Here is a 48,296-nt window from a genome sequence, read left to right on the forward strand (position 1 = left end):
GGCGATCGTTTTTCTAAGAGGAAAAGGATTTGATATTACCTGGGGCGAAGACCTTGGCGCCCCTCATGAAACGGCTATCGCAGAATCGTATGACAAACCGGTATTCATTACACACTACCCGCTTGGTATTAAGTCATTCTACATGAAGCCGGATCCTGAAAATCCGGAAGTTGCGCTGTGTGCCGATCTTATTGCCCCTGAAGGCTACGGAGAAATTATCGGAGGAAGCCAGCGTATTGACGACTTCGACCTGCTTGAACAGCGGTTTGAAGAACATGGTCTTTCCGAAGAGGCGTACCGCTGGTATTTGGAGCTTCGTCAGTACGGCTCTGTACCGCACTCCGGATTTGGTCTGGGATTGGAGCGGACTGTAGCCTGGATGTCCGGCATTGAACACGTTAGAGAAACCATTCCATTCCCGCGTTTGTTAAACAGGCTTTACCCATAACCCAATAGCTGCAGCCCTTAAAGCAAAGCCCTCTACTGTGAGGGTTTTGCTTTTAAGTCCTTTAGGTAAATGATAAAATGAAACATGGCAGAAGGAGAGATCGGCTTATGGAACAATCAGATATTATTGATATTATGCACAGCGGATACTTAAGTGTGCCTAAATTTTTATTTGATCATTACAATCAGATGGATATCTCTGATTCGGAAATGATGATTCTGCTTCACCTGCACCGCTTTATGGAAGAAGGAGAATTTTTCCCAACGCCGGATGCGATTGCGGCTAAAATGACGATTACAGCCGAACAGTGTGCAAAAGCGCTCCGTCATCTTGTTGCCCATGGCTTTATTACGATAGAAGAACGGGAAAATAACGAGCGGGTGCGCTTTGAAACGTATTCTCTGCGCCCGCTTTATGAACGGATTGTAGAGTCGATTACATCAGAGAGGCAGCAGCAGAAAGCCCATAACGATGTAACCGAAGAAGGAGAAATCTACGCGATGTTTGAAAAGGAGCTTTCCCGTCCGCTGTCACCGATGGAATCAGAAACGATCAGCGTATGGTTTGATCAGGACCACTATACGCCGGATATGATCAAGGCAGCGCTGAAAGAAGCTGTAATGTCACAGACGCTCAGCCTGCGCTACATTGACCGTATTCTGCTTGAATGGCACCGGCGCGGCATTAAGACCGAAGAACAGGCAAAAGCACACAATGATACGTACCGGAGAAATCAAGTGCAGCCCCCTCAGCAGAAAGAAAAAACTAAGCCGGTCTCGTACCCGAATATAAACTGGCTTGATGAATAACGGAGGAAACACAGCATGCTGACGAATAAACAAACGACGCAGGCAATGGATATCATTGAAGAAATGTTTCCAGAGGCCGAATGCGAATTGGTTCATGCCAACCCATTTGAGCTGTTAATTGCAGTTGTCCTTTCTGCGCAGTGTACGGATGCTTTAGTTAACAAAGTGACCCCGGCACTGTTTGCAAAATATAAAAGCCCCATAGACTATACAAAAGTCGAGCAGGAAGAGCTGGAGCAGGATATTCGCTCGATCGGCCTGTTCCGCAGCAAAGCCAAAAATATTCAAAACTCTGCGGGTCGCTGCTGGAGCAGCATAACGGCGAGGTACCGAAAACACGTGAAGAGCTGATGGAACTAGCGGGCGTAGGAAGGAAAACGGCGAAACGTAGTTGCCTCTGTTGCCTTTGGAATGCCGGCGATTGCAGTAGATACCCATGTAGAACGGGTATCCAAACGGCTCGGTATCTGCAGATGGAAGGATTCGGTAACAGAAGTCGAAAAGACGCTGATGAAGAAAATACCGGAAGAGAAATGGTCCGACTCCCATCACCGGCTTATTTTCTTCGGACGTTATCACTGTCGGGCTCAGCGTCCTAAATGCGAGGATTGTCCTCTTCTGCTTCTCTGCCGGGAAGGTACGAAGCGGATGAAGAAAATAAAAGCCCATGCCTGAATTTATCATTTATCCTGAGTGGAAGAAGCCTCCCTTTTATCAAGAAGATGCCGTCTCGATTCAGCCCGGCACAGCCGGATGGGAGAAGGAGATGAGTCATTATCCTTATTTGGCCGAAATTGCTGTTCAAAATGGATACGCTGACTTTGCCTTGTGGGAGGATCCGTTTCCTGCTATAGAGCACTGGCAGCTGCACTGGCAGCATATAAAAACGGAAATAAAAATTCATATTGCAGCGGGAGAAGGAGAAAGAGCTTTCCCCTTAATGATTCCCGCGATCTCCGGTCTGATAGAAAGCATGTTCTGGCTGAATGGCCGGCCGGCGAGCCTTCATGCCGGGAGCTGGGACGAGCTGAACATACTCCCTGTAAACGGAAAAGAACGAATCGAATTTATCTGCAGCAGACCCGTGCACCATCACAGCTTTGCCCAGTTAAATGAGCTGTATGAAGAGGTCCGCAGAAAAGCTGCCGTACTTAAACAAAGACGAACGTAACCTGCAAAGAAAAAGAAAAAGGGGGCAGTAAAGGTGGAAAACACAGTGGTATCAACGTGGGAGGATTTATTTGAACAAAGAAGCCTCCGCCGGCGGGAGGCGCTTCAGGCCAAGTCCGAAAAAAACTCTTTTGAACTGGCATTCTGCGGCCATTTTTCAGCCGGCAAATCCAGCGTAATCAATGATCTGCTCGGCCATGACATACTACCTACCAGCCCTATTCCAACGAGCGCCAATATTATTTCCATTAAAAAAGGAGAAGTGGCGCTTGAGCTTGTAGATCAGGACGGAAGTACACGTAAATGGGAGCAGGAAATCCCCTGGGATAAAGCAAGAAAATGGGGGATGGACGGTAATGCGATTAAAGAAATGACGATTTACGGCCCATTTCCTTTTCTTGAGGAGCGCGCAGCTATCATTGATACACCCGGTGTGGACTCCACGGACCCGGATCATCAGAAAATAACTGCCTCCCAGCTGTTTACGACAGATATGATTGTATATGTGACGGACTATAACCACGTACAGTCTGAAACGAATATTGAGTTTCTGCAGCAGTTATCCAGAGAGAAAAAACCAATTGTTCTCGTTATTAATCAAATTGATAAACATAATGATAAAGAATTAAGTATTCAATCATTTGAAAATGCCGTTAGAAATATGCTGGCAAAATCCAACATACGTATATTATCCCTGTTTTTTACTTCCATGAAAGAAGAGTCCCATCCTTTAAATCAAAAACAGGACTTTACCCGTTTTATTAAAGCCGTTTTATATCACAGTGACTCCTTGAAAAATCCCAGCATCCAGGCGCTTCAAACAGCAGCCGTCTATGACCTGCTTGAGCAGCTTGAAGATGAGCAGGAAGAAGCCTGGGAGAATTGGGAAGAAGAAGTCCGCACGCAGGGAATGGATCCGTCTGTTCTTCAGAAGATAGACAGGGCTGAAGAAGACCGATCTAAAGAAGAAGCGGAGAAAAAAGAAAAGCTGGCTCAGACGGCAAAAGAAAGAAAACAAATACTGGAAAATGCGATTCTTTTTCCGCATATGACGACAGAAAAAGCAAAATCGTGGCTGGAAAGCATGGATCCCGGCTTTAAAACAGGGGGTCTTCTTAAATCAAAGAAAAAAATTGAGGCAGAAAGAGAAAAACGAGAGGCAGAGTTATACGAGGATTTAAATGAAAAAATAAAAAACAGATGGTCTTTCATCTGCGTGATTTGTTAAATCAGATGGAAGTGTATGATGAGGAACGGTTTAATGCAAACAAAGAAGCCATTCAACATGTGTCTTTTGAGGCGGACTCCGCATTTCTGCGCTCGTTTATTTCTTCTCAGACGACCGACCGCCAGTTTTTGTATACATTTATCGAACAAGTGTCCCAGTCCGCTGCCCGTCATTTAAAAACGCAGTCCGCAGATCTATTTGATACGCTTCAGGAAGCGGTGTACGTATATTATGATACCCGTGCCTCCCGGCAGAAGCAGGAAGCAGAACAATCTGCGGCTTACGAGCAGTGGTGGGAGCAGTGGAAGGAAACAAAACAGCAGCTGGAGGAAAAAAAGCAGGCTGCCCGAAATTGGTTGAAACAAAACGAATCTAAAGAGCTTCAGGAGCAGATTGAAAAGTCTTCCGTACAGGATGCACCACAGGATATACCGGAAATGCATATTGTACAGGAGACGGAAAGTCTGATCAGTGCGGAAGAATATACCGAGGAAGCAGCGGCCGTTAAACAAATGGATGAATCGGTCATTCCTGCAGTGGAGTCTTATTTAGAAAAGTTTATCGATAAGCCGTTGTTTCAAAAAGAAAAGCAGGCCTTGAAGCGTGAAGTAAACCAGTATAATAACAACCATATTAAAATATCGTTATTCGGGGCATTCAGCGCCGGTAAATCAAGCTTTATTAATGCAATGCTAGGCAGTAATGTGCTGCCGGTATCTCCGCATCCGACAACGGCGGCGATCAATCGTGTGCTTAAGAGTGATGATACGCATGAACATGGAACGGTGGACCTGCATTTAAAAGAAGAATCGTTTTTGGACAAAGAAATACAAGCCGTTTCTAAAGAAATCGGGGAAAGCTGGACGTTTCATACGTTAAAAAACTGGAAGCGTCCATCCGGCCAGCAGGCAAATGCCAGGCTGAGGACATATTATCAGCATTTATATACGCTGCAGCAAAGCATAAACCGCTATAAAAAGGACCTGGGAATGAAAAAAACGATCCAGCTGGATGTGCTCCAGGAGTGGGTTGCCCAGGAAGACAAAGCCTCAATGATTAAAGAGGTAATCGTTTATTATGACTGCGAGTGGACTCAAAAAGGATTGGAACTCATTGATACACCCGGAGTAAACTCTATTCACGGCAGACATACGAATGTGGCATTTGAGCAGATCAGACAGTCTGATGCTATCTTTTACGTAACGTACTATAACCATGCATTTTCCAAAGCGGATCAGATCTTTCTGCAGCAGCTGAACCGGGCCAATGAGAGCTTCTCACAGGATAAGCTGTTTTTCCTCATTAACGCAGCAGATCTGGCGGACAGTCCTGCTGAGCTAAATGGAGTAAAAAGCCACGTGCGTGATCAGTTAAAGCGTAATGGATTTGAAGCACCGCGTCTTACTGCTGTATCAAGCAAACAGGCGTTAACAGATAAACAGGAAGGAAATACGGCCGTTTCCAGCGGATTTCAGGAGTTTGAAACACAGTTTACCAACTCTGTCTGGCACGATCTTCGTTCGAGCCATCTCACAGCTATCCAAAATCGGATTTCCAGCATAGCAGCAGAACTTCAGCGCACACTGCGGGAAATGAATACCGATAAAGAGAAGCTGGAAAGTAATAAGCAGAAACAGGAAAAAATAGTTCATAACAAGAAGAGCGAACTGCATGAGATTTCCCTGCGTCCGCACCTGCCGACCTTTTTGCAGGAAATTGAGGAGCAGTGTGCCTACTTGATTGACCGGGTGACATTTGGAATGAACGATTATTTTACGATGGCAGTCAATCCAGCCGTCATTTCTGCTTCATCCAAAAAGCAGCAGAAAGAGCAGCTGAAAAATGGTATCAGAGAAGTGGATGGATTTGTCCGTCAATTTGTGATGCAGGAAAAGGAAACGCTGCACATTCGGATAGAATCTCTTGTGAAGAAAAAAACGATCGAAGTAATGAATCAAACAGCAGGTAGATGGAAAGAGGATCTGCCGCTTCTGGACGTTCCCGAGATCGAGTGGAAAGAATGGAAGACACCGATTGCCTTCCCATCATTTGATGAAGAGGCGTACGTTTCCATGTTTCGATCAAGCCGGGATTTTTTCGAAAATAAAGTGAATCTGGATATGAAGCAGCAGGCCTCCGATGATATTCGTTCCCAGATGAACACGATTGTGAAAATCTATCAGGAGGAACTGGTAAAGGAAACAGAAACACTCACGGCTGATTTGGAAGCAATGGCTGCTCAAGGCTTTGAGCAGCAGCTAAACGATGAAATGGAGCGTTTGGAATGGCTCTATGACATAAATAAAAAGCCTTATATCGAAGAAGAGGCAGCCTGGCTGAAAACTGGATTTGATAACAAATAATACAGATTCGAAAATAAAAAAACAAACCTATATATGCAAAAAAAGAGCAGCCCGGGGAGGCTGCTCTCTTTTTGTTTTTGGTGGTGCTTAATCGGTTGTTTCTTCTTCGGTAGATTCTGGTGTGCTGTTGGAAGAAGCAGACCCTTCTTCTTCTGGTGTACTATTGGATTCTGCTCCAGCATCAGAGCTTGGCTCTTCTGTCGAAGTTCCGCCGCTGTTCTGCTCCGGCGTTTCTGTATTTTCTTCTTCCGTATTTCCGCTGTCCTGGCCTCCGGTGTCATCGGAAGGAGCTGTTTCCGTGCCACCGCCTTCAGCTGGTTCTTCTTCTGTCTGATTGTTATCTTCTTCGGTGGTTCCATCTGTTCCATCGGAAGATTCGTCATCTGCTGGTTCATCTTCCGGCGTCACTTCTTCTTCTTCGGTTGCTTCCTCTTCAGGAGCCGCTTCTTCTTCTGGTGCTTCTTCGGTTTCCTGAACTGGTTCTTCTACCGGAACTTCCTCCACCGGTGCATCATTGGTTTCACCGGCGTCATCACTGGAGCCTATGTCGGGCTCAGATGGCGGAGCGGTTAAGTCCTGATTGCTGCCTCTTACAATAAGCTCTGTTGTAATATCAGACGAAGAAGTGGAGCCTGTGGCACGTTCTCCTGTGCTTTTAACTAAATCCACTTCTTCAACGGAATCCGGCATTTCAAAATCAGGTGTATCTATACCGGCAGAGACATCATCCATCGTAAGCCTGAATATCTCTTTTGCGATCTCACGTTCTGATTCATTCATATAATTGGCACCGCGCTGCCCGCTGAATCCGGTCCAGACGGAGGCGGTATACCGGCTTGTATAGCCGGTGAACCATACATCCGGTACACCCCCATCAGGTATACCGTTCGCATCAAGTTCATCCTGGGTAAAGTTGGTCGTACCGGTTTTTCCCGCAAGAGGAAGGCCCGGTATGTTTGCTGCCTGTCCGGTTCCTGATGAATCGGAAACGACATCTTTTAACATGTCTGTCATCATGTAGGCCGTGTAATCACTCATTGCTTCAGTGGATTCGGGCTCCATTTCGATTTCACGACCATCTGGAAATTCAATTCGGGTAATGGCATGCGGTTCATTGTACGTACCGCCGTTACCGAAAGCCGCATAGGCTCCGGCCATATCAAGACTCGATACGCCGGGTTCAAACGAACCGAGGGCGGCAGATTCGTAGAATTCATCGAATTCAATACCAAGCCCTTCAGCAAATTCCTCTGCTTCCGGGAGACCCGTTTCCTGAAGAGCTTTAAGTGCTGGAATATTTAACGAGCGGGTGAGCGCTTCGCGCATGCTCACATCTCCAGCATAGTTTCTGGAAGCATTCCTTATAGGTGTTCCATCTGAATAAGAATGTTCTGCGTCAGTAAGCTGATGAAACGTAGACCACTGATTGTTTTCAATAGCCGGACCGTAATCGACAATAGGCTTAATGGTGGACCCGGCATCCGCGTTTGCCCCGGTTGCGTAATTGAAGCCGCGTGCAACATCAGCTCCCTGCCGATTGCCGACCATTGCTTTAATAGCTCCGGTTTCGGTATCTATAAGTGAATAGCCTACTTGAAATTCCTCACTATCCGGATAGTCTGCTATTTGTTCATTGGACTGAACGACTTCTTCACCATATTCCTGGGCATCACGGTCGAGCGTTGTGTATACTCTCATGCCGGCAGAATATAAATCGGCGGAAGTAATTCCTTCTATGTTTTCAAGTTCATTCTGCACATGACTGATAAAGGAATCATACACAGCGCCTTCCTCGGAAGGCGTATGATCAAGCTGGTCTTCCAATGGAACGTTTGAGGCCTGTTCTGCCTGCTCCGCTGTAATGAAATCCTGTTCTTCCATTAAGTGAATAATAAGATTCCGGCGCTCCAGCGAATTCTCCGGGTTTTGAAGAGGGTCATAGTAGCTGGGACGTCTCGGGATAGCCGCGAGTAATGCTGCATCCTCAATTTCAAGCTCGGATACTTCTTTATTAAAATAAATGCTGGATGCTTCGCCTATTCCATAGGCTCCCTGATTAAAATAAATGAGGTTCAAATACATCTCCAGAATTTGATCTTTACTGTACTGCTGTTCAAGCTGAACAGCCAGATACTGCTCCTGAACTTTTCTGGCAACCGTTTTATCAGGGGATAAGAAGGCGTTTTTAACAACCTGCTGGGTGATAGTACTGGCCCCTTCTGCACCAAATCCATCGGAAACGTTAGCCAGCAGGGCGCCGCCAAGCCGGCGGAAATCAATCCCGAAGTGATCATAAAAACGGGCATCCTCTACTGCGATAAAAGCGGATTTTGCATCATCGGGTACTTCATTAATATCGATAAGCGTACGGTTTTCCCCGGACTGCAGCCGCGTGATCTGCTCACCGTTCTGATCATATATTTCTGCCGCTTCCGAGAGGACAAGCTGTTCCGGATCAAGGTCCGGCGCACCGCTGATCATTGCAACAGCCGTTACGGCACCGATGGTCATTACGATAAGAACGGCAGCGATAAGAGCCATAAATAATTTCTTCCAAAGAGGGAGGCCTCTTTTTTTCTTAGAAGGTTTTTTTTCAGCATCCCTGCTTTTTGAAGATTTACGCCTATCCTGGCGGGAACGGTATTCATTACTCATGTAGTCATTCTTCCTTTCTTCAATCCTGCTTTAAAAGGTCAGCAGCCGTTAGTCGCCGATCCTTTTAAAAAGTTACATTTCTATGTGTAATGGGCGTCAATTATTTGTAAGTAATCGACTCTGGCCTGATAGCTTTGCGGAACGAGGTAACCTTTTTCTTCGAACGCTGCTTTAGGAATGGATTTTCGTACTTCCATGCTGCCGTACCATTCCAGAAAATGGCGGGCTTCAAAAAAATATACTTCTTCTAATAAAGTGAACCGGACGAGCAGAAACGCAATGCCCCCTGGTCAACGACACGTTTCATGTGCACAACCTGATGATCATGGATATTACGCATAGGAAAGGACGTCTTGTTTCTTGTTTCTTTTGCTTCAAAATCAATATAGCGGCCTTGATAAAGACCGTTATAATCGGTAGTGGAAGCCTGTTTGAAATATGCTTCCGTAATTTTGGCGGCGCTTCTGGAAGGATAATCAACGTTAACAATCTGTACAGGCGTCGGTTTTTTATGAATGACTGCTATATTCATCTCCAGATAATATTCATTGGTGGCGTTAATATCTTCTTCAAGCGACATACCCCGGTTTGCATAATCTTTGGCAGAAACAGGGACAGGTCTTTTTTTCTTATCATTGGAGAGCGGCGTATATTTTTTTCCATTCGGGTAACGGAATGCCATTAATGATTCGCTCCTTTCATTCTTTTACGAATGGCATGACATCTCTACTATAATAGCACAATCCGCACAGTGTGAGAATCAGAAGAATGCAGCGGGGGGTGGACAGAGGAATGAGCTTTCATGTTACGATTACATGGTAAAGAAAAAGGGGGATATCATGACAGATAAAGCAATTAATATAGGATTTGGAAACATGGTTATTTCTGATCGTATCGTATCTATTGTCAGTTCTGATTCAGCACCGACTAAACGAATGATACAGGAAGCAAGAGATAGAAAAATGCTGATCGACGTAACGAATGGCAGAAAAACAAGAAGTATTATTCTCTCGGACAGTGACCATGTCATGCTTTCTGCGATACAGCCGGAAACAGTAGCCCAGAGACTTCATGAAAACGAATAAGGAGGCTTTGGTATGAATAGATTAATAGATGTAACAGAAGAGCTTATTGAGCAGAATGAAGCGATGTTCCATTATTATGAAGAGCGGATGGAACATGCAAAAGACAGGGATTATTTTTTTGAAACGGTCAAACCTTTTGCTGATAAAGTGAAGGCGCTTGCCGATGAGTGGTTTTCCCTTGCTTCAGAATGGGTACTAAAAGAACAGCCGGTTTATCTTCATCAAAAGCAGCTGGAGGATACACATGAGAATATCACCATTGCCTCTGTCACATGTTTTCAGCCGGACACAAAAGAAAAAAGATTCAAAGAGATGAACCAATCTATCCATTATGTACTCCGGAGCCTGGAAAGTGCCTGGAAAGAGAAGGAAAGCAGGGGATAAAGATGAAGCATCTTATAACAGCAGATGACCTGGAACAAAAGCTCGGAACGGAAACGATCATAGCAGACTGCCGCTTTACACTTGGAAGCCCGGATAAAGGACGTCAGGAGTATGAAAAAGGACATATACCTGGAGCAGTATACGTACATCTGGAAGAAGATTTATCTGATATTACCGAAGAGCACGGAGGGCGTCATCCTCTTCCTGACATGGACAGTTTTGCTGTAAAGGCAGGGGAATGGGGCATTGATCTTACGACAGAGGTAGTTGTCTATGATGACCAGAACGGGGCAATGGCCTCTAGACTGTGGTGGATGCTTCGCTATCTCGGGCATGAAAAGGTATACGTGTTAAACAGCTCTTATTCTTCCTGGGAAAAAGAGGAGCGTCCGGTCGATACAACTACTCCAGAGCCGGAGAAGAAAATATTCACAACTGAATTAAAACCAAATATGCTCGTGCATATTGAAGAAGTAAAGGTTGCCCTGCATGATAATAAAACGAAGCTTATGGATGCAAGGGACTACGAGCGATATTCCGGTCAAAAGGATGAAGTAGACCCGCAGGCCGGCCATATTCCTGGTGCAGACCACTATTTTTGGGGCGATGTAATAAACAGCTCAAACACATGGAAAACACCCCAGCAGCTAAAAGAACATTTTCAGGAACTTGGCAAATATGAGCAGGTCATTTCTTACTGTGGATCCGGCGTGACAGCGGCGGTAAACGTCCTCGCAATGGAAGAAGCCGGATTTGATCACGTGAGGCTCTATGCAGGCAGCTGGAGCGATTGGTCATCTTATCCAGATCTTCCTATTGAAAAAAGCGAAAATGAATAGAATAAAGCCCGGTGCGGGTAGCATCGGGCTTTATTTATGAACTGGGAAGCTGTTTGCGGGGCAGCTGCCAGTTATAGTAAACGCTCAGCATACGGAGTGTAACAATGGCTGCTAGTATAATAACATAGCCAAAAAACTGGTCAACGAGTCCACTGCCTATTAATAAACCGGCAGGGATCGTCCAGGCTACATAAATATCACGGCTCAATACGAGCGGACGGCGTCCAGCCAGAAGGTCACGGATGATTCCGCCGCCGGCTCCAGTTAATGCGGCTGCAGCGATGGCAGCGCTCAGCGGCAGATTCATCTGGGCGGCAAATATTGCACCCTGAACAGCAAATGCGGCAAGGCCGACCGCATCAAACAGTACGCCCCATTTTGTCCAGTGACGAAACCAGATCTGAGGCAGAAAGAAAGCCACTGTCATTAGAAGAAAAGCAATAGTAAAAAGAAGTTCCTGGTCCCATAGAGCTGATACAGGAACCCCAATTAACAGATTACGCACCGCGCCGCCTCCAAAAGCCGTAACAAAACCTAATATATACACTCCGATAATATCGTATCGTTCCTCCATTGCTACAATCACGCCGCTTAAAGCGAAAGCAATTGTTCCAATAATATTTAATAACTCCCATGAAATCATCGTATCCGCCCTCTTCTGGTATCCCCTTAGTCCATAAAAAAGAGACCCGGCTGATAAGCCAAATCTCTGTATAATCAATAAAACAAAGTCTCATAATAATAAATGATTCAGCGTTTATTAGCAAGCCCTTCAAAAACGTCCGGAGCGGAAAATGGCAAACAGCAGCCAGATAAACATAAAGAAGGAGATAATAAATCCAATTTCGATTACGGGAAGCTGAACGAGTGGGGAGGAAGAGTCTCCAAATGTCGAGCCTACAATCAGTCCAACCATAATAATACTGAAAGCAAGCAGAATGACGCTGAAGGAAAGCCGGTTGCTGATACGGTCCATTTTATTAAGGATAATCTGTATTTCCGGAATATCCATATCAACCCCGATTTTACCTTTAGCGACTCTTTCAAGCGAGTCACGCATATGTTTAGGCATGTCCCACAGATATTCCGACTGTTTCTTTGCTTCATCCGCCGCTTCATCCATATACCGTTTAGGGTGGATTTTTTCTTTGAAAAGCCGTTTTCCGTGAGGCTCGGCAAGTTCCATAATGCTGAGGTCCGGGTCAAGCTCTTCTACAACGCTCTCAATCGTAATAACAGCTTTGGCGAGCATCACGTACTCTTTATGAATTTTGATTTCATAACGATGGGCGGTGGCAAATATATCATTAATGGCTTTGCCAATGCTCATTTCATGAAAGGACGTCTCATAGTATTTGGATAAAAGGTATTCAATATCTTCTGTAAATAACTCGGTATCCAGATCCTCGGGGAAATCTGCCATTTCATATATAGCCTTTGTGACTTCATCCGGTTTCTTTTTCGTCATTGCGATGACATAATTGACAAACTCCCAGCGCATCGACCGGCTTAACCGGGCAATTTGCCCAAAGTCAATATAGGCGGCCGTATCTTTTCCAGTGAAAATAATGTTGCCGGGATGAGGATCGCTGTGAAAAAAACCATTTATCATCATTTGATGAAGAAAAGAGTCAGCGAGCTGGCGTGCAAGTTTTTTCTTATCATAGTTTATCGGAGATTGTTCTAAATCATGCAGGCCTTCGCCATGTATAAATTCCATCGTGAGCACGCGGCGGCTGCAGTAGTCTTCGTAAATATGAGGAATATAAACAGAAGGGAATTCTTCCATGTTTTTAGCCATTTTTTGTGTATTACGGGCTTCAATGTAATAATCAGCTTCATCGCGTATGGCTTCAACATATTCCTCCACGATCGTATCAAGCCTGTAATATCTGGCCCATTGGAAGCGTTGGCACAACAGCTTGGCAAGGTCCCGGAGAACGTCAATGTCTTTTTCAATTATTTCTTTAATGTGGGGTCTGGATATTTTAACAGCTACTTCTTCCCCCGTATGTAAGACGGCATGATGCACTTGTCCGATAGAAGCGGCAGCCAGCGGTTCATCTGTAAAAGATTGAAAAATCTCATCTACCGGTGCATGAAGATCGTGTTCGATCATGCGTTTTCCAAGCTCTACTGAAAAAGGAGGAACTTCATCTTGAAGTTTCTCCAGTTCTTCTACAATGGAAGGGGGGAAGATATCTTTTCGCATGCTGACAAGCTGACCGAGTTTGATAAAAGTAGGACCGAGCTCTTCAATAACGAGACGAAGCCTCGTGCCGATCGACTGCGCATTGAAGTCATCGGATTCTGCGGACAGCCGCTTAGGAAGAGAAAGGATATGAAATAGTCCTACTTCACGAAGTATATAGCCGAAGCCATGTTTGGCCAGCGTCGTTGCAATCTGTCTATATCTGTTCGCATGCTTTATTCCTCTCGTAATGGCCATGTTTCCTGCTTCCTTTCCTCAGCTTGTATCACTCAGCCGGGTGATCCCATCCATTGTTTTTCGGCCTTTCGGCAAGTTTTTGTTCGATGTCATGAAGTTTTTCTTCAAGGCGCACAATATCTGATTCCGTAGCAAGACCCATATCTTTAAAAGACTGCTCGGTTTTATCTTTGCGTTTTTCGCTCCATCTATTTTCCTTTTCCCGGCCGCGCTGGATCAATTCCTCTTTCCATTCCTGCGCTTCTCTAGGAGTGATTTTTCCCTTATAAACCAGGTCATCTAAATAGTTCTGCACTTTCTCCCTGCTGTATGCTGCTGCTCCAAGACCTAGAAAAAACCCTCTTTTTAACATATCATTCATTATCGTCAGTCCTTCCGGTTTTGTTTATGTTTATATTCCCCTGTTTTCTTTATTTTAATCGGCAGGTGCAGTGAAATAGATTCTGGAAAAGAAAAAAGCTCCCCGAAACAGAATTAGTCCGTCCCAGCAGGAAGCTTTTCATTCCTTTTCAACCGTTATCGCGCACCATAAAAAAAATAAAAGCCAAAATGCTTACAATAGAAAAAACAGTTAATACGACAAGTAATAAAGGTTCTGCATCATTCCACGCGTTTACAGATGCGTGGGCTGTAGCAGGCCATACAGCTAGTACTGCGGCTGTTATTAATGCAGCCATCCACTTGTACATACGCTTACCCCCTGTAAAATGCTTAACTTATGTAAAACATAACATAAAACAGATCATCTATTATATAGTATAGTGAATTTTTTGTATTTAATCAATTAGGCACCGTATTTCCTCTCCAATTATTTTCAAAGGTTCCCAGATGTAGTACAATGTACAGCAGTTGAACACAGAAGACAGCAGGCTCACGATGAATAAATTGTGTGCAGGACAGCTTTGTGAGGCAGAAAGGATAATGACAGATGAGCAGAATTCATATAGAAGATATCATTATTGCGAACCAAACGCTGAAGGACGTTGTTAATCATACGCCTCTCCAGAAGAATCAAGTTTTGTCTGAACGCTATCAGGCTAATATTTACTTAAAAAGAGAAGATCAGCAGGTAGTACGTTCCTTTAAAATCAGAGGAGCTTATCACCTGATGCACAGTCTTTCTGAAGAAACGATGAAAAATGGGGTAGTCTGTGCAAGTGCGGGAAACCACGCACAGGGGGTTGCCTATTCCTGCAGTGCACTGAAAGTGAAGGGGCGCATCTTCATGCCAACCACTACCCCGCGTCAGAAGGTAGGGCAGGTCAAGCTGTTTGGGGGCAGTTATGTAGATGTTGTTTTAACGGGTGACACGTTTGATGATTCCTATAAAGAAGCGATGGCTTACTGTGATGAACACCAAATGGCTTTTATTCATCCATTTAATAATGAAAAGATTATCGCAGGACAGGGAACCGCCGGTCTGGAAATTATGAATGATATAGAGGAGCCGCTCGATTATCTTTTCTGCTCGATCGGCGGCGGCGGTCTTGCTTCCGGCGTGGGTACCTATATTAAATCGATTTCCCCGAGTACGAAGATCATCGGAACGGAGCCTGCCGGAGCAGCAGGAATGAAAGCATCCTTTGACAACGGCGGTGTGACCGAACTGCAGAAACTGGATAAATTTGTTGACGGTGCAGCGGTTAAGCGGGTTGGGGATATTACGTACGAGGTATGTAAAGAAATTCTCGATGAGATTAAGCTTGTGCCGGAGGGGAAAATCTGCACGACAATTCTGGAATTGTACAATGAAAATGCTATTGTTGCGGAACCGGCCGGAGCTATGCCTATTTCAGCACTTGATTTCTATAAAGAGGAAATCAAAGGAAAAACCGTCGTCTGCATTTTAAGCGGCGGAAACAATGATATTGGCAGAATGGAAGAAATGAGAGAGAAATCTCTGATTTATGAAGGGCTTCAGCATTATTTCATTGTTGTATTCCCTCAGCGTGCCGGCGCACTGCGTGAATTTTTGGATGAAGTGCTCGGACCCGATGATGATATTACACGATTCGAGTATAATAAAAAGAACAACAAAGCAAACGGACCAGCTCTTGTGGGGATTGAGTTAAAGAATCAGAAGGATTATAAACCTTTGATTGAACGAATTAATAAAAAAGGATTTTCCTATAAAGAGATTGATAAAGAAGAAAGCTTGTTTAACTTCTTGATTTAAAAGGAGGCGGAAAGCATGATTGTACAGGAATTCTCCTCTTATTATTTTTTAATAGAGCAGCATGAACATGCCAGGCTCAGCGCGGAAGCTGCGGCACGGATTAATAATCCGGATTGGAAAGAAGATAAAAGTGGGATTCGCTTTTGTATGCCATCCGTCAACATGATAATGCCTGGATACCCCTGGACCAGATCATTCTATCTTCCTCAGAGGGCCATCCATACTCTTTTTTGAATTATCCACTTGAAGACAAGCTGGATGCCTATAAAAAAGGGATTGAATCGACAGGTAAAGAAGATCTGTACAGCGGTATTCTTCTTAGTATGCACTACGCTTCTTTTCTAAAAAATGATACGTCTGCTGCAGGCGTATCATTTTTTGAAGGAGAGCAGAAGCGGCAGAAAGACTGGAAAAAAAGAATAAAGGATACAAGCCGACTGGAAAAACATTTAAACATTCTCCAGTTTTTTGATGATGCCTCATTATATGTCTGCATGAACAAAGCGGGCACCCCTAAATCGGAGGAAATAAGCTGGTTTCAGAATGGATTTAGGCATCGCTTTTCTTTTCTTGGAAAGAAAAAAATATATCCGCTCTGGCCGGACAGTTCGTCTGTACAGATAAAGCCCTTTCCTTTTTCGAATTCTTTTCGTTTTACGATAGAGGGGAGAAAACTTCCGAAAAATGTTTGGGAGCAGCGAAATAAATCGGTCCGGACAGCAGATCTGCAGATAATGACACAAGAAATTCGTTTCGTATAATAAAAAGTAGGGGAAATAAATAACAGCACAGTAACAGGAAGGAGCACGGAAAATGAGTTTAAATAACACACGAATTATTGCATTAGTAGAAGATGATTTTGAGGATCTGGAGCTTTGGGTACCTGTAATGAGACTTCGCGAAGAAGGCGCTGAAGTGGTACTTGCAGGAAAAGAGAAGGGGCACGTATACAAAGGAAAATACGGTGTTCCAGCAGAAGCGGAGGCTGCATTTGCAGATCTCGACGTTTCGGAGTTTGACGGAATACTTGTGCCGGGCGGATGGGCACCCGATAAACTACGCCGCTACGAAGAGGTTTTGAGCTTTGTAAAGCATATGCATGAAAACAAAAAAGTAATCGGACAGATCTGTCATGCGGGCTGGGTGCTAGCCAGTGCAGGAATTCTTCAAGGTGTTACGGTAACAAGTACACCTGGAATTAAAGATGACATGACGAACGCAGGAGCAGTCTGGAAAGACGAAGCAGTCGTTACAGACGGCCACATTGTATCAAGCCGCCGCCCGCCGGATCTACCTCAGTACGGCAAAGCATTAGTTGACGCCTTCCAAACCCTTTAAAGAAAAGAGGCAGAATCTATGAGCGAATTAAAAAGAGAACTGCAGGAATTTTCCAGAGCGGCTAACGAACTCAAAGCAGTCTGGAATAAAATGAGTGATCTTGACCGTAAAGAAAGCTTAAAAGAATATCCATTTGCAGAAGATTTTCCAAAAGTGGCCAATGATATAAAGAAATGGAACGATGCCGTCCACGAACTATAGAAAGAGGAGAAAATGGAGCAGATTAATCAAATAGAGCTCAATCAGCTGAAAGAAAAACCGTCCGGTGCAGTGTTTTATGCGTCTCCTTTCTGCAGGACGTGCCAAATTGCTGAACGTGTAATAGAACCAATGAAAAAATTATATAACGTTCCTTTTTATAAAGTGAATATTAATGAAATACCGCAGGAAGCGGTAACAGAAAAAATTCAGAGCGTGCCATGCCTGATTATTTTCAAACACGGAAAGCCTGTAAAGAAAATGCATACATTCGATAACCCGGCTTATGTGCTGGAGCAGCTTCACGGGCAGCTGCAGAGTATGCTGAAATAAGGAGTTATTACAAATGAACGCACCGGACTTTCAACTGCCGGACATACACAGTGAGACCATGCACGGAATTAATGAATGGAAAGGCAGACCACTGATTTTAACATTTTGGGCATCGTGGTGCCCGGATTCTATGAAGGACCTCCACTACAAGCATTTGTTTTATGAACAAATGGATAAAGATGTTATGGGGTTTTTAACGATTAACGTAACAGGGAGAGAAGGCAGAGAGGAAGATGCCGTCCGTTTTCTGGAAAAAGAGGGCTACAGCTTTCCTGTTTTAAAAGATAACGGCACAGAAGTATATGATGCCTATCAGTGCAAAGGAGTGCCGACTACTTTTCTGCTGGATGAGCACTTGGGAATTCAGAAAACCTACTCGGATAAAGCTTCCTTTCCGGAAATTATCCAGGGTATTCATCAGTTAATGGAACGGTAAACACAAAACAAGAGACCTTCCGCCAATGGCGCAGGTCTCTTGTTTTGTGTGTATAAGGGAATTACAGCTGCATGTAATAAGCTTTAAACATTATAGAAGCTTTTATTTAGGTTTTTTTCCTGTTTTGACGATATTTTTCATCTGGTCTTTATTCGGATAATCTCCCGCATCATACTGTTCGATAACGCGCGTGTGGTCGTAATCAACTCGTTTAATTTCCGCTTCCACCCGGCCATTTTCAATAGTAAGAAGGGCAAAAGAAGGACGGGGATCCCCATCAAACGGCAGCCCGATACTGCCTGTGTTGACAATGGTCTTGTTTCCTATTTTTCGGACAAAAGGCGTATGAATATGTCCGTAAATATAAATATCAGCTTCTTCAGCCGAAGCAAGTTTATCGAGCATTTCATCATCGTCTGCATCGGCAGGAACGACGTCAAAGGGGTTGGATGGAACAGCGTGGAATGCATGCATTGTAATACCATCTTCGAGTTCATCCAAAAAAGAAGCAGGAAGCTTCTCCAAATAAGAAAGATCATCTTCTGTAAGGCGTTCGAGCGCCCAGTCCCGTTCCTGATTCATTAACCCGAGTGCCTGGTCCGGAACCTCGCCTTTTTTAATGCCTCTTGTGATCCATTCGTCTGCATTGCCTTTTAATACTTTAGCTGGGGTGGAGCGTACGGTTTCGAGAACGTTTTTTGGTTCAGGACCTCTAAAGCTTAAATCTCCGATAATGTACATTTTGTCGATTTTCTGATCCGTAAGTTCCCGGAGAACGGCTTTTAACGCTCTCGCGTTTCCATGAATATCGGATAAAACGGCTACTTTCATTATAATGACCTCCTTGTGCTTGTCCCATTAACAGCTCTACAGCTGATTTCTTTACTAGTATACCCTATCCCTGCTTTTTCATACATGAGTCGCTGCACATTCCTTTTAAAACAAATCGTGGATATTGGCTGACGGAAACATGGGTATGTTACAATTTAAAAGAAAGAAAACCCGATACGACAGGAAAGGCAGGATGATAAAATGAGAATTACTTCGATAGAACCAACACCAAGTCCAAACACGATGAAGTTGACGCTCGATGAGTCTTTGGAGGCTGGAAAAAGCCACAACTTTACGTTAAAAAATAAAGAAGAGGCTCCGGAGGAGATCCGGAAGATTTTTACCATAGAGGGTATTAAAGGCGTTTACCACGTAGCCGATTTTATGGCTATTGAACGTCATCCGAAAGCAGACTGGAAAGAGCTGCTTCCCAAAGTCCGTAATTTATTCGGCGAAAAAGCAGAAGTATCTGCGGATGGAGGAGAAGAAGGATCAGAGGCATTTGGTGAAGTGATGATTCAAAAGCAGATGTTTAAAGGGATACCGATGCAGTTGAAGATTATGGCAGGAGAAGAAGAGAAGCGGCAGGGACTTCCCGAGCGCTTTCAGCAGGCTGCCTTCAAGGCGCAGAAAGAAGATGACAACATCGTTCTGCAAAGAAAATGGGAAGAGCATGGTATTCGCTACGGAAACGATCTGGATGCTATCGGCGAGGAAGTGTCAGAAGAGATTTCAGCTGTTTATAATCAGGAAAGACTGGACCTTCTTGTGAAAATGGCACTGTCCGAAGAGGAAAACAGCGAACAGTATGCCCGGCGCTTCAAAAAAGTAACACTCGATATGCTGGACGCTCCGGACTGGAAAGAGCGTTACGCAATGCTTGAGCAGATGGATCCGAAAGAAGAAGATATCCCGGTACTCGAAAAAGCGCTTCATGATGAAAAGCCATCTATCAGAAGACTGGCTGTTATGTACCTGGGTATGATAGAAGACCCGGTAATTCTGCCATACCTGACTACCGGATTAAACGACAAGTCAGTGACGGTCAGACGGACGGCAGGGGACTGTTTCTCCGATTTAGGTGATACAGGCGGGATTCCTGCAATGATCGAGGCACTGGAAGATAAGAATAAACTCGTGCGCTGGCGTGCAGCGATGTTTCTGTACGAAGTAGGAGATCACTCTGCTGTACCGGCTCTTCGGAAGACTGCAGAAGACAAGGAATTTGAAGTAGCACTGCAGGCGCAGATGGCCCTGGAGCGTATTGAAGGCGGCGAAGAAGCTAAAGGCTCTGTTTGGAAGCAGATGACCGAGCGGATGTCAGAAGGTAAATAATACAAGGGCAGGAGGCGGTTTCAATGACAAAAGACGAAGTAAAAAGCAAGCTGAAAGAAAAGCAGCTTCAGGAGGCACTGGAGCTTGTGGAAGATGCTGAAAAAGGGCATCTGGATGAACTGGAGCTGGTGCGCTCGCTCGGCCTGCTGGCTGATGAAGAACTAAACAGGGAAACGCTTGCTGTTCTTGAAAATGAGGGCGTCACGATTATTTATGTGGAAGAGGATGACGAATGAGCCTTCGTCCCCTTCCTTCCCAAAAAATATCCAAAAAAGCACTATCCGTATGGAGAATAAAAGGAGCAATCGAAGCGCTGGTGTACCTGGCGTTTCCGACTGCCCTGCTTATTTTTACGATCAGACAGGACTGGCCGGTATGGCTTGTAAGCGTAGTGTTTCCTGTAATCGCTGTCTTTGCCGTGTGGAAAGCATGGTTTTTCCCGGCTATGACCTGGAAGCGCTGGCGGTATGAAGTGCATGAAAAAGAGGTCGAACTGCGGCGCGGCGTAGTCATTACAAGACATACTCTCATTCCAATGTCGCGCATTCAGCATGTAGATACAGCGCAGGGACCGCTTTATAAAAAATACGGACTTTCCGCCCTGACCATCTCCACTGCAGCTGGCATTCATGAAATTCCGGCGCTCTCCGAAGAAGTAGGACAGGAGCTGCGGGATCATATTTCCCGGCTGGCCGAAGCAGAGGACAGTTTATACAGCAGGAAAGAAGCTGATACAGATGATGAATAGCTGGAAACGAATGCACGGAGCTGCAGTAGCCGTTCTTTTTGTATCACGAATTAAAGATTTTATTTTCCCGCTGATTTTAACGTTTTTCGCGGGAGGTACCGGCACTTTATTCGGCCAGCAGTGGATATTTCCAGCACTGCTGCTCATTTTATTTCTGCACAGCTTATTTTCCTGGCTGTTTTTCCGTTTTCGGCTGGAGGAAGAGGAGCTTCGTATTAAGCAAGGAATCTTTGTGAAAAAAAAGCGGTACATACAGCGAAAAAAAGTGCAGTCTGTTGATATATCAGCAGGAGTTATCCAACGCACGTTTGGTTTGGTAAAGATCAAAATCGAAACCGCCGGAGGCGGCACCGTTCCTGAGGTAAGTATTATTGCACTCACAAAAGAAGACGCAGAAGAAATCAGGGAGTCTCTTTTGTACGGATCGCAGGATTCCATAGATCCTGCAGAAGCTGAAGCGCTGGATACAGAGACAAAACAGGAAAAAAACGTGAAGAAATAACGTATCAAAAAAAAATACCGACCCGTTATATTCTTCTTGCGGGCGTAACTTCGGGAAAAGTCGGACTGTTTTTTTCAGCAGCGGCCGCTATTTTTTCTCAGTTTGATCAATTTATTCCCGAATCCTTTTACGAGAGCACAGTTGGTTATATTCTGGATTTAAGCTTATGGTTTCTTGTTTTATTTTTATTTTTAATAGCCATTATTGCCTGGGCCGGGTCTACAATTGTGACCATGCTGCAGTACGGCCAGTTTGAAATAACGCTCGTTAACAAAGAAATGATTATTAAGCGTGGGCTGCTTGAGAAAAAACAGCTTACCCTTCGTCCTGAGCGGATTACAAGCGTACGTTATACGTGTAATCCTCTGCAGCAGATGCTCGGACTTTGGAGAATTTATATAGACAGCGCCGGAGGAGGATCGGAAAAAGAATCATTTTCCACAGTGCTGCTTCCGCTCGGACCTCGGCACGCTGCAGAAGAAATAATCCACCACGTCCGGCCGGACCTGCAGATGGAGCCGAAGCTTTCCCGTGTGCCAAAACGGGCGGCAAGACGCTATATGTTCAGAGCCTCCTGGATAGCGTGGCTGCTGGCGGCGGCTGCAGCTATCTGGGTGCCTTATGGCTATATTCTTATTGCGCTGCCGCTTCTCTTAAGCTGGCTGGGGTGGAATCAGTACCGGGCGGCAGGCCTGTTTGAAAACAGCAGCAAACTGGTGCTGCAGAGCCGCCTTGTCAGCAAACAGCATGCGGTTCTTCCAAAGACCGCCATTCAGTCCTATACGAAACAGCATCATTACTTCCAGGAAAGAAATCACTTATGCTCCATTACGGTTGATATTTTATCATCAAGCGGCGGCAGGGAATTTCATCTCCGCGACACGGAAGAGAAAAAAGGAGAAGAACTTCTCGAGTGGTTTTCAGAAGCCTCAAAAGCAAAAGAAGTGCCTGCAGAGTAACTGCCGGCACTTCTTTTTATTAAAAAATATTATTGATCGGTTTTTTCATTTTTAGTATAAGCGTTGTTTGTGTACATATAAATTTTGCGTTCTCCGTTATCTGCGGTGCATTCAAACCGGTCATACACGTAATCCGTTTCTTTATTATGAATATGGCGTACGTAGTGATGCTGAATGATGACTGTCAGGCCGTTGCGCTGATAGGAAATAAAGTTGACGCCTTTTAGTGTTGCTTCCGGACTGCTTTGCAGCAGCTCATACAAAAGACGGTTATGGCATTCCAGCAGATCACTGTCTGTCAGTGAAAAATGGACAAGCGCCTGTTTTAAGCCCTGACGGGATGTTTTATCCAGCTCATTCAAAAGAATCGTATAAGGTTCAAACTGCTCCGGATGGATCCGCACCCAATCATGATTGCGAAGCGTTAAAACATCACCGGATTCGTTGGCAAATCGAAAACCTTTAATATGGTTAACATTGATCCATCCTTGCTGCGGATCGGCTGCCTCGAGCTGAAAAGGGCAGTTTGCCAGCTCCAGCACATCCCCCATTTTAGGTTCAGTTAAATAAATAACGTCTTTCGATTTTTCTATCTTATAATAAATGTAGTGGACGTCGTCGACAGGAGGATGAAGAGAGGCATCTTTCGGAGACAGCTGCCGAAGTATATCATTGTACTGTTTCATCTCCAGGGAGTTCTGTCTGCTTCGCTCCGTAATCTGCGCTTTTTTATCTTCAATCGCTTCGGATAATGTAACAGAAAAAGAAACATGCTGTCGGTCAGGGGAAACCGGAAAAATCTTCTGTCCGTTAACCTGCATATTTTTGCCGGGTTTATCCAGCAGGGTATCAATTTTTGAGAAAACAGGCAGCGTAAAAATACCGGTTATCGTTACCTCTCCATTCCATACCTGCTGAGGGGGTGTTACGATCGAATGTAATGTAGCAAAAAATGTCCCTTCGTTCCCAAGGTCAATCAAAACGGTCCGGCCCTGTTGTTGCTTTGCATCTGCTCGATTCACAAAAAAACCTCCAATTGCATATATATAACTATTTATCGTTCGTGGAAATGTAACCATTATAAGCAATTTCGGCTGCTTTTCGCAAGAATTAGTTATTTTGCTGTTTCTTTTTAACGTAATCAAGTAGTCCCATCGCACAGACGTGCATGTCCAGCTGCAGGAGAAATGCTAAAGGATCATCATCTTCCAGCAGGGGCAGCTCATAATAGTCAAGGACCTCCCGGTACAAATCATTCTTTAGACCTTCTACGCTATTTGCGTCCGCGGCGAATTTCTCTGCCCGCTCAATAAAAAGAGGCAGCCAATACCGGAGCTGTGTGCTGAGGGCTGTCATATTTTCACTCTTTCCAAAATGCCCGAAATATATGGCGGCAGGCTGTAAAGAAAGAAGATAGTTCAGAGAAGCAAGCATTTGTTCCGGGTCAAACTGATTTGGAGAAGTAGTAGGAAGAAATATCTGTCTATTATGAGGTATGGCGTCAACATACTGAATGCCAATCGTATCACCCGTGAAAATCCCATTCGATAAGCTGTCATGTATACTAATGTGATGAGCAGCATGTCCCGGCGTATGATGAAAAGTCAGCATTCGTTCAGCAGATAAAGGAAGCGTTTCTTCATGTGCCACAGAAGTAATACGGGCTGCCGGTATCGGAAGAACCGGGTCAAAAAGCCGGTCAAAATCGGCACCGTACACCGACCGGGCCCCTTTTATGAGCCTTGATGGCTCTTCTAAATGCCGTGCGCCTTTTGGATGCACGATAATTTCGGCGTTTGGGCATTCCTGAATAAGGAGGCCGGCACCTCCGGCGTGATCAAGATGAATGTGTGTGACGATAATGTAGCGGATGTCTTTAAAAGAATATCCGATTTCCTGAAGGTTTTCTTTTAGACGGGGAATAGAAGAACTTGGTCCTGTTTCAATTACCGCAAGGCTGTCCCCCGGTAAAATGTAGGTGCCCGTGCGTCCAGGTACCGATAAATCCATCCCATCCGAAATCCATAAGTCGCTTTCCAGTTTTGTAATTCTTTTTGATTGAACCATTATGTCACTCCTTTTATGTAAGGGTTTACAAAAAAGATAAAACCAAAAATCGGCGGCAGGCTACCGCTGATCTTTTGGAGGATATCGTTTTTCGTGAAGCTTGAATAAATAATCAACGCGCTCTGCCTTTAAAGCGTCTACTTTATGATGAAGTTCCTCAAGCGTAGAACGCATCTGCCGCAGAGTCAAGGTGAGCTCTTCCTGGCGGGTGAGCTGACTATCGGGAGAAAGAAGCCGATAAGCTTCCAGCAGGGAAGGAATGTCTTTTTGAAGCATTCGTTTAACCGTATATCTTTCCTCCAGATCGAGAAGCTCATAGTGCTTTGTGATTTCACGGGCCTCCTGGACAATTTCCATAAGGCAGCGTTCTGAAGCGCGTGATAATCCGGAGCGGGCCAGTTTAATATGGCTTTCCGTTTTATAAATAAATTGGAAAGGCTCTTCAGAGGAATCCACAAAGTGTTTATCTTCTGTAGTAAGAGCAGACGAAGAGGCCGGTTCAGCTGTTGGAATTCTGCCGAGCAGCTGGTCATCGAGCTGTTCGAGTTTATAAAATACCCCTTGAAAAAAGCGGGATTTACGAATGCTTCGTAAATACGTTTCCCCGTTTTTGCGGTATTGAATATAAGCTTCTTTAAAACGATTTTGTTTGGAGCCTGGATTATAGGCTTTTCGGACGTATTCAATCGTGACTCGCTTTTTAATAGCTGCTTCTGATTTATATGTTTCATAACTCAGCAGCCGCATTCGTTTCTGGTTCACACGGAGCCGGAAGTAAAATGTTTTTCCGGATTTTTTAAAAGTCTGTGTTGTTTTTACCTGTTTGCCAAATTCAATAAGCCGGTCAAGCGCGGCCTCTATATCCTGGATCATGACAAGTCCGTGTGCATCGGAAAATATTTGGTCTTCTACTTGTCGACGGTGGTCTGGAACAAAACGGTCCACCCATGGATGAGCCATCCAATTCTTCGCCATGTCTACCACCTCTTTACTTTCACTTAATCGAGCAGTTTTGTTTTCATCTGTTTATTTAACTCATCCAACTCAGAAATAAACTGTTTTCCAGAATGTACAATGCGCTCGTTGGACTGTTCGGTTAATTCAATTGCCTCCTGGACATCAGAATAGGCTTTCCGGAACGTTTCCATTGCGACAGCAGGCTCTTCAAGCGTGCGCAGTGTATCTTCCGTATTGGACTTGAGCATTTGAGCATTTGTTAAGATCATATTCTCCGTTGCTTCGTTTACGCTGTTAACAGCATTAATAACGTTTCGTTGGTTGCCGAGTGCCAGCTGGATGGACGCTGTTACCGTAATAATATTTTTGGTCATTGTGATCGCGTTAAATACGGCTTCTTCCAGCTTTTCGTTATTTTCTTTAATAAGATCGACGCTTGCCAGGGATTGTTGAAGCACCATCACAGACTGGGTCATATTTTTAACACGGGAAATCACTTTCACCTGGCCTTTTTGAAGTTCGGCCGGGTTATCTTTCCATTCCTCTGTTGTCATTTCCTGTTCAAGCATGTCATTTAGCTGGCGGCCTGTTTCAATCTGCTGTTCCAGGTCGGTTATTCGCTCACGAGCTGTTATTTTCAGCTGATCAAGCATCAGATTATCTTCCTGCAGCTTATCGCGTCCTATGAGAAGGGCCTCCACGATGTTTTCCACCTGGGCTTCCACCGTTTCGTACTTTTTGGAATACTGCTCAATTGGATTTCTGCGGAGAAGCTTGTTCCAGGTCTTCTGCAGTTTCGTTTCATTCAAGTAATCAGGCTCCAGCTCGCTGACCATTCCTTTAAGCTCATACAACCTGTCGGGAAGATCATTCCCCTCTTGATTCATCATTTCTTTTACAGGCCGTTTTAAAGAGTCAAGAGAGTCTCCGGCGCTTTTCTGTTCAGACTGTCCCAGTCCGCCAAGAGAGGCGAGAAGGGCATCTGTATCTTTAGATTCACGAAAACGCTGTATAAACTTTTCCGCTTCTTTAGAAGTGTTTTTTTCTTTATTATCGTTTAGATGTTCATTCGTATCCATTGTGTATCCTCCTTTGGAATCGTGCGAAAGCATACTTATCTATATTGAAAATATTATATCATTTTGCCGGAAACTGTGTGCAAATGACTTCCTATTTTACTCATTATTAGATACGATTAACCTCATCGCTCGTTTCAATGGATAGACCAGCAGAAGCAGATATAAGGCGATTTGTTATAAAAAAGGAGCGTTTAACGTGTTTTCCTATTATTTTACCCTTGAAGAAGCAAATAAAACACTGGAAGATCTTGCTGAAGAAATGCATGTTCTGCAGGAGCTGCAGCTGAAATACCGTGAACTTCTGGCCGTACGTCTTCACCGCAAGCAGGAAGGCTTTGACGGCAGTAATACAAAAGAAGAAAAGCTGTTTATGCTCGAAGCAAGAATTGACTTTTGGGAATTTCAATCCCGTCAGCTTATAAAACAGCTGGAAAGTAAAAGCATTTTCGTGAAAAGTATTGATCAGGGACTGGTTGATTTTCCTGCTAAAATAGACGGCAGCCCCGTTCTTTTATGCTGGAAGCAGGGAGAGTCGGAAATTCTTCATTATCATGGCGTTTTTGAAACGTACAAAAAAAGAAAAAAGGTAAACTATATAGATGAATAAATAGGGGAGACGTACATGTGTTTACTAACAATGAGCTATAACATGAGGTCAGATTATCCGCTGATCATTGCTGCAAACCGAGATGAATTTTTTGAAAGACCGACAGAGCCGCTTCATGAATGGACGGATTCCCCCATTATCGCCGGGAAGGATTTAAAGCTCGGAGGAACCTGGATGGGAGTGACAAAAGCAGGGCGCTTTGCTCTCGTTACGAACGTAAGAAATCCACTGGAGGAGCCGGGGGACCTGTCGAGGGGGTTTATTGTAAAAGAGTCTTTGGAAGCGGAAAATCTGGAAGATTATTTAGAAACCCTCCATACAAACAGATTCCGTTATTCCGGTTATAATCTGCTTACGGGCAGTATTAAAGAAGTGTATTATCACTCCAACCAAAATGATCAAGCACCTGTAAGACTAAAAAAAGGGTTCTATGGACTAAGCAACGCAGCGCTTGACACCCCGTGGCCTAAAGTAGAGGAGTTAAAATCAGGAGTAAAAAAAGCCGCCGCTCGTGAGAAGATCAGCAGGGAAGAATTGTTCCTCCTGTCTTTCCAGTAAACGGAAATATGAAGAAAAGAAGCTGCCGAATACAGGAGTAGGAAAAGACTTGGAAAAGGACCTGTCTCCGGTTTTTATTAAGATGGAAGAATACGGTACAAGATCTCAAACTATTTTGTTAATGAACAACAAAGGAGAAGTTGAGATTACAGAACGACTTATAAATGAAGATGGGAAAAGCTGACAGAGACCGGTCGGTTGCCTTTACTGCAGAAGAGCATACCCATCAGGAATAATTGTATAAATATGTAATGGTGTTTATCACTATACATTCATCGAATAAATAAAAAATTCTGTCAAACCCTTAAAGAAAGCGTTTTCAATACTTTTTTTTCTATGTGATATAATTTGCCGAAATGTCAGAAAAAATGATATGCTTTTGTATATTAAATAAGAAGTAAATGAATTATATATAGTAGCAGAGGGGTGGAGAGGGCAATGACAAAGCCTGTATATTCACGGAGGGAGGGTCTTTACGACTCTCAATTTGAACACGATAACTGTGGTATTGGTTTTCTAGCAAATATTAAAGGAAAAAGGTCGCACGATATAGTAGAAAAAGCGATGCAGATCTTAAGAAATCTCGAACATAGAGGCGGACAGGGTGATGAGCCGAACACAGGAGACGGCGCAGGAGTTCTGCTGCAGGTTCCTCACCGTTTTTTTAAAGAGGAAGCTGAACTAGGATTTTCTCTTCCCGAGGAAGGCTTTTACGGAGTAGGGATGGCTTTTTTATCCAATGATGCATCCAGACGCCGCAAATGCGAGCAGCAGGTGGAAGATATAATCAGCCAGGAGGGAGTAGAGCTTCTGGGATGGAGAGATGTGCCGTTTGATGACAGCACTCTCGGAAAAGCTGCTTTAAAAGCAATGCCTACGATCCGACAGGTATTTGTAAAGCGACCTGATCATATAAAAAGCAGGGAAGCATTTGAACGAGCGCTGTATATTATACGAAAGCGCAGTGAAGATGAAGCGCATAACGGTCTTCAGGAAAATGATGCGTTTTATTTTGCCAGTTTTTCTTCCGCACTTATTGTGTATAAAGGGATGCTTACAACAGCTCAGGTAAAGGAATTTTATCTCGATATTTCAAATCCTGCATTTGTTACAGCAGTTGCACTCGTGCATTCGCGTTTTTCTACAAATACATTTCCAAGCTGGGAAAGAGCTCACCCGAACCGTTATTTAATTCACAACGGGGAAATCAACACGATTAAAGGAAATGTAAACTGGATGCACGCCAGAGAAGCTATTTTCCGTTCGGAAGTGTTTGAAAAAGATATTAATAAAATCCCGGTAATCGACCAAAGCGGAAGCGACTCAGCGATGTTCGACAATGCATTTGAATTCCTCACGCTTGCAGGCCGCAGAATGCCTCATGCAGCGATGATGATGATTCCGGAACCGTGGCAGAATGATGCTTCCATCAGCGAAGAGAGAAAGGCATTCTACCAGTTTCACAGCACACTGATGGAACCGTGGGACGGTCCTACAGCAATAGCCTATACAGATGGAAAGCAGGTAGGAGCCTGTCTGGACCGGAATGGACTCCGCCCTGCCCGGTATTATGTAACAAAAGACGATCACATACTAATGTCTTCCGAGGTTGGTGTTCTTGATATTGAGCCGGAAGATGTACTTTATAAAGAAAGACTTCATCCAGGCCAGATGCTGCTTGTTGATATGGAAGAAGGCAGAATCATTCCAGATGAAGAAATTAAGCATGAAATTGCTTCAGAAAAGCCTTATAAGCAATGGGTAGAGGAACATATGGTTGATCTGGAAGATGTACTGGAAAGCCGTGACGTTTACAATACCGACTTTGAGCAGCTTGAAACAAAACAGCTTGCTTTTGGCTATACGTATGAAGAAATGGAAAAAATGATCAAACCGATGGCTCTTGAAGGGGCAGATCCTGTAGGCTCTATGGGTTACGATTCCCCGCTGGCGGTGCTTTCTAAACGTCCACAGCTTTTATACAACTATTTTAAGCAGCTTTTTGCCCAGGTGACCAATCCGCCGATCGATGCGATACGCGAAGAGCTTGTAACGGCTATTGGCACATCTATTGGACGTCAGGGAAACCTGCTTCATCCGGAACCAGAAAGTGCCAGACATCTTTATTTGAAAACGCCGTTTATTAATAACGAAGAATTAGCAAAACTGCGTTCAAATAAAAAAGAAGGCCTGAAGTCCGTTACGCTTTCGATGGTTTTTAAAAGCAAAAAAGGAGCAGCCGGCCTGAAGCCTGCTATGGAGAGACTGTTTCACGCAGCTGACCGTGCAGTTGAACAGGGAGCAACTATTCTTATTTTAAGTGACCGCGATGTTAATAAAAACTACGCGCCAATACCAGCACTCCTTGCGTTGTCCGGTCTCCATCATCACTTAATTCGCAACGGGCTGCGTACCCAGGTTAGTCTGGTAGTCGAATCAGCAGAACCAAGGGAAGTACATCATTTCGCCGTGCTTTTGGGCTACGGTGCAGAAGCAGTGAACCCTTATCTTGTATTCGATTCTCTTGACGGCATGGTTAGAGACGGCCTTCTTGAAGACACCTCCTACGTGGAGTCTGTTCAGACATACATTAAAGCCGTTACTAAGGGAGTTATGAAGGTACTATCCAAAATGGGTATTTCGACTATCCAAAGCTACCGCGGCGCCCAGATTTTTGAAGCGATCGGCATTGATATGCAGGTTGTGGATGACTACTTTACGTGGACACCTTCACGTATCGGAGGCGTAACGCTTGATATGATCGGTGAAGAAGTAATGATGAGACATCGTCGTGCGTATACCGAACTTGCAGGACAGGACAAGACACTCGATCCGGGTGATGATCTGCAGTGGAGAAGAAATGGCGAGCCTCACCAGTACAATCCGCACACGATCCATATGCTTCAGCATGCAACAAAACGAAAAGACTATAAATTATTCAAAAAATATTCAGACGCAATCGATAAACAGGAAAAGGAACAGACAACGCTCCGCGGTCTGCTCGCATTTAAAAAGAACGGTCTGAACCCGATTTCTATAGAAGATGTGGAGCCTGTGTCCGATATCGTCAAACGTTTCAAAACAGGAGCAATGTCCTTCGGCTCGATTTCTGAAGAAGCCCATGAAGCTTTGGCTATTGCCATGAACCGGATTGGTGGAAAGTCCAATACAGGGGAAGGCGGCGAAAACCCTAAGCGTTTTAACCCGGAAGAAAATGGGGACTTGAAACGCAGTGCGATTAAACAGGTTGCATCCGGAAGATTTGGCGTAACAAGCCATTATCTGGTAAATGCTGATGAAATACAAATTAAAATTGCGCAGGGAGCCAAGCCTGGAGAAGGCGGTCAGCTTCCCGGCAATAAAGTGTATCCATGGGTAGCGGAAGTAAGAGGTACGACGGCAGGAGTAGGCCTGATTTCACCACCGCCTCACCATGATATATATTCAATTGAAGACCTTGCTGAATTAATTCATGATTTAAAAAATGCTAATCCAGAGGCCCGTGTGAGCGTGAAGCTAGTTTCCGGAACCGGAGTAGGAACCATTGCTGCCGGAGTAGCCAAAGGTCGTGCAGATCATCTGGTTATCAGCGGATATGACGGAGGTACGGGTGCGGCCGCCAGAACAAGCCTCAAGCACACCGGCCTGCCGTGGGAAATCGGTCTGGCTGAAACGCATCAGACGCTCGTTCTTAACAATCTTCGGGATCGAATTACGGTGGAAACAGATGGAAAGCTTATGACAGGAAGAGACGTAGCGATTGCTACCCTTCTTGGTGCAGAGGAATATGCATTTTCAACTGCTCCGCTGGTCGTTCTCGGGTGTATTATTATGAGAGTCTGCCACCTGGATACTTGTCCGGTCGGCGTAGCAACGCAGAACCCGGAACTTCGCAAAAAGTTCATGGGCACGCCGGATGATGTAGTTAACTTTATGGAGTTCGTAGCAGAAGAAATGCGCGAAATCATGGCGGAGCTTGGCTTTAAAACAATCGATGAAATGGTCGGGCGCACTGATCTTCTGGAGCAGAAACAGGAAGTAGATAACTGGAAAGCGAGTACGGTTGATCTGACTAATCTGTTGTATCGTCCGAAAAAGCTCGATCAGTCCAAGCACTTTGGAACGATTAAACAGGATCACTCCCTTGATGTTTCTCTTGACCGCACAACGCTCATGAAAGCAGCAGCGCCTGCTCTGGAAGACAGTGAGCCGGTGTTCGGTGAGTTTACGATTCAGAATACGGATCGTGTAACGGGAACAATTGTCGGCAGTGAAGTAACGAAGAAGTATGGAAGTGCCGGCCTGCCTGATGATACGATACGGTTTACTTTTAAAGGTTCAGCCGGTCAGAGCTTTGGAGCATTTGTTCCAAAAGGAATGACATTGAACCTGATTGGAGATGCCAATGACTATATCGGAAAAGGCTTATCCGGTGGAAAAATAACCGTCGTGCCGCCCGATGAGGCTACATTCATTGCAGAAGAAAATATTATTATCGGTAACACGACCTTTTATGGAGCTACTTCCGGCGAAGCTTATGTACGTGGCATGGCAGGAGAGCGGTTTGCCGTAAGGAACAGCGGTATAAAGGTTGTAGTGGAAGGTGTCGGAGACCATGGTTGTGAATATATGACCGGGGGCGTTGTGTAAACCTGGCACCTGCGGACGCAATTTCGCAGCTGGAATGTCCGGCGGCGTTGCGTATGCTCTTGACACAGACGGCCATTTCGAAACCCACTGTAATACAGAAATGGGCAGCTCTTGAAAAAGTGGAAAGCGACGAAGACAAAAACGAACTAAAGCAGATGGTGGAAAATCACCTGAAATATACAGACAGCGCACTTGCAGAGAGTCTCCTGCAGGATTGGGATAATAAAGTAAGCGAGTTTGTGAAAGTAATACCGCATGACTTTAAGCAGATGCTCTCGTATACAAAAAGCAAAAGACAGCGGACTTGATGAGCAGGAAGCAATCATGCAGGCTTTTGATGAAAGCAAGCTCAGCAAGGCAGAAGCAGGTAAAAACTAATAAGGCAGATAAAGGAAGATAGTTTCTCCCTCTGTTTTAACACATAGGTCGACTAGAAGAAGAAATGTGGAGTGAAAGGAAATGGGGAAACCTACAGGATTTATGGAGTATAAAAGAGAGACTCCATCAAAGAGAGATCCGCGGCCAGAGTAAAGAACTGGCAGGAGTTACGATAATCATGCCTGAAGAAAAAGTAGAAAAGCAGGCAGCGCGCGGTAGGGACTGCGCAAGTCCTTTCTGCCAGACAGGTACTTCCATGCCTGGTCCGGCGATATCGGCTGTCCTGTATACAACCTCATTCCTGAATGGAATGATGAAGTATACCGGGGGAAATGGAAAGAAGCGCTGACAAGGCTTCATAAAACAAACAATTTGCCGGAAGGACCGGCAGAGTATGTCCGGCCCCATGTGAGGGCTCCTGTACGGTAGCTATCAACGAGGATCCTTTCCATCAAGTCGATAGAATTTCAAATCGTAGAAAAAGGCTTTAAAGAGGGCGGGAGAAAAACCTCAGATCCCTGGAGAAAAGAACCGGAAAAAAGGTTGCGTAATTGGTTCAGGCCCGGCAGGTCGTCCGCTGCCGCACAGCTTAACAAAAGCCGGCCATACGGTAACCGTGTGAAAAAGATGACCGCATCGGCGGTTTGCTGACATACGGCAGTCCCGACGTAAAAGCTTCCTTTCAGATCGTCAACCGCAGGTTAAACATTATGAGAGAAGAAGGTATTGAATTCCGCACGAGCGTAGAGATTGGAAAGAGATTTCCTCGGAAGAACTAACAATGACTACGATTCCGTTATGTATGTACGGGATCTCAAGGGCACCGCGAGGGACCTGCAGAAGGAAATGATTTAAAAGGTATTCATTATGCGATGGATTTTCTACGCCAAAACACAAAATCCCTTCTCGACTCAGAGTATTCAGACAAGGATTTTATTGATGCAAAAGACAAAAATGTCATCGTATCGGTTGGCGGTGATACGGGAGCAGACTGTATAACAACCTCTCTGCGCACGGCTGTACGCTCTAACTCAGGTTGACATTAACGTGCAAAAAGATGAGGAAGAGAAAAGAAGACAACCCGTGGCCTCTTTATCAATTGTCACAGTAAAGAAGACGCGCACAAAGAAGCAGAAGCAGTGTGGAGGACGATCCACGTGCTGTATAAAGTGATGACAAAGAAATTGGTCGGCGATGAAAAGGGACAGGTAAAAGAGCTTCATACGATTGATGTAGTAACGGAATGGAAAGATATGGAGAAAAAGTCCGTACAGAAATTCCAAATACAGAGCGTGTCTGGAAAGCTGAGCGATAACTTCTTGCGGTAGGGTTTACCGGACCGGAGCAGGGAATCTTGAAAGACATGAAAGTAGAAACGGACAGCCGCAGTAACGTAAAAGCGGAATATGGTAAATATACAACAAACCGCGATGGTATATTTGCAGCTGGTGACAGCAGAAGAGGCCAGAGCCTTGTGGTATGGGCTATTAATGAAGGCCGTGAAGCAGCCAGAGAATGCGATAGATATTTGATGGGCGCAACTAATTTAGTATAAAAGAACGACCCGGGCAGCCGGGTTTTTCTTTACTAAGCTTTCATAATTTCACAAACCATAATAAAAGTGATTTTTTTATAAAACTTTGTTAAGATGAAAAAAACACTTAAGTAAACGAGGGACACGATGAAAAAAGCATGGAAAATATTACTTAGAATACTTGCTGTCTATGCTGCGGTGATTGTACTAATACTGACAGCCACTATTGTTACGGTTATGCTTTCCTTTGCCATCATAGTGGCAGATGATATATTCGGACTCAGCAGTCTTCGTCCATTTGCGGATGATACATTAACTCCCTGGTCGGAAAGACTGTGGCATTGGTTTGTATGGATAACACCCGGAGGCTGAGCATTCACTAAATAGGAGGAAAATATACTATGGAAAAAGCTATTGTTCGAGTTCCTTATAAAACAGGAGTTTATATCGGAGAGAAGATAGATGAAAAAAATGATAAATCACTAATCAAAGTCCGGGAAGTTCGTAAACACCCGAAACAGGGGGATCTGCATAATCCAAATCAAGTGGATGTAGCGATGTTTCATGAGCGTAAAGCGCTGGCGGAATTTGAAAAAGTATGGATCCCTACTGCGATGGTAAAAGAAGCAGAGCTCAGCGGCGGCAGCTATAATGAAACACTAAAGCAGGCATATAATGCTTATTATGAAGAATTGGAAAATAAAGAGACTCCTTTTGACAAGAAGTCTCTCGAGACGCTGCAAAAAGCAGCTGAAGATTATACTTTTTAATGCAAAGACGAAAAGCCGTAGGGAGTTCCAGATCGAAGCATATGGAGTCTTACGGATAAATCAATAAGAAATAATTCATCAGAGTCATCGAGGCTGCATCCGGTAAGGTTCTCAATCTTTTTTAAACGGTACAAGAGAGACTGGCGGTGCAGGTTTAAGGCCCGCGCCGTTTGGCTCACATTTCCTTTATGCTGATTGTAAACGACAAACGTGTGAACGAGATCTATTCCTCTCTCTTTAGAGTATTTGCGGAGGGGGGCAATCGTAATCTCTGTAATTTCTTCAAGTTCCTCATTTTCGGTCATAGCAAATAAAGCACGGTCAAAACGGGTATCTGCATATGTGCTGATAAATCCTTTTTCCTTATGAGCATGTCCGATATCAAGCGCTGCTTTCGCTTCCTGAAAACTCACGTTAAAGCAGTAGCGTCCATATGTCTTTGCCACTCCCCAGGATACGACAGCCTGGGGATTTTTCTGTTCTAGTCTATATTGCAGAAGATCAATAAAAGGATAGGCGGTTTCAATGCTTTTTTCAGTGAAGAGCTCTACAAAAATGATCAGCTCTTCTTTTTGAAAAGTGCTCATTGTTTTTATATTCATCGTACGGCCGGCATGGTACGTTTCTTCCTCAAGAACGTCTCCAATGGAACGGAGCCAGGTAGAATAAGAATGCGATGCGTGATTTCCGTGCTTATAAAGCTGATTGTTGTTTTCCGGTTTTGCAATCAGGCATAGATATTCTGTATCCAGATCATAGTGAAGCGATTTAGCTCGTGACAGAGCATCATCCAGGGATTTAAATGTTCCTTTTGCGAGGCTCCATACGAAATCATCCTTTAAGCGAAGCTCTGTTTCCAGAGCCGTCTGGTCATGAAGAAAACATAAAGCAGATGTAGTCGCCGTGTGTTCCAAAAGTATAAGATGATCCAGGAGCTCTTTTTCCGCTTTTATTCCTTTACTCGGCCACTGAATTAATATAAATCCTTGTATTTCCCGTGCTGTCTGTACCGTCAGCTGAAGGATACTGGAGTCAGAAGTGCTGATCCAATGCATATTGCTTGGAAGGGATCTGGCCTCCACTCCGTCTTCAAATGAGTAGGAGAGCGGGTCTCCCTGGTTGAGAAGATATTCGTTCCAAAGAGATTTAAGTCTTTCGGCATTTCTTGTCTGATGTTTCAAGCGACCGCGGCGGTCAGTCACGATAACCGGCATCTCCAGCTGCTGCTGGAGATAGGTAGTGATTTCACCGAGCCCCTCTCCGCGCAGAACGATTTCCAGCAGTTCTTTGCGAATACCATCGGAGCGCTTGACAGCGTCTCGTTCCTCCTGGTTTAAAGCAGAGGATATCTGCTGGGTCACCTCGCTGAATCGAACGTCCCATGGCAGTTGAACGAGAGGGAATTTGTGTTCGCTGCAGTAGGATATGACGGATTCCGGCAATTGTGGTATATAATGCCCTATAGACACAACCAGTGCTGCCGCGCCAGCCTCTCTTACTTCCTGAACAAAAGTAAGCAGGCTTTTATATGGTCTTTGTAGCCGATTCCGGTCGTCAGTACGACTTCATTTTTACGGACAAAATCTTCTACAGGGCTTCGATAATAGATACCCACTCCACTTGATTTTGTTTGCTTGCTTCATAAGCTGTAAGCAGGAGTGCTTGATCCATTACAGGAATATCCATTACATCTTTTACAGTAAACAAAGGCGTCACCCCACTTTTTCTACAGTACATTCTATTTTTATTTATTGTAGCATATGTTTATGTTAGATAATCTATTATCCAACTTGTCATACGCATCGTCAGAAACTTCATACAATTTGATGAATGGATTAAAGCAAATGTTTCTATACAATGAAGGTAGACAAGAAATTGTATATGAATAAGGAGTGGTTTAAATGACAGAATTTAAAGACAACAACGTAAAAGCTTCAACAAAATCAGTATGGGCAGGCGAAAAGGAATATCGTGCTTTTGGGGCGTCCCAGGTTCCCGTCGTGCATAGTGTGGCTTATACGTACGACGATTTAGACCACTGGTATGATGTAGCGATTGGTAAAACAAAAGGCCATATCTATGGAAGAAACACGAATCCAACAGTTGAGTCCTTTGAAAAAAAAGTCCAGGAGCTTGAAGGAGCAGAGGCTGCAACCAGCTTCTCAACAGGGATGGCTGCGATCAGCAACTCTCTTGCTACGTTTCTCCGCCCAGGAGACCGTGTTGTTTCTGTTAAAGATACGTACGGCGGAACAAATAAGATTTTCAGTGAATTTCTGCCGCAGATGAATATAGACGTTATGCTCTGTGAAACGGGCAATGAGGCTCAAATCGAAGAAGAAGTAAATAAAGGCTGCGAAGTGCTTTATTTAGAAACACCGACCAATCCAACTGTTAAAATTACAGATATTGAAAAGATGGTAAAAATCGGCCATGATGCGGGAGCACTTGTATTTGTAGATAATACGTTTGCTACACCTATCAACCAAAATCCTCTGGAATATGGAGTGGACCTGGTTCTTCATAGTGCTACTAAATTTCTAGGAGGCCACGCCGATGCGCTTGGAGGCGTTATCTGCGGAAGCAAGGAGCTTGTTGAACAGGTTTACCATTATCGTGAAATTAATGGGGCGACCATGGATCCAATGGCTGCTTATTTTATGATCCGGGGTATGAAAACTCTTCATCTTCGCGTCAGACAGCAGTGTGAATCCGCTATGAAAATTGCGACATTCCTTAAAAATCATGATCAAATAGACCAGGTATTTTATCCAGGATTGGAAGATCATCCAGGCCACGATATTGCTAAAAAACAGATGAAGGATTTCGGAGGCATGTTCAGCTTTTCCATGAAAGGCGGACTAGAAGCAGTAAAGCTGTTCCTTCCTAAACTGGAACTGGCCAATAGAGCCGCAAACCTCGGTTCTGTTGAAACGACTGTCGGACCGGCAAGAACTACAAGCCATGTTGAGAATACACCGGAAGAAAGAGCCGCACTCGGTATTCCGGAAAGTCTCGTTCGTTATTCTGCAGGGATTGAAGATACAGATGACTTGATTAGAGATCTAAGCCAGGCCCTGGCGTATCTGCCTGAGCCGGTTGCAGCAAAAGCTACTAAAAGAAAGGTTGACTAGATGCATGGACTCCAGCCACCATATTTATAATCAGGCAAAAGCTATGGCAGAGCAGCTTACTTCCTGGAGAAGAGAGCTTCATCAATACCCGGAGCTCAGCTTTCAGGAAACAAACACATCCGCTTTCATTGCTGAAAAGCTGGAGAAAATACAAGGCATGACCGTATTAAAAGGTAAAAAGACACTGGGGTTGAGACAGGCGTTGTCGGAATTCTAAAGCAGGGAACAGGTCCTGTCACCGCCCTGCGTGCAGACATTGATGCGCTCCCTATTACAGAAGAAAATGATCACCAGTACGTTTCCGAAAATGAAGGAGTCATGCACGCCTGCGGGCATGATGCCCATGCAGCAATGCTGTTAGGCGCTGCACACCTGGCTTCTGAAAATGTAGAAAATATCGCCGGAACGATTAAATTTATATTCCAGCCCGCTGAAGAGGATACAGACCATACAGGTACAACCGGTGCTTCCTATATGCTTCAAAGCGGTATATACGATGACGTTGAGCATGCGTATGCGCTGCATATTGATCCCGAGCACCAGCTGGGGACGGTCAGGCTTCATGAAGGAGCCAGCATGGCAAGCGTAGACACCTTTGAAGCAGTCATCGAAGGAACAGGCGGACATGGTGCTTATCCGCACCTGGGGACCGACCCAACATGGATGCTTTCTTTTCTCCTGCAAGCATTGCAGGGAGTGAGTTCCCGCCGCATCTCGCCGCTTGAGCCTGCCGTAATAAGTATTGGAGAAATTAAATCCGGATCAAGCTACAATGTTATTCCGGATAAAGTGTATATAAGAGGCACGATGCGCAGTTATTACGAAAGCACCCGCAGCCGGATAGAAGAGGAATTAAAACAGGCATTTACTATTATTGAATCGCTTGGGGGGACGTATACCCTCTCGATCCACCGCGGGGAGCCTGCTTTATTGAATGACCGGAAAACGGTGCAGTTTTTTGCATCATACGGTATCCGGCATGTTCCCGCAGATGACGATCCTTGATGAACCATACGGCCTGGGCGGAGAAGATTTTGCCCATGTGGCTAAAGAAGTTCCGGCCGCTATGATGTTTATCGGAGCCGGTATACCGGGGCGCAGTCACAGCGGACTGCATATGCCGCAGTTTGATTTCGAAGAGGCAGTGCTTCCAGTCGGCGCAGCTATACTAGTTAACGCAGCCCTTCGTCACAGCAATGGAAGCAATACGTAAACCGAAAAGGAGAGAGCGTATGGCACACAAGCTCGCATTTATTGGATTTGGAGGAGTGGGGCAGGGACTGGCCTCTATACTCATCGATAAAAAAGAAAAACTTAAAGAGCAGTATGGAACAGATTTTCAAGTTGTTTCTATCTCCGATTTGTACAAAGGCTCTATACACGACCCGGAAGGTCTTAATCTGGAGCAGGTGCTGGATTCACTGAAAGAGCATAAAAATCTGGATGGGTACCCGGAAAGCAGCGGACTGATACGAGGCTGGGACAGTATCGAAACGATAGAAAAATCAAACGCAGACACGATGATCGAAATTACATTCACAGATGTAAAACCGGCCAGCCTGCAATTGATCATTGTAAAAAAGCATTTGCAGCTGGAAAAAACGCTGTTCTCACAAACAAAGGACCCGTAGCTCTTGCGGTTAAAGAACTGCAGGCACTGGCCTCTGAAAAAGGTGTGGAATTTTTGTTTGAAGGAACGGTAATGAGCGGTACCCCTGCTATAAGAATGCCGCTGACTTCTCTCGCGGGCAATGATATACGAGAGATTAAAGGTATTTTTAACGGCACTACAAACTATATGCTGATGAGAATGGACCAGGGTCTTGAATTTGAGGAAGCATTAAAAGAAGCCCAGGATAAAGGCTTTGCAGAAGCAGATCCGACGAATGATATCGAAGGATATGACGTCATGTACAAAATGGTCATAATGGCTAATGTCGTAATGGGAGCTTCGATCACAAAAGAAGAAGTGTCCAGAACCGGCATAACCAGCCTGACGCCTGCTGATATGAAAGAGGCAAAAGAAAACGGGGAAACCTGGAAGCTGATAGGCAAAGTAGTTCAGGAAGACGGAAGGGTAACTGCATCAGTCGGACCGGAACGCTTGAAACTTGATGATCCGCTTGCCGGAATTAACGGAGCGCTTAACGCCGTAACCTATGATTGTGACTTATCCGGTCCGGTAACGCTTATTGGCGCCGGAGCAGGTATCCCGGAAACTGGCTTTGCTCTTCTGATAGATCTGCTGAACATGAAAAAATAATCTATTTAACAGTACGAGAAAGGTGGAGAAGCAATATGGCGACAACAACAGCTGGAAGAAAAATGCTTTTAGGCGGAGAATGGGTGGATCGCGAAGACCGCATCCCTGTATATGATCCTGAAAATGGAGAGCAGATTGATTCCGTACCGGCGGCTGCAAAGGAAGACATGGAGTATGCGATCCGAGTGGCCGAAGAAGGAGCCGCTATTGCAGAATCCCTTACCGTACGGGAACGAATGGATATTTTAAACAAAGCAGCAGCATATATTGATGAGCGCAGAGAAGAATTCGCGGAGACGATTGCTAAAGAAGGCAGTAAAACAATTAATGAAGCGCGCGGAGAAGCAAAGCGGGCGGCTGAAACGCTCCGGCTCGGTGCAGAAGAGGCGAGACGTTTAACAGGGGAATCGATTAATTTTGATCAAATGCCCGGTAATGAAAACCGCATGGGCTATTATTATCATTTTCCAGTAGGAATTATCGCTGCGATTACACCTTTTAACGATCCGTTAAATCTCGTAGCCCATAAAGTGAGTCCCGGCATTGCAGCAGGGAACGCTATGATTGTTAAACCGGCAACGGAGACTCCTCTCAGTGCATTAAAGCTCGCTGAAGCCCTTATGCATGCCGGTCTTCCAAAAAAGGTCCTTACGGTCATTACAGGCAGAGGCAGAGACATTGGCGATACGCTTGTAGAAAGCAGCAAAGTAAACATGATCAGCTTTACCGGCGGCCTTGAAACAGGGGAAGCCATTGCGAAAAAAGCAGGCCTCAAAAAGCTGTCTATGGAACTTGGCTCGAATTCGCCGGCAATCGTAATGGCAGATACAGATTTGAAAAAAGCAGCAGACTCCCTTACATCCGGAGCCTTTGCGGCCTCCGGTCAGAACTGCCTAGGCGTACAGCGGATATTCATTGAATCCAGTGTGTATGACGAATTCAAAAACACATGACGAAAGCGGTAAGCTCAGTAAAATTAGGCAGAAAGCTTTCCGAAGATACGGACATGGGCCCGCTGATTAATGAGAAAGAAGCGATGCGGGTACAGGAATGGGTCGAGGAAGCACTGGATGCCGGAGGAAATGTACTTGCCGGTGGAAAGCGCGAAGGAGCTTTGTATCATCCAACCCTTCTGGAAAATGTGCCGGAGGATGCTACTATTGTGAAAGAAGAAGTATTCGGTCCAGTTGTTATGATCTTTCCCGTCGATTCACTCGATGAGGCTATTACACGATCCAACCAGGTGAACTACGGCTTGCAGGCAGGCATTTTCACTAAAAATATTGATGCTGCTATGAAGGCTGCACGCAGGCTCCAGGTCGGCGGCGTCATGATTAATGACAGCAGTGATTTTCGTATCGACGCTATGCCCTTCGGCGGAGTGAAAGGTTCAGGTCTAGGACGTGAAGGAGTAGCATTTGCGATTGAAGAAATGTCAGAAAAACGGATTATTTGTTTCAAATTGGAAGACTATTAAAAATCGGCTTTGAAGGAGTGGAGTAATGTTTCCTCTTGATGAATATAAAGTTCGAATGAACCATACAAAGCAAAAAATGATGGAGTATGGAATAGAAGTACTTTTGGTATCCAACCCGTCTAATATGTACTATTTAACAGGGTATAACGCCTGGTCATTTTATGTCCATCAAATACTGGTAGTGATGATAGACGAAGAGCAGCCTATCTGGATAGGAAGGGAAATGGATGCGCACAGCGCAAAAGTGACTACCTGGCTTGATGAGAATCACATTATTCCTTATCCGGATGAGTTTGTGCAGTCCTCTATTAAACACCCAATGGACTTTGTGGCGAATATTCTTATAGAAATTGGCCAGGGGTCCAGAAAAATCGGCCTCGAAATGGACTCGTTCTATTTCACTGCCATGTGCTATGAGCGTATTACGACCCAGCTGCCCGATGCTGAATTCAGAAACTATAATACACTCGTAAACTGGGTGCGTTTAATCAAATCAGATCTGGAAATAGAATATATGAGGCGTGCTGCAAGAATTTTGGAAAACGCCATGACAGCAGCCTATGAAACGGCAGATGTAGGTGTAAGAGAAAATGATGTAGCTGCTGCCATCACCGCAGCGCAAATACGGGGAACAGCGGAATACGGCGGCGACTACACGTCTATTGTACCGATGATTCCAACTAGTGAAAATACGGCCAGCCCTCATTTAACATGGACGGACCGCCGTTATGTAGAAGGAGACTATTTAACGATTGAAATAGCCGGGGCGTACAAGCGCTATCATACGCCGATGTCAAGAACGATGGCAATCGGACATGCACCGGATAAAGTGACGGAGCTCTCCAAAGTCGTCCAGGAAGGCATTGAAACGACGCTTGACGCCATCCAGCCTGGAATGACTGCGGAAGAAGTGGAAGCGATCTGGAGCCGTACCATTGCTAAGCGGGGCTATTACAAAGAGTCCCGTCTAGGTTATTCTATCGGACTCAGCTACCCTCCTGATTGGGGTGAGCACACCGTCAGCTTCAGAAAAGGCGATAAGACGATATTGCAGCCGAACATGACGTTTCATTTAATGCCGGGCATCTGGCTTGATAATTACGGTGTTGAGATCACGGAATCCATTCTTATTACAGAAAATGGGTGCGAAACGTTCGCAGATTTCCCAAAACCATTGTATGTGAAGGAAGCAAACTCCAGTAAAAGCAAACAGCTTTTCTAATCTTAAGAAGAAGCGAAAGTCTTCAGCTGAATACAGCCGAAGGCTTTTTCTCTTTGCAGGGATACTTTCCAAACCCCTGCGGAGGTGGTACGATGAAAATACTGTTTAAAAAAGGATTCAACTACTGGCACTGGGCGGGAAGTGAGAACGCATGCAGCATATAACAATAATAGAACGGTTACTGGGCTACGTTACCTTTCTGGCAGTGCTATTTTATTTAGCTGAAGAAATATTTTCCATGCCGGGTGCTGTATATGTATATAGTTCAGCTGCAGGGGTTCTGCTTTTGTGTTCTCTGTCAAGAATGGATCGTTTCACAAGAAGTATTATTATTCTGCTGCTTGGCAGCGGGTTCTGGATGTTTATACTTTACCGGGAAACGGCACCTCTCATGCTGTTTAGTTTAGGAGAAAACATGAACCTGCTTGCATTGTTTATCCTCGTTCCGTTTTTCGGTGTGTTTATGAGCGAAGCCGGTTTTTTAAAGGCTCTGCAGCATGCACTTCAGAAAAGAGAATTAAAACACCGGTCCAGACCGTATTTGTTCGGGTATGTGTTAACAGCCGGTATGGGATCATTATTGAACCTGGGCTCTATGCCGCTTGTACATAAAATTGGTTCTGAGAGCTTCACTGCTTTTGAGAATAAGCGCTTTGGCCTGCTGATTATTAGAGGGTTTGGATTTTGTATGCTATGGTCTCCTTATTTTGTCAATGTTGCTCTGATTCTAGTACTGTACGATTTATCATGGACAGATATTGGAGGATACGGCCTGATCATGGGCATCTGCTATAGTGTGATTGTAGCCTTGTTTTTTCCATCTTCTACTTTTGCTGCTCCGGATGAACGAGTAAACCGCGCGGAGAACGAGGAGCAGGCCTCCCTGCAAAAGCAGCTCAGATTGTTCGTGCTATTTGTCGTTCTGCTGCTTTTGCTGTCCTTTACAATGGAAATGGTACTGCCGTTTGGTATGCTGACCGTCGTTGTCTTATTGGGATTAATATATCCTTTAATATGGGCCTCGGTGCTTCGTATGCTCCGGAGGTATACAGTAAACGCACACGAGCAGGTAAGCTGGAGCTTTAAGCGATTGTATAATGAGCTCGGTATTTTTATTACGGCTGGTTTTTTTGGTGAAGCATTGTCTTTAAGTCCGGCAGGAGAAGTGCTTTCCCATGTATTGATTGAATGGTCGGGGGGAGCCGTTCCGGTGTTGTCTGCTCTGTTAATAGCGATGGCGATGGGACTTGCCTTTATAGGCATTCATCCTGTTATTATCGTGATCGGAATAGGGGGATCACTTGACCCTGCTTTGTTCGGCGTTACCCCGTCGTTTATGGGGATGCTGATGTTATCTGCCTGGATGCTGGCTACACAGTTTTCTCCTTTTTCCGGATCAGTTCTTATGGCTTCTAATTTAATGAATATATCTGCCTGGAAACTAGTTAGAAAAAACACCCCTTTTTTAGTAACGGTGTATGTTGTTTTTATTATTTTGTTAAGCGGGCTTCACTGGTTTCAAAGCATAGGAATATAAAGGGGTCTTTTTATGAATAATTCAGCACAGTGGATAAATTATATGCTGTTATTCGGCGTGATGATTGTATGGGGAATGAACGTAGTAGCTATTAAGGTTTTAGTGGAATACGTACCTCCAGCTGCAATGCAGTCATGGAGAATTTTATTAGCCGGCTTAGTACTGGCAGTCATTATTTCCATTAAAGGAGAATGGCGGCGCCTGACTAAGAAACAGGCAGTTTATATTACTTTCGCGTCCCTGACAGGAGTAACGGCTCATCACTTGTTTCTGGCATTTGGACTCGCAAATACAACTGCTGTAAACGGCTCGTTAATTGTGGCGCTTGTTCCTATTTTTACTTCTATTCTGGCCCTTCTTATATTAGGGGATCCTTTTACGAGAATTAAGTTTATCGGAATTATTTCGGCATTTGCAGGCGTCTGTCTTGTCATTGCTGCAGGAGCCGGCGGCGGGCTGGCAAGCGTGGCTTCCGGTGATATCTTAATGTTTGCTGCGGTATTTGCCCAGGCGTTAAGCTTCGTGTTTATTAGGAAAGCGACGATAGATCTTTCACCGAGGCTTGTGACCGGTATTATGTTTGTTGTTGGCTCGGCAGGACTGTTTATTTTTAGTGCGCTGCTTGAACCGGGAGGGCTGCCGCCGCTCGGAACGATACCTTCTGGAGTCTGGTGGATCTTTCTCGGATCCTCCATAGTAGCAACGGCCTTAGGACATCAAGTATTTAACTTATCGATTCAAAAAATAGGAGCGGGGGAAACGGCTGTTTTTAATAATTTTGTTCCTTTTTTTGGCATGGTAAGTTCTGTTCTTTTTTTAGGTGAATCTATTTACATGCTGCAAGGAGTCGGCTTTGTATTAATTGTAGCCGGGGTCTTAATGGGAACCGGCTATCTTGAACAAAAGTGGATACAAAAAAGAAAAGCCTATTAAAGCTTTTCTTTTTTTTGTATTTCCGGCACATGATCAATACCGCCGGGATGAAAGGGATGGCATTTGCAGATACGTATCATGGTGAGCCAGCCGCCTTTAAGTGCTCCAAATCGGGAAAAGGCCTCGTATCCGTATTGAGAGCAGGTAGGGTAAAAGCGGCAGGTAGGGGGGGTATAGGGTGAAATAAATCGCTGATAGCCTCGTATCATCCAAATAAAAAGGTGTTTCACAGCGTATCGCGCCTCTTTTCGAAAAAAAGCAGCCTCCGCTGCATGCGGGGCTGTTTTTGTAATGAGTAAAATGTGCTATCCAACATAAAGCGATTTTTTCGGTTCAATAGCCGTAAAAACCAGCGCAGCTTCTTCTTCAGTCAGGCGTACCATAGGAAGCCTGACATCTCCGGAAATAATACCCTGCATTTCAAGCGCAGCTTTGACAGGGACAGGGTTTGGTGCGGAGAACATAGACTTCATGACTGGAAGCAGCTCCCGGTGAAGCTTGGAAGCGTAAGCGGTATTTCCATTTAAAAAGCTCTGCACCATATCCTGCATTTCATTTCCAATAATATGAGAGGATACAGATACAACACCAGTACCTCCAACGGAAAGCATTGGCAGCGTCAGGCTGTCATCACCGCTGTAAACAAGAAAAGAATCCGGTGTGCTGGAAATAATCTGGGAGGCCCAGTCCAGGTTGCCGGTTGCTTCTTTAACGCTCATGATATTTTCAATCTCAGCGAGACGGATAATCGTTTCCGGTATCATCCCTGCTGCACTGCGTCCCGGGATGTTATAAAGCATAACCGGAAGAGTGGTGGCTTCGGCAACGGCTTTGAAATGCTGATACATTCCCTCCTGAGAAGGCTTATTATAATAAGGAGTAACGAGCATTACAGCATCCACGCCTGTTTTTTCGGCGAGCTTTGTTAATTCCATGGAAGCACGTGTATTGTTACAGCCTGTACCTGCAATAACCGGTACCCGGCCGTTGGCTACGTATACTACATGTTCAAAAAGCATCAGCTTTTCTTCACGGCTTAGTGTAGGTGATTCTCCAGTAGTTCCTGCTACGACCAAGCTTTCGCTGCCGTTGCTTATTAAGTGGTTTACGAGGCTTGTGAGGGAACGGAAGTCGATCTCCCCATCTTTATCAAATGGCGTCGCCATTGCTGTACTAATTCTTCCAAAATTCATCATTACAATCACCCTTTTCTTGAGATTTATGTTTCAAAATCACAAAACGAATAGAGTGAGGGCAAGGTACTTTCCCGGAGCGTTTTTCCATACAAAAAAACAGCAACAGGAGAGACCTCATTGCTGTTTAACGTTTCCAGGATATAAGAACCGTTAAAGCGTGAGATAGCCCTCCATACAGCCGGATGGCTGCATGACAGTTCCGTATCTATTAAATACGAAACCAGCTTTTGATTCTTGAGAATCGAAAAAGCTTCGGCAAATACTCCTTTTATCAGCTTTCATAGAAACTCAAGTTTCTCCGGCGGATTACTGATAGTATTTGCACCTCTAACCTCACTTCTTCTAAAAGAAGTAGGATATAACATTTTGTTGTACCGTCACCTTATCAAATATTAAGGTATAATGCAATAGTTTTTAATCGGCAGATCAAATAAAAAAAGACACTAGGTTTATCCTATATTTATCGTTAAAAAGGCTTTATTATAGGATAATATAAAAAAAAGAAAAATATTATTTTCAATACACGCATATTTGCTTTATACTATGGGTAAGGAATAAATATGCAGGGGGTCATTTTGATATGTCACCATTTCACCAAGTAGCGTTTGAACTTAGAGAGGATCTTTATTCTGAGATCAAACATTTAACAGAGCAGGAAAAAGATTCATTTTTTCACGATGTACTTCTCGATCAGATTAAGAAAAGAAAATCTAGAGACATGCAGGAAAAAATGAAGCATGGCTATTTGGAGATGGCCCAGCTTAATGCACAGGTCTGCCGTGAATTTGAAGAAGCGGAATCTGAAGCCCTAACGGTCGGAGAATTGGTTTTAGCTGCTAAATAGGCAGCTAAAACCGCCTTCTTTGGCGTTTCTTATTTCCTGAAATAAGACCAAGGAGGTGAACAGATGAGTTGAGTGAACGTAGTCAGGATCACTATTCATCCAAAAAAATAGTAAAACGAGGCGACGTTTTTTTTGCTGATTTGTCTCCAGTTGTAGGTTCGGAACAGGGAGGGGTAAGACCCGTTCTTATCATTCAAAATGATATTGGGAATAGATTCAGTCCTACTGTCATTGTAGCTGCAATCACGGCCCAGATTAAAAAGGCCAAACTTCCAACTCATGTAGAGATTGATGCTGAGAAGCATCGTTTTGACAGAGATAGTGTTATTTTGCTGGAACAATTGCGTACAATTGATAAGCAGCGCCTTACAGATAATTACTCATCTGGACGACGAAACGATGGAGCGTGTCAAAGAAGGCCTGGAAATAAGCCTTGGCACTAAAGAAGTCTAGTAACTTAAACGAACCCTTACATAATTTTAGTGAAAAAAGACTTGCAGTGCCTGCAGTCTGCATATCTTTTTTTGCTGCCTACAACCTAATTTACAATAAAACACGCTGATGCAGCGTGTTTTTTTATCGAATAAAACGAAAAAGGGGAATGGATATGAATAAGACGATAGAAACGATTCTTGATCACCGTTCGATAAGACAGTTTAAAGATGTACCTCTTGACACAGCTACAGTAGAACTGCTCGTAAAAGCTGCCCAGTCTGCCTCAACTTCAAGCTTTGTTCAAGCCTATACGATTATTGGTATAGAAGATCCGTTCAAAAAAGAAAGTTAGCCGAATTGGCCGGAGGA

44 protein-coding genes, 9 pseudogenes and 1 riboswitch (1 of these 54 cut by a window edge) are annotated in these 48,296 nt (G+C 44.5%); of the genes and pseudogenes, 39 read left to right on the forward strand and 14 right to left on the reverse strand.

Annotated features, from left to right (window positions below; translation table 11 throughout):
• The 6 genes and pseudogenes from asnS to MMY81_RS13885 form a co-directional block, all read left to right on the forward strand.
• Positions 1-448: the 3' end of an asparagine--tRNA ligase gene (gene asnS / locus MMY81_RS13860; protein ID WP_252313426.1), read on the forward strand. The gene continues 842 nt to the left of window position 1, outside the view; the window shows 448 of its 1,290 coding nt (coding positions 843-1,290); the start codon falls outside the window, past its left edge; the stop codon is at positions 446-448.
• 107 nt (positions 449-555) lie between these two features.
• A complete protein-coding gene (locus MMY81_RS13865) occupies positions 556-1,257 on the forward strand; it encodes a DnaD domain-containing protein (RefSeq protein ID WP_252313376.1) in 702 nt (233 codons plus the stop codon).
• 15 nt (positions 1,258-1,272) lie between these two features.
• Positions 1,273-1,932 (forward strand): annotated as a pseudogene (gene nth, locus MMY81_RS13870) (endonuclease III).
• Entirely contained in the window at positions 1,925-2,428 is a 504-nt protein-coding gene (locus tag MMY81_RS13875) for a YpoC family protein (RefSeq protein WP_252313377.1), read from the forward strand. Before nth ends, MMY81_RS13875 begins: the two are co-directional and overlap by 8 nt.
• A gap of 33 nt (positions 2,429-2,461) precedes the next feature.
• The gene (locus MMY81_RS13880) at positions 2,462-3,655 is read left to right on the forward strand and encodes a dynamin family protein (RefSeq protein WP_252313378.1); all 1,194 of its coding nucleotides are present in this window, start codon (positions 2,462-2,464) and stop codon (positions 3,653-3,655) included.
• On the forward strand, positions 3,628-6,018 hold the full coding sequence (locus MMY81_RS13885; RefSeq protein WP_252313379.1) for a dynamin family protein: 2,391 nt from the start codon (positions 3,628-3,630) through the stop codon (positions 6,016-6,018). The genes MMY81_RS13880 and MMY81_RS13885 overlap by 28 nt, the downstream gene beginning before the upstream one ends.
• Positions 6,019-6,105: 87 nt before the next feature.
• Here MMY81_RS13885 and MMY81_RS13890 read toward each other — a convergent pair whose 3' ends face one another.
• Both MMY81_RS13890 and recU read right to left on the reverse strand, forming a co-directional pair.
• The gene (locus tag MMY81_RS13890; protein WP_252313380.1) at positions 6,106-8,673 is read right to left on the reverse strand and encodes a transglycosylase domain-containing protein; all 2,568 of its coding nucleotides are present in this window, start codon (positions 8,671-8,673) and stop codon (positions 6,106-6,108) included.
• Between the two features lie 80 nt (positions 8,674-8,753).
• Positions 8,754-9,355, reverse strand: a pseudogene (recU, locus tag MMY81_RS13895) (Holliday junction resolvase RecU).
• 157 nt (positions 9,356-9,512) lie between these two features.
• On the opposite strand from recU, the gene MMY81_RS13900 reads away from it, so the two are divergent.
• Genes MMY81_RS13900 through MMY81_RS13910 form a run of 3 tightly spaced genes read left to right on the forward strand, consistent with a single transcriptional unit; the run spans position 9,513 to position 10,981 of the window.
• Positions 9,513-9,758 (forward strand): DUF370 domain-containing protein, encoded by a 246-nt coding sequence (locus tag MMY81_RS13900; RefSeq protein WP_252313381.1) that lies wholly within the window; start codon positions 9,513-9,515, stop codon positions 9,756-9,758.
• A 12-nt stretch (positions 9,759-9,770) separates the two neighbouring features.
• Positions 9,771-10,142 carry a YppE family protein gene (locus MMY81_RS13905; RefSeq protein WP_252313382.1) on the forward strand — a complete coding sequence of 124 codons (372 nt, stop codon included), beginning with the start codon at positions 9,771-9,773 and terminating at the stop codon, positions 10,140-10,142.
• 2 nt (positions 10,143-10,144) lie between these two features.
• Positions 10,145-10,981 carry a sulfurtransferase gene (locus tag MMY81_RS13910; protein WP_252313383.1) on the forward strand — a complete coding sequence of 279 codons (837 nt, stop codon included), beginning with the start codon at positions 10,145-10,147 and terminating at the stop codon, positions 10,979-10,981.
• A gap of 34 nt (positions 10,982-11,015) precedes the next feature.
• On the opposite strand, the gene MMY81_RS13915 is transcribed toward MMY81_RS13910, so the two are convergent.
• From MMY81_RS13915 to MMY81_RS13930, 4 genes are all read right to left on the reverse strand, one after another.
• On the reverse strand, positions 11,016-11,621 hold the full coding sequence (locus tag MMY81_RS13915; protein WP_252313427.1) for a trimeric intracellular cation channel family protein: 606 nt from the start codon (positions 11,619-11,621) through the stop codon (positions 11,016-11,018).
• Positions 11,622-11,753: 132 nt separating this feature from the next.
• On the reverse strand, positions 11,754-13,430 hold the full coding sequence (locus MMY81_RS13920) for an ABC1 kinase family protein (RefSeq protein ID WP_252313384.1): 1,677 nt from the start codon (positions 13,428-13,430) through the stop codon (positions 11,754-11,756).
• A 28-nt stretch (positions 13,431-13,458) separates the two neighbouring features.
• Positions 13,459-13,791 carry a phasin family protein gene (locus tag MMY81_RS13925; RefSeq protein WP_252313385.1) on the reverse strand — a complete coding sequence of 111 codons (333 nt, stop codon included), beginning with the start codon at positions 13,789-13,791 and terminating at the stop codon, positions 13,459-13,461.
• Between the two features lie 148 nt (positions 13,792-13,939).
• Positions 13,940-14,119 carry a hypothetical protein gene (locus MMY81_RS13930; protein ID WP_252313386.1) on the reverse strand — a complete coding sequence of 60 codons (180 nt, stop codon included), beginning with the start codon at positions 14,117-14,119 and terminating at the stop codon, positions 13,940-13,942.
• 239 nt (positions 14,120-14,358) lie between these two features.
• Here MMY81_RS13930 and ilvA point away from each other — a divergent pair, with 239 nt between their 5' ends.
• Genes ilvA through MMY81_RS13965 form a run of 7 tightly spaced genes read left to right on the forward strand, consistent with a single transcriptional unit; the run spans position 14,359 to position 17,911 of the window.
• Positions 14,359-15,606 carry a threonine ammonia-lyase IlvA gene (gene ilvA / locus MMY81_RS13935; RefSeq protein ID WP_252313387.1) on the forward strand — a complete coding sequence of 416 codons (1,248 nt, stop codon included), beginning with the start codon at positions 14,359-14,361 and terminating at the stop codon, positions 15,604-15,606.
• Between the two features lie 15 nt (positions 15,607-15,621).
• The gene (locus MMY81_RS13940; RefSeq protein WP_252313430.1) at positions 15,622-15,840 is read left to right on the forward strand and encodes a DUF3891 family protein; all 219 of its coding nucleotides are present in this window, start codon (positions 15,622-15,624) and stop codon (positions 15,838-15,840) included.
• Positions 15,750-16,367: a DUF3891 family protein gene (locus MMY81_RS13945; RefSeq protein ID WP_252313388.1), complete on the forward strand. Its 618-nt coding sequence runs from the start codon at positions 15,750-15,752 to the stop codon at positions 16,365-16,367. The genes MMY81_RS13940 and MMY81_RS13945 overlap by 91 nt, the downstream gene beginning before the upstream one ends.
• Before the next feature lie 52 nt (positions 16,368-16,419).
• Positions 16,420-16,944: a type 1 glutamine amidotransferase domain-containing protein gene (locus MMY81_RS13950; protein WP_252313389.1), complete on the forward strand. Its 525-nt coding sequence runs from the start codon at positions 16,420-16,422 to the stop codon at positions 16,942-16,944.
• Positions 16,945-16,962: 18 nt separating this feature from the next.
• Entirely contained in the window at positions 16,963-17,145 is a 183-nt protein-coding gene (locus tag MMY81_RS13955) for a hypothetical protein (protein WP_252313390.1), read from the forward strand.
• A 12-nt stretch (positions 17,146-17,157) separates the two neighbouring features.
• Positions 17,158-17,475, forward strand: coding sequence for a thioredoxin family protein (locus MMY81_RS13960; RefSeq protein WP_252313391.1), 318 nt, complete (start codon positions 17,158-17,160; stop codon positions 17,473-17,475).
• A 13-nt stretch (positions 17,476-17,488) separates the two neighbouring features.
• Entirely contained in the window at positions 17,489-17,911 is a 423-nt protein-coding gene (locus MMY81_RS13965) for a TlpA disulfide reductase family protein (RefSeq protein ID WP_252313392.1), read from the forward strand.
• Positions 17,912-18,013: 102 nt separating this feature from the next.
• Here the strand turns inward: MMY81_RS13965 and MMY81_RS13970 are convergent, their stop codons facing one another.
• Positions 18,014-18,742 (reverse strand): metallophosphoesterase family protein, encoded by a 729-nt coding sequence (locus MMY81_RS13970; RefSeq protein WP_252313393.1) that lies wholly within the window; start codon positions 18,740-18,742, stop codon positions 18,014-18,016.
• A 201-nt stretch (positions 18,743-18,943) separates the two neighbouring features.
• Between MMY81_RS13970 and MMY81_RS13975 the strand changes: the two genes are divergently transcribed.
• From MMY81_RS13975 to MMY81_RS13995, 5 genes are all read left to right on the forward strand, one after another.
• Positions 18,944-20,077: a conserved virulence factor C family protein gene (locus tag MMY81_RS13975; RefSeq protein WP_252313394.1), complete on the forward strand. Its 1,134-nt coding sequence runs from the start codon at positions 18,944-18,946 to the stop codon at positions 20,075-20,077.
• Positions 20,078-20,100: 23 nt separating this feature from the next.
• A complete protein-coding gene (locus MMY81_RS13980) occupies positions 20,101-20,313 on the forward strand; it encodes a hypothetical protein (RefSeq protein ID WP_252313395.1) in 213 nt (70 codons plus the stop codon).
• Entirely contained in the window at positions 20,310-20,825 is a 516-nt protein-coding gene (locus MMY81_RS13985) for a PH domain-containing protein (protein ID WP_252313396.1), read from the forward strand. The genes MMY81_RS13980 and MMY81_RS13985 overlap by 4 nt, the downstream gene beginning before the upstream one ends.
• Positions 20,815-21,327 (forward strand): PH domain-containing protein, encoded by a 513-nt coding sequence (locus tag MMY81_RS13990; protein ID WP_252313397.1) that lies wholly within the window; start codon positions 20,815-20,817, stop codon positions 21,325-21,327. The genes MMY81_RS13985 and MMY81_RS13990 overlap by 11 nt, the downstream gene beginning before the upstream one ends.
• Before the next feature lie 233 nt (positions 21,328-21,560).
• The gene (locus tag MMY81_RS13995) at positions 21,561-22,286 is read left to right on the forward strand and encodes a PH domain-containing protein (protein ID WP_252313428.1); all 726 of its coding nucleotides are present in this window, start codon (positions 21,561-21,563) and stop codon (positions 22,284-22,286) included.
• A gap of 29 nt (positions 22,287-22,315) precedes the next feature.
• Here the strand turns inward: MMY81_RS13995 and MMY81_RS33080 are convergent, their stop codons facing one another.
• From MMY81_RS33080 to MMY81_RS14015, 4 genes are all read right to left on the reverse strand, one after another.
• Entirely contained in the window at positions 22,316-23,308 is a 993-nt protein-coding gene (locus MMY81_RS33080) for a DUF2777 family protein (protein WP_252313398.1), read from the reverse strand.
• Positions 23,309-23,396: 88 nt separating this feature from the next.
• Entirely contained in the window at positions 23,397-24,353 is a 957-nt protein-coding gene (locus tag MMY81_RS14005) for an MBL fold metallo-hydrolase (protein WP_252313399.1), read from the reverse strand.
• Between the two features lie 60 nt (positions 24,354-24,413).
• Positions 24,414-25,328, reverse strand: coding sequence for a hypothetical protein (locus MMY81_RS14010; protein WP_252313400.1), 915 nt, complete (start codon positions 25,326-25,328; stop codon positions 24,414-24,416).
• Between the two features lie 23 nt (positions 25,329-25,351).
• Complete coding sequence (locus tag MMY81_RS14015) at positions 25,352-26,389, reverse strand: toxic anion resistance protein (protein WP_252313401.1); 1,038 nt, start codon at positions 26,387-26,389, stop codon at positions 25,352-25,354.
• A gap of 196 nt (positions 26,390-26,585) precedes the next feature.
• Here MMY81_RS14015 and MMY81_RS14020 point away from each other — a divergent pair, with 196 nt between their 5' ends.
• The 6 genes and pseudogenes from MMY81_RS14020 (at position 26,586) to kapB (ending at position 34,886) form a co-directional block, all read left to right on the forward strand.
• Positions 26,586-26,996, forward strand: coding sequence for a DUF2203 domain-containing protein (locus MMY81_RS14020; protein WP_252313402.1), 411 nt, complete (start codon positions 26,586-26,588; stop codon positions 26,994-26,996).
• A gap of 42 nt (positions 26,997-27,038) precedes the next feature.
• Positions 27,039-27,738 (forward strand): annotated as a pseudogene (locus MMY81_RS14025) (NRDE family protein).
• A gap of 254 nt (positions 27,739-27,992) precedes the next feature.
• Positions 27,993-32,582 (forward strand): annotated as a pseudogene (gene gltB / locus MMY81_RS14030) (glutamate synthase large subunit).
• 81 nt (positions 32,583-32,663) lie between these two features.
• Positions 32,664-34,137, forward strand: a pseudogene (locus MMY81_RS14035) (glutamate synthase subunit beta).
• A 126-nt stretch (positions 34,138-34,263) separates the two neighbouring features.
• Positions 34,264-34,488 carry a hypothetical protein gene (locus MMY81_RS14040; protein WP_252313403.1) on the forward strand — a complete coding sequence of 75 codons (225 nt, stop codon included), beginning with the start codon at positions 34,264-34,266 and terminating at the stop codon, positions 34,486-34,488.
• A gap of 29 nt (positions 34,489-34,517) precedes the next feature.
• The gene (gene kapB, locus MMY81_RS14045; RefSeq protein ID WP_252313404.1) at positions 34,518-34,886 is read left to right on the forward strand and encodes a sporulation phosphorelay system protein KapB; all 369 of its coding nucleotides are present in this window, start codon (positions 34,518-34,520) and stop codon (positions 34,884-34,886) included.
• Here the strand turns inward: kapB and MMY81_RS14050 are convergent.
• Positions 34,883-36,406 carry a PucR family transcriptional regulator gene (locus tag MMY81_RS14050; RefSeq protein ID WP_256497907.1) on the reverse strand — a complete coding sequence of 508 codons (1,524 nt, stop codon included), beginning with the start codon at positions 36,404-36,406 and terminating at the stop codon, positions 34,883-34,885. The genes kapB and MMY81_RS14050 overlap by 4 nt on opposite strands.
• A gap of 381 nt (positions 36,407-36,787) precedes the next feature.
• Here MMY81_RS14050 and MMY81_RS14055 point away from each other — a divergent pair, with 381 nt between their 5' ends.
• From MMY81_RS14055 to MMY81_RS14095, 9 genes and pseudogenes are all read left to right on the forward strand, one after another.
• A complete protein-coding gene (locus MMY81_RS14055) occupies positions 36,788-38,020 on the forward strand; it encodes a cystathionine gamma-synthase family protein (protein ID WP_252313406.1) in 1,233 nt (410 codons plus the stop codon).
• Between the two features lie 4 nt (positions 38,021-38,024).
• The gene (locus tag MMY81_RS14060) at positions 38,025-38,237 is read left to right on the forward strand and encodes a hypothetical protein (protein WP_252313407.1); all 213 of its coding nucleotides are present in this window, start codon (positions 38,025-38,027) and stop codon (positions 38,235-38,237) included.
• A 26-nt stretch (positions 38,238-38,263) separates the two neighbouring features.
• Positions 38,264-39,025 carry a M20 metallopeptidase family protein gene (locus tag MMY81_RS14065; RefSeq protein WP_253075963.1) on the forward strand — a complete coding sequence of 254 codons (762 nt, stop codon included), beginning with the start codon at positions 38,264-38,266 and terminating at the stop codon, positions 39,023-39,025.
• Positions 39,012-39,233 (forward strand): M20/M25/M40 family metallo-hydrolase, encoded by a 222-nt coding sequence (locus tag MMY81_RS14070; protein ID WP_252313408.1) that lies wholly within the window; start codon positions 39,012-39,014, stop codon positions 39,231-39,233. The genes MMY81_RS14065 and MMY81_RS14070 overlap by 14 nt, the downstream gene beginning before the upstream one ends.
• A gap of 19 nt (positions 39,234-39,252) precedes the next feature.
• Positions 39,253-40,283: pseudogene (locus tag MMY81_RS14075) on the forward strand (homoserine dehydrogenase).
• Between the two features lie 62 nt (positions 40,284-40,345).
• Positions 40,346-41,760 (forward strand): annotated as a pseudogene (locus tag MMY81_RS14080) (aldehyde dehydrogenase family protein).
• A gap of 25 nt (positions 41,761-41,785) precedes the next feature.
• The gene (locus tag MMY81_RS14085; RefSeq protein ID WP_252313409.1) at positions 41,786-42,982 is read left to right on the forward strand and encodes a M24 family metallopeptidase; all 1,197 of its coding nucleotides are present in this window, start codon (positions 41,786-41,788) and stop codon (positions 42,980-42,982) included.
• Positions 42,983-43,133: 151 nt separating this feature from the next.
• A complete protein-coding gene (locus tag MMY81_RS14090) occupies positions 43,134-44,519 on the forward strand; it encodes a hypothetical protein (protein WP_252313410.1) in 1,386 nt (461 codons plus the stop codon).
• Positions 44,520-44,531: 12 nt separating this feature from the next.
• Complete coding sequence (locus MMY81_RS14095) at positions 44,532-45,452, forward strand: DMT family transporter (protein ID WP_252313411.1); 921 nt, start codon at positions 44,532-44,534, stop codon at positions 45,450-45,452.
• Here MMY81_RS14095 and yidD read toward each other — a convergent pair.
• On the reverse strand, positions 45,449-45,682 hold the full coding sequence (gene yidD, locus MMY81_RS14100) for a membrane protein insertion efficiency factor YidD (protein WP_252313412.1): 234 nt from the start codon (positions 45,680-45,682) through the stop codon (positions 45,449-45,451). The genes MMY81_RS14095 and yidD overlap by 4 nt on opposite strands.
• Positions 45,683-45,757: 75 nt before the next feature.
• A complete protein-coding gene (gene dapA / locus MMY81_RS14105) occupies positions 45,758-46,648 on the reverse strand; it encodes a 4-hydroxy-tetrahydrodipicolinate synthase (protein ID WP_252313413.1) in 891 nt (296 codons plus the stop codon).
• Positions 46,649-46,803: 155 nt separating this feature from the next.
• Positions 46,804-46,986, reverse strand: a riboswitch (Lysine riboswitch).
• 242 nt (positions 46,987-47,228) lie between these two features.
• Here dapA and MMY81_RS14110 point away from each other — a divergent pair.
• The 3 genes and pseudogenes from MMY81_RS14110 to MMY81_RS14120 form a co-directional block, all read left to right on the forward strand.
• Complete coding sequence (locus tag MMY81_RS14110; RefSeq protein ID WP_252313414.1) at positions 47,229-47,492, forward strand: hypothetical protein; 264 nt, start codon at positions 47,229-47,231, stop codon at positions 47,490-47,492.
• Between the two features lie 107 nt (positions 47,493-47,599).
• Positions 47,600-47,945: pseudogene (locus tag MMY81_RS14115) on the forward strand (type II toxin-antitoxin system PemK/MazF family toxin).
• A gap of 154 nt (positions 47,946-48,099) precedes the next feature.
• A pseudogene (locus tag MMY81_RS14120) lies at positions 48,100-48,296 on the forward strand (nitroreductase family protein); the annotation flags it as partial.

It is taken from the genome of Sinobaca sp. H24, from assembly GCF_023845525.1.

Coding starts and splice junctions, on each gene's coding strand:
- MMY81_RS13865 (WP_252313376.1), top strand. CDS start 556: ATGGAACAATCAGATATTATTGATATTATGCACAGCGGATACTTAAGT.
- MMY81_RS13875 (WP_252313377.1), top strand. CDS start 1,925: ATGCCTGAATTTATCATTTATCCTGAGTGGAAGAAGCCTCCCTTTTAT.
- MMY81_RS13885 (WP_252313379.1), top strand. CDS start 3,628: ATGGTCTTTCATCTGCGTGATTTGTTAAATCAGATGGAAGTGTATGAT.
- MMY81_RS13890 (WP_252313380.1), bottom strand. CDS start 8,673: ATGAGTAATGAATACCGTTCCCGCCAGGATAGGCGTAAATCTTCAAAA.
- MMY81_RS13900 (WP_252313381.1), top strand. CDS start 9,513: ATGACAGATAAAGCAATTAATATAGGATTTGGAAACATGGTTATTTCT.
- MMY81_RS13905 (WP_252313382.1), top strand. CDS start 9,771: ATGAATAGATTAATAGATGTAACAGAAGAGCTTATTGAGCAGAATGAA.
- MMY81_RS13910 (WP_252313383.1), top strand. CDS start 10,145: ATGAAGCATCTTATAACAGCAGATGACCTGGAACAAAAGCTCGGAACG.
- MMY81_RS13920 (WP_252313384.1), bottom strand. CDS start 13,430: ATGGCCATTACGAGAGGAATAAAGCATGCGAACAGATATAGACAGATT.
- MMY81_RS13925 (WP_252313385.1), bottom strand. CDS start 13,791: ATGAATGATATGTTAAAAAGAGGGTTTTTTCTAGGTCTTGGAGCAGCA.
- MMY81_RS13930 (WP_252313386.1), bottom strand. CDS start 14,119: ATGTACAAGTGGATGGCTGCATTAATAACAGCCGCAGTACTAGCTGTA.
- ilvA (WP_252313387.1), top strand. CDS start 14,359: ATGAGCAGAATTCATATAGAAGATATCATTATTGCGAACCAAACGCTG.
- MMY81_RS13940 (WP_252313430.1), top strand. CDS start 15,622: ATGATTGTACAGGAATTCTCCTCTTATTATTTTTTAATAGAGCAGCAT.
- MMY81_RS13950 (WP_252313389.1), top strand. CDS start 16,420: ATGAGTTTAAATAACACACGAATTATTGCATTAGTAGAAGATGATTTT.
- MMY81_RS13955 (WP_252313390.1), top strand. CDS start 16,963: ATGAGCGAATTAAAAAGAGAACTGCAGGAATTTTCCAGAGCGGCTAAC.
- MMY81_RS13960 (WP_252313391.1), top strand. CDS start 17,158: ATGGAGCAGATTAATCAAATAGAGCTCAATCAGCTGAAAGAAAAACCG.
- MMY81_RS13965 (WP_252313392.1), top strand. CDS start 17,489: ATGAACGCACCGGACTTTCAACTGCCGGACATACACAGTGAGACCATG.
- MMY81_RS13970 (WP_252313393.1), bottom strand. CDS start 18,742: ATGAAAGTAGCCGTTTTATCCGATATTCATGGAAACGCGAGAGCGTTA.
- MMY81_RS13975 (WP_252313394.1), top strand. CDS start 18,944: ATGAGAATTACTTCGATAGAACCAACACCAAGTCCAAACACGATGAAG.
- MMY81_RS13980 (WP_252313395.1), top strand. CDS start 20,101: ATGACAAAAGACGAAGTAAAAAGCAAGCTGAAAGAAAAGCAGCTTCAG.
- MMY81_RS13985 (WP_252313396.1), top strand. CDS start 20,310: ATGAGCCTTCGTCCCCTTCCTTCCCAAAAAATATCCAAAAAAGCACTA.
- MMY81_RS13990 (WP_252313397.1), top strand. CDS start 20,815: ATGATGAATAGCTGGAAACGAATGCACGGAGCTGCAGTAGCCGTTCTT.
- MMY81_RS13995 (WP_252313428.1), top strand. CDS start 21,561: ATGCTGCAGTACGGCCAGTTTGAAATAACGCTCGTTAACAAAGAAATG.
- MMY81_RS14005 (WP_252313399.1), bottom strand. CDS start 24,353: ATGGTTCAATCAAAAAGAATTACAAAACTGGAAAGCGACTTATGGATT.
- MMY81_RS14010 (WP_252313400.1), bottom strand. CDS start 25,328: ATGGCGAAGAATTGGATGGCTCATCCATGGGTGGACCGTTTTGTTCCA.
- MMY81_RS14015 (WP_252313401.1), bottom strand. CDS start 26,389: ATGGATACGAATGAACATCTAAACGATAATAAAGAAAAAAACACTTCT.
- MMY81_RS14040 (WP_252313403.1), top strand. CDS start 34,264: ATGAAAAAAGCATGGAAAATATTACTTAGAATACTTGCTGTCTATGCT.
- kapB (WP_252313404.1), top strand. CDS start 34,518: ATGGAAAAAGCTATTGTTCGAGTTCCTTATAAAACAGGAGTTTATATC.
- MMY81_RS14055 (WP_252313406.1), top strand. CDS start 36,788: ATGACAGAATTTAAAGACAACAACGTAAAAGCTTCAACAAAATCAGTA.
- MMY81_RS14060 (WP_252313407.1), top strand. CDS start 38,025: ATGGACTCCAGCCACCATATTTATAATCAGGCAAAAGCTATGGCAGAG.
- MMY81_RS14070 (WP_252313408.1), top strand. CDS start 39,012: ATGACGATCCTTGATGAACCATACGGCCTGGGCGGAGAAGATTTTGCC.
- MMY81_RS14085 (WP_252313409.1), top strand. CDS start 41,786: ATGTTTCCTCTTGATGAATATAAAGTTCGAATGAACCATACAAAGCAA.
- MMY81_RS14090 (WP_252313410.1), top strand. CDS start 43,134: ATGCAGCATATAACAATAATAGAACGGTTACTGGGCTACGTTACCTTT.
- MMY81_RS14095 (WP_252313411.1), top strand. CDS start 44,532: ATGAATAATTCAGCACAGTGGATAAATTATATGCTGTTATTCGGCGTG.
- dapA (WP_252313413.1), bottom strand. CDS start 46,648: ATGATGAATTTTGGAAGAATTAGTACAGCAATGGCGACGCCATTTGAT.
- MMY81_RS14110 (WP_252313414.1), top strand. CDS start 47,229: ATGTCACCATTTCACCAAGTAGCGTTTGAACTTAGAGAGGATCTTTAT.